A 57,369-nucleotide genomic window follows, 5' to 3' on the forward strand; every position below is an offset into this window, starting at 1 on the left:
GGCGGTGAACACCTCGCGCAGCAACAGCCGCAACCGGTCGGGGTCGGTCAGCCACGGCTGCGGGTCATCGGGGCCGACGAGTTCGGCGCGGCCCTCGACGGTCGCCCACTGCCAGCCGTTCTTGAATGTCACCGCCAGCTGGGGCCGCGCCCGCAGATTGGCGAGCTTGACCTTGCCGTAGGTGGTGAAGCCCAACGCAGGCTGACCGTTGCGCGGGTGCGCCAACAAGCCGACGTTGACCAGCGACGCCTGTACGGTCCCGTCGCCGCGAACCGTGGACACCACCGCCAGGCCGCTTTCCCCGGCCGCCAATGAAACCGCGTCGTCGAGTGTTGTCATGTGCGTCCTCAACTTTCGAATGGTGTCTTGAACACGTAGCGGCTGGTGGGCACCGTGTCGATGTTCTCGTTGGCGCCGAATGCAGTTGTGCTGGCAATCATCCGGCCTAGCCGGAGCTGCAGATCGTTGTCGTCGGCCGCGCCGAAGAACGCCTTCAGGTCGGTGATCGCCTCCGCGGGGAACAACTCCTCGACGATGCCCGCGATTCCCGGTGCGTCTGGGGTGAGGGCTCGCACCACCCAGTTCTGGGTGTAGCCGAAGATGGACTGCGTCTCGATGGCCACCGAGGTGTGGTCGCGCTGCCAGCGCGTGAGCCAGGTGTCCACATCCATGTCGGTGGGCCGGCGCAGCAGCGCGATGTTGGCCAAACCCGGTGTGCGCGAGCCGGTTTCGGCGTGCGGGGCGGGCATCGGGACCGACTCGGTGACCAGGTAGGCGGCCAGCTGTTCGCATTCGGCGGCCAGCAGGTCCAACGCCGACGTCACCTGGTCGCCGTAGCACTGCTGGGTCCACAGGCTCACTACCGCAGCCACCGGCGGGTCCAGCGTCGTCAGTGTCATCAGCGAGTGGCGCACCGCGTCGTCGCGGACGTTCACGGCCAGCCCGCGCAGACCCAGGCCCAGTAGCTCTTCGGCGACCGGGCCTCGCTGGCGGGCGCACCAGTCGTCGTCCGGGTCGGCGCGCCTGAGCACGACGATTACCTTCTCCATAGGGCCGAACTTACATTCGCCGCAGGAAGGGAACTGACGGTTGAGCGCATCCTGGGTCGAGCACGCGATCTGGTGGCAGGTCTATCCGCTGGGTTTCGTCGGTGCGTTTCCCTCATCGGAGCCGCCCGCGCCAGGTGAACACCGCCTCCGACGACTCGCCGACTGGTTCGACCACGCCATCGAACTGGGTGCATCCGGGATTGCGTTGGGGCCGATATTCGCTGCTCGCACCCATGGCTATGACACCACCGACCACTACCGCATCGACCCCCGGCTGGGCGACGACGCCGACTTCGACCACCTGATCGCCGAGGCTCGCCGTCGCGGCCTGCGGGTGCTGCTCGACGGGGTGTTCAACCATGTCGGACAGGACTTCGCCCGCTACCGAGAGGCGTCGCACACTGCGGCAGCGGCCCGCTGGTTTCGCGGGCGGCCGCATGGTTTCCACACCTTCGAAGGCCACTCCGAGCTGATCACCCTCAACCACGACAACGCCGAGGTTGCCGACTACACCGTGGACGTGATGTCGCACTGGCTGGGCCGCGGCGCCGACGGCTGGCGACTGGATGCGGCTTACGCTGTGCCGCAATCGTTTTGGGCAGCCGTACTGCCGCGGGTGCGCGAGCACCATCCCGATGCCTGGTTCGTCGGCGAGCTCATTCACGGCGACTACGCCGCGGTGGTCGAGAGCGCGGGCTTCGACTCGGCCACTCAATACGAACTGTGGAAGGCGATCTGGAGCAGCCTCAACGACGGTAACTTCTTCGAGCTGGACTGGGCGCTGCAGCGGCACAACGACTTTCTGGCGACGTTCGCCCCACTGACGTTCATCGGCAATCACGATGTCACCCGGATCGCCAGCCGCCTCGAGCGCGCCGAGCATTTGGCCCACGCGCTGGTGATCCTGCTGACGGTCGGCGGAGTGCCCAGCGTGTACGCCGGTGACGAGCTGGGATTCCTGGGCGTCAAGGAAGACCGGTACGGCGGAGACGACGCGGTGCGCCCGGAGTTCGGTTCTCCCCCACTGCCATTGGACGATGCCGGCGCGAAAGTGTGGGCCCTGCACCAGTATCTGATAGGACTGCGACGTCGGCATCCATGGCTGCATGCGGCGTCGACCACCGCCCTGCGGCTCGACAACCGGCATTACGTTTATCGGACGAGCCGCGCCCAGGATGCGCTGCTGGTCGCCCTCAACGTCGATCACCAGCCCATGCACCTGGTACTGCCTGAGCTGGGCGTCGCGCACGCAGAGGTGCTGGCCGGCTCAACGGCACCCCCGCAGCAGGTTGTCCACGAGGTGGTCGTCGAGGCGCACGGCTGGCGGATCCTGCGGCCCAGTACCCGTTGAAACACGGACCGGCAGCAGTTGACCGGCTCACCGGGACAACACGTTATATTCAGGCGGTGATCAGCGGCGACCCGCTGAGCGGGCGCGATGGCGAACTCGCGGTCATCCGTCGGGCGCTGAGTGCGGGCGGAAGACACAACGGTGTCGTGATCGTCGGTGCCGCGGGGGTGGGTAAGACCCGCCTCGCTCGCGAAGTCCTGCATTCCGCAGAAGCCGCCGGGCAGCGCACCAATTGGATCGTCGGAACCGAATCGGCCCGGTCGCTACCCCTCGGCGCGTTTGCGGCATCGCTGAGCGCGTCCGTGTCCGAGCCGATGCAAGGCGTACGCCATCTCGTCAAATCCTTTGTCGCGCAACAGCGGCAGGGCCGCGTGCTGATCGGCGTGGACGATGCGCACCTGCTCGACGGGTTATCGGCGCACGTGGTGCATCAACTCGCGCAGTCGGGTGCCGGGCGGCTGCTGGTGACCGTTCGTAGCGGCGCGGGCGAGCCGGACGCCGTGACCGCGCTGTGGAAGGACGGCCTGCTGGAGCGCCTGGATCTCGAGCCGCTCTCGGAACATGCGACTCGCGACGTGATGGAAGCGGACCTCGGCGGCCCAGTCGACACCCGCAGCGCCCGGCGGATGTGGAAATTGACCGCCGGCAATGCCCTATTCTTGCGCCAGCTCGTCAAGGACCAAGCCGCGGCGGGCAAGTTTCGCCAAGTGGCCGGAGTGTGGATGTGGGACGAAGGGATCGCGGTTTCGGCCAATGTCAGTGACATGGTGGGCCGCGAGATGGGCCGGCTCAGCGCGGGCGTCGCGGCCGTGGTCGACACCCTCTCGCAAGGGGAGCCACTGAGCGTCGACGTGTTGTGCGACGTGGTGCAGCGGCGTGATCTCGAGCGGGCCGAAGAGCTTCGCCTGGTCTCGGTGGAGCGCGTGGGCGGGTTGCTGACTGCGCGGCTGGCACATCCCCTGTTCGGTGAAATCCGCCGGGCGACCGCCGGCGAGATGTACCTGTCGAGGATTCGCGGCAAGCTGGCGCGGCGCCTCGAAAAGGATCCCGACGCCGACACCTACGCGACGGTGCGCCGGGCGTTGCTGGTTCTGGAATCCGACTTGCCGCCCGACCCGCAACTGTTTCTGACGGCGGCTCGCGCGGCGATGACGTCGCTCGATCTCGAGTTGGCGGATCGGTTCGCTCGCGGCGCCGCGGATGCCGGTGCCGGCGAAGCCGTTGGTTTGCGAGCGATGAATCTTGCGATGCTGGGACGGGGTGCCGAGGCGGAACGGATCTTGTCGGGCATGACGTTCGACGACGATGCCGATCGGTATCACTGGACGACCGTGCGCGCGGCGAATCTGACGTGGATGCTGGCACGACCGGCGGACGGCGCGGCGCTGCTCGCAGAGATCCCCGAAACCCCGGAACGGGCCGCCGTCGACGCGTGCCTCGACGTGATCTCGGCGCGCTGCGCCAGTGCTGAGCAAAAGGCAAGGGCCGCACTGGATTCCGATACGTTACCGGATTTCCACGCGATGATGGCGGCGGTGGCACTGACCATGGCGCTGGGCGCGTTGGGCCGCGTGGACGGGCTGGCCGCCGTAGCTGACGACGCTCTGCGGCGCGCGACCACTTCGTTTCTGGCATCGCCGATGCGGTTCTGGTTCGGCGGTGTTTACGCGCGCGCGTGCCGGTTGACCGGTCGAATCGCCGAATTCGCCGCATTCGCCGACAAGCTGGCCGATACCGCACGAGACGTGCCTGGCGTCGCATACGCCAACCTGGCGCTGCTGCTGGGCAATGTCGCCCTCATGCGCGGGGAGGCTTCGCGCGCCGTCCGGTTTTTGCACGAGGCACTAGCCGGTGCGGAGAACCACAGTGTCACAACGGGTTTGCGGGCCGCCAGCTGTTTTGCGCTGGCGGAGGCACACGCAAAGCTCGGGCAGGCGGAGGAGGCCGCTGCGGGTCTCGCCCAGGCTCGGGTGCCGGACGATTACGTGTTCATGCAGACCGCATGGGCCATCGCGCAGGGATGGGCATCGGCGTCGGCCGGTTCATTGTGCGAGGCGGTTGCCATTGTCCAGCGTGCCCAACGCGAGGCGCGCCTGCGTGAGCAACCCACCCACGAGCTGGCCTGCATTCAGGCCGCCGCGCAGTGGGGTGACGGCTCGGGGGCGGCCCGAGCTCGAGAATTGGCCGGGTGCTTATCCCTGCCGATCGCGAATGTCATAGCCGCGCACGCAGAATCGTTGCATGCCAACGATGGCGAGGGGCTGCTCAGGGTCTCTGCCGAGTACCAAGCGCTCGGTGACCGGGCCACGGCCGCCGACGCTGCCGCGCAGGCCGCGGCGGTACTGACCGTCGGCCAGCATCGCCAGCGCGGGCTGTACGCCGCGGCGATCGCACAAAAGCTGGCCGAGGAGTGCGGCGGGCTGTGCACGCCCGCCCTACGCTGCCCGCCGGGTGTGCCGCTGACCGGGCGCCAGCGCGACGTGATCGAGCTGGTGGTCGCCGGGCTGTCCAACCGCGAGATCGCCGACCGGCTGGTGATGTCGGTGCGCACGGTGGAAGGCCATGTGTACCGAGCCTGCCAGCGGGTGGGCGCGAAGACCCGCGACGAATTGGCAGCGGTGATCCGGCGCGGTGTCCCCGAATGACGGCGGTCAGGCCGCGTCGAACGCCACGGGCAACCGCGCCGGGCCGGTGATACCGACGATCGGTTTCCACCCGGCCGGCCCGGCCCGACGCAGGTTGCGCATCCGAGAAGCCATGACGCGCAACGCTTCCGCCACTTCGCGACGCGCGAGGTTGGCGCCCAGGCAGTAATGCGCACCTGCGCCGAACGTCTGCATCGGCGCCGCTTCCGCTCGTGTGATGTCCAGCCGATCGGGATCGTCGTACACCGCGGGGTCGCGGTTGGCCGCCGCGGTGTTGCACATCACGAAGGTGCCCGCCGGGATGACGACGCCCTCCAGCTCGACGTCTTCGACCGCAATTCTCATCGCGCCGAATACGACTGGTGAATGCCGCATGATCTCCTCGACCGCCTTCGTCGCCATTTCCGGCTGCGCGGCGAGCAGTTCCCACTGATCCGGGTGATCGCACAAGGCGTCCACCGCGGCGGCCACTTGGTTGCGCGTGGTGTCTGTGCCGGCCATCAGCAGGCCCGCGGCCAGCATGCGCAGTTCCTCGCGCGTGAGCCGATCGCCCTGGTCTTCGGCGCGGATCAGATCAGAGATCAGGTCGTCGGTGAGCGACCGCCGTCGCGCGTCGACCATGGCGTCGATGTAATCGTCCAATTCACCCCAGGCGGTGAGGATTTCGTCCTGATGTTCTGGGACGTTCCAGCTGAACAATTTGAAAAAGTCGTCGGCCCACGCGGAGAAGCGCAGCCAGTCCTCGCTGGGAGCGCCGAGCAGCGCGGAGATGACCGGTACCGGGTACGGGCGCGCGATATCGTCGACGACCTCGCACCGTCCGTCGGCCAGCAGCGGCTCGATGAGTCTGGTGATGATCTCGACGATCGTGGTGTCCAAGGCCGCAACCGCACGCGGGGTAAATGCTTTGGACACCAGTCGGCGCAGCCGGGTGTGCTCGGGACCGGTGAGGCTGAGCAGGCTCGTGATCGCCCGCTCCCATAACGGCCCCGAGGTGATGCCTTGCGCTTCGAGGCCCAGGTCGGGCGGGGTGCGGAACCGGGAATCCCGCAAGGCGGCACGGACTAGTTCGTAGCCGAGAATTTCGGGACCGTGCGCACCCATCGCAATGGGCCCTTGTCGAAGCGCAGTCCGCAGGCTGCGGTGCGCCTCTTCGGGACTGCCGGCTTCTTCGTACGCGACGGTCGGTAGGTCGGCATCGAACACGCTGGGACGGCTGCGTGCGGCGACGACGGTCATGGTGATCCTCCGGGTCCAGTTGGCCCCATGCTCGATCCGATCGGAGGATCGCCGCTAGCGTAGTGAGCTACTCGACTCCCGGGCACTCTTTAACTGAGGCCCAGCCGCCGCAGGGTCAGCGCGTCCTGCTCGCCGCCGTAGTACTTGTCGAGCAGTTCGACGAATTCCTGGTTGTCTTCGGTGGCGCGGGCGAACAAGGTCATCGACGAGCACAACTTGAGGTCGTCAGGCGAACCGAAGATCTCGCTGATCGAGCGGCCCTGCACCTGGTTGACCAGCCGAGTGCACTCGCGCAGGCGCGGCCCGAGCAGCTCGTGACGCAGATACTCCCGGGCTTCCTCGAGTGAGGCGATGCCATACCGGGCCGCCATCGGGCTGCTGCCGAGGCCGCGCAGTTGCGGGAAGATGAACCACATCCAGTGACTGCGTTTTCGTCCGCTGCGCAATTCGTCGACGACGCTGGAGTAGATCCGGGCCTGTGCGTCGACGAAGCCCTGCAAATCGAAGCGGTCGGTTGCCGATCCCATAGTGATTACGGTTGCACACATGGCGGTCAAACGACGAGTGCCCAGAGTCAACGATCTGGCGCCGCTCATTCAGTTCAAGCGTCCCGAGTTCAACCGCACCAAGCGCCGCCTCGACGCCGCGGTGACCATCGAGGACCTGCGGCGCATCGCCAAACGGCGCACCCCCAAGGCTGCTTTCGACTACACCGACGGCGCCGCCGAAGACGAGCTGTCGCTGCAGCGTGCCCGACAAGCCTTCCGGGACATCGAGTTTCACCCCACGATCCTGCGCGACGTCACCAACGTGTGCACCGGATGGTACGTCCTGGGCCAGCCCGTGGTGTGGCCGTTCGGCATTGCGCCGACCGGGTTCACCCGGTTGATGCACACCGAAGGTGAGATTGCCGGCGCTCGGGTGGCCGCCGCGGCTGGGATCCCGTTCGCGCTGTCCACCCTGGCCACCTGTGCCATCGAAGACGTGGTGACCGCGGTTCCGCAGGGCCGCAAGTGGTTTCAGCTCTACATGTGGCGAGACCGTGACCGCTCGATGGCGTTGGTCAAGCGCGCCGCCGATGCGGGCTTCGACACCTTGCTCGTCACCGTCGACGTTCCGGTTGCCGGCGCCCGGTGGCGCGACGTTCGCAACGGGATGTCGATCCCACCGGCGTTGACGCTGCGCACCGTGCTCGACGCGCTGCCGCACCCGCACTGGTGGTTCGACCTGTTCACCACCGAGCCGCTGGCGTTCGCATCGCTGGACCGCTGGTCCGGAACGGTTGGCGAGTACCTCAACACCATGTTCGACCCCAGTGTCACGTTCGACGATCTGGCCTGGATCAAGGACCAGTGGCCAGGCAAGCTCGTGGTCAAGGGAATTCAGACGCTCGACGATGCCCGCGCCGTCGTCGATCGCGGCGTGGACGGCATCGTGTTGTCCAATCACGGTGGTCGCCAGCTCGACCGGGCGCCGGTGCCTTTCCACCTGTTGCCGACGGTCGCCCGCGAATTAGGTAAGGACACCGAGGTTTTGCTGGACACCGGCATCATGTCCGGTGCTGACATCGTCGCTGCGGTAGCACTGGGAGCGCGCTGCACGCTGGTCGGCCGGGCCTACCTCTATGGGTTGATGGCCGGCGGCGAGGCCGGCGTCAGGCGTGCGATGGAGATTCTGCAGAGCGGCATCACCCGGACGATGGCGCTGCTCGGCGTTACCTGCCTCGAGGAACTGTCACCCAAGCATGTGACTCAGTTACGCCGCCTGGTGCCCGGTTAAACGCGGCGAGCAGACACAAAATCCCCGATTTCGTCGGCGTGTCGCAGGCTTTCGCGGGTGCTCGGCTGGCTAAAGGCACCGGTGTCGTCCAGCCCGGCCAGCTTGCGCCACGATTGGATGGCGTGGCGGGTGAAGTCCACTATCCGGCTGGAAACGGTGCCTTCGGAGCCCAGCGCGTGGGCGTTGATCGCAGCAAGCGCCACCTGATCTGCCGTCGACCAGACGTTTCTCGCGGCGGTCGACTCGTGCGCGGCCCGCAGGGCATACCGGCTCGCGGTCGGCGGATCGGTGTCGAGCGGCCGGGAAGCGCGGTCGGCGGCGTCCCAGTCGGCGAACGGTGGCATTTCCCCCGACGCGGCGGCGCGGTGCAGGCCGGCAATGTCGGCGATGGCTTTGACCGTAGTGATCCTGGCAAATTTGAGCACGCCCCAGCTGGGGCTGGTCAACATTTCGGCCAGCCAGGCGTGCACGACGGTGTCGGGGACATCGGCGGTTCCCACTGTCTGCCAAGCGAGTTCGAGAGCCAGCACGGCGTTGTCCGGCGACAGATAACCGTCGGGTCCGGCCAGTCGGTCGTTGCATGCTTGAACGAGGACGCTCAGCGGGTGGGCCGAACATTCCGGAAAGTCGGTGACCTGCGCATCGCCGTTGACGTAGGAAATCACGTTCATGGCGCATCCCTTGCCCGAACCTGGCTGGTGGGATCCCTTGGCCAGCCTCAGCGGGTGAGTAATCCGATACAGGTCCATCTCGATTGGCCCCTTTCGCCTCTCGAAGCTCAGTAGGACGGTTGGTTACTCAGTCAGACGGCTGCGATGCCCGCGCCGTTCGCCGATCTTCGAGATGCGCTGCACCAGCTCTGCGATATCGCAGCTGTTCTAGGTGTTTGGTGGGTCGGCCCAGCCTGTGCGCGACCACTTGACGGATTCTCAAAAGATCCTTGAAGGATTCTTGGAACGGTGGAAAAGGCCAGCACAGCGCATCCTGACGGTCATTTGTAACCTGTTTATACGGTTACACCGTGCAGGATCAAGTGAAACCTGTCAAGATGGTTACTTGTGATCTTCGTCTATGTGAGTGGCCGCCAATGCCTGGACTTCTTCGGCACGCTCAAGCACCGAGACTCGAGTCGCGAGGAACTGCTGACGCAGCCGCAAAGCCTGTCGGACTGGGCAGTGCAGGCGGATCTGGTGGACACGGCATTCGACGTCGCCGACGATGACCTGGCCGCCGCGATCGCCCTGCGTGAAGCCGGCTACCGGACCGTCGTCGCCCGGCTCGACGGGCACGGTCCGCGCGCCGGCGACGTCATGCTGATCAACCAGTGGGCGGCCCGGCCCCGACTCACGCCGCGGCTGCACCGAAGCGGCTCGGTGAGCCGTGACGGCAGCGCCTCGCAGCTGCTCGCGACCCTCGCGGCAGATCTGCTCGACCTGCTGGCAGGCGCCGAATTTGCCAACGTCAAACGGTGTGCCCACCCGGAATGCACACGGCTTTACCTGGACTCCTCACGAGCCAAGAACCGGCACTGGTGCGGCATGAGCACCTGCGGTAACCGCGCCAAAGTCCAGGCCTTCCGGGCCCGTCAGCGCACGTTGGAAGCCCAGGACTGACGCCCAGCGTGAAGCTCGGCGCGTATCCCGTCGGGAACAAACCGGCCGCCGCCAAGGTTGAGCGCATCGGACTCAAACTTTGGAGGATTGATGGCTGAAGCCAAATCGGTGCCGGTGCTGTTCGTCACCGACACCATCGTGTTGCCCGGAATGGTCGTCCCGATCGCGCTGGACGACGCCGCACGGGCCGCGATCGACGCCGCTCAGGCGACCGAATCACGGCAACTACTGATCGCCCCCCGCCTGGAAGACCGCTACCCGTCGCACGGCGTGATCGCGAAGATCCTGCAGGTCGGACGCATCGCGGGCGGCGGCACGGCCGCGGTGGTGCGCGGTGAGCGCCGGGCACACATCGGCGCGGGCGCGTCCGGGCCTGGCGCGGCGTTGTGGGTCGAGGTGACCGAGGTCGCCGACCAAGAGGTGACCGACGAGATCAAGGCCCTGGCAGCCGAGTACAAGAAGCTGCTGCTGGCCATGCTGCAACGCCGTGAGGCCTGGCAGATCGTCGACTACGTGAACAGCCTGACCGACCCGTCGGCGCTGGCGGACACCTCGGGCTACGCGTCTTACCTGACCGATGTGCAGAAGCGCCAGCTGCTAGAGACCGCCGACGTGGCCGAGCGGCTGCGGGTGCTGATCGATTGGACCAGCTCGCATCTGGCCGAGGTCGAGGTCAACGACAAGATCGCCGAAGACGTACGCGAAGGCATGGAGAAGACGCAGAAGGAATTCCTGCTGCGTCAGCAGCTGGCCGCTATCCGTAAGGAGCTGGGCGAGGGTGAGCCCGACGGATCAGACGACTACCGTGCCCGCGTCGAAGCGGCCGACCTGCCCGAGAAGGTGCGCGAGGCCGCGCTGCGGGAGGTCGGCAAGCTGGAACGCGCCAGCGACCAAAGCCCGGAAAGCGGCTGGATCCGGACCTGGCTGGACACCGTGTTGGATCTGCCCTGGAACGTGCGGACCGAGGACTCGACGGACCTGAAGGCGGCGCGGGAGATCCTGGACGCCGACCACCACGGGCTGGAAGACGTCAAGGACCGCATTGTCGAATACCTGGCCGTGCGTACCCGCCGGGCGCAGCGCGGGCTGCAGGTCGTCGGCGGCCGCGGCTCCGGCGCGGTGATGGTGCTGGCCGGCCCGCCCGGCGTCGGCAAGACGTCACTGGGTGAGAGCGTCGCGCACGCGCTGGGCCGCAAGTTCGTGCGGGTGGCCCTGGGCGGCGTGCGTGACGAGGCCGAGATCCGCGGCCACCGTCGCACCTACGTCGGTGCGCTGCCGGGCCGCATCGTGCGTGCGATCGGCGAGGCGGGTTCGATGAATCCCGTTGTGCTGCTTGACGAGATCGACAAGGTCGGCTCCGACTACCGCGGTGACCCGAGCGCGGCGCTACTCGAGGTGCTCGACCCCGCGCAGAACCACACGTTCCGCGACCACTACCTGGACCTGGACCTGGACCTGTCCGACGTGGTGTTCCTGGCGACCGCCAACGTGATCGAGAACATCCCGTCGGCGTTGCTGGACCGCATGGAGCTGGTGCAGATCGATGGTTACACCGAGGACGACAAGGTGGCCATCGCGCGCGACTACCTGCTGCCCCGGCAGCGCGAGCGGGCGGCGCTGAACGACGACGAGGTCACGGTGACCGAGGCCGCGCTGCGCAAGATCGCCGCGGACTACACCCGCGAGCCGGGTGTGCGGCAGTTCGAGCGGCTGTTGGCCAAGGCACTGCGCAAGGTGACCACCAAGCTCGCCGACGAGCCCGGGCCGGTCACGGTCGACGAGCCGGATCTTGTTGGCTACCTGGGCCGTCCGCGCTTTACCCCCGAGTCGGCCGAACGCACGGCGATCCCGGGTGTGGCCACTGGGCTGGCCGTCACCGGGCTCGGCGGCGACGTGCTCTACATCGAGGCCGGTTCTACCGAGGGTGAGCCTGGTTTGCAGCTGACCGGGCAGCTGGGCGATGTGATGAAGGAGTCGGCGCAGATCGCGCTGTCCTACGTGCGCTCCCACGCTGCGGAGTTGGGTGTCGACCCCGCGGTGCTGGACCGGCGCATTCACGTGCACGTGCCGGCGGGCGCGGTGCCGAAGGACGGGCCGTCGGCCGGGGTCACGATGGTGACCGCGCTGGTGTCGATGGCCACCGGGCGGCAGGTGCGCTCCGACGTCGGGATGACCGGCGAGGTCACGCTGAACGGTCGGGTGTTGCCGATTGGCGGTGTGAAGCAGAAGCTGCTGGCCGCCCAACGTGCCGGACTGTCAACGGTTTTCATTCCGCAACGCAACGAGCCGGATCTGGACGACGTTCCCGCTGAAGTGCTGGAGGCGCTGACGGTCAAGCCGATGACCGATGTCGCCGAGATCGTCGCGCAGGCTTTGGAGCCCGCGGCTGAGCCGGCCACCGTCGCTGCCTGAATGACGCGAATGCCGGGAAGAGGTTATATAGCGGTATAACGCCTAGCTGATTTGGGGCCTTCATGCATATAACCAACCTGCGCAAGGTCGGTGGTTCAGTGATGTTGGCTGTTCCGCCCGCCTTGCTCGATATCTTGCACCTGCAGGTCGGGGCGAAGGTCGGCTTGGCAGTCGACAATGGCCGCCTGGTGGTCGAGCCGCAGCCGCGGCCGCGCTACACACTCAATGAACTGTTAGCGCCATGCGACGCCTCGGCCGACATCGCCATCGACGACCAGGAATGGCTCGATGCCAAGCCGATCGGCGCTGAACTGCTGTAATGGAGCGCGGCGATATCTACCTTGTGTCGCTGGCCAAGCTGGTCACCATCTTTGAATGACTTCCGGGCCCGGGTGCGGATCTAGCAAAATCAGGGATATGGCTAATACCCGGGATCTGAAACGGCAAGTGGTTCATCGTGTGCAACGGCTTGTGGTCAATCCGATCGGTCGGCAATTGCCGGTGACGATGATCGAAACCGTCGGCCGCAAGTCCGGAAAGCCGCGGCGTACGGCCGTCGGCGGACGGGTGGTCGACAACCAGTTCTGGATGGTCTCCGAACACGGCGAGCACTCCGACTACGTGCGCAACATGAAGGCCAACCCGCGCGTACGGGTGCGCGTCGGCGGCGAGTGGCGCAACGGAACCGCACACCTATTGCCCGATGACGATCCGGTGCGACGGCTGGGCAACCTCCCTCGGCTCAACAGCGCGGTCGTGCGCTTGATGGGTAGCGACCTGCTCACTATCCGAATCGACCTGGACTGATGGCGTACGACGAGGATCTGGCCAACCGGATCCGCGAACTGGTGGCTCCTCAGCGCGGGGTTGAAGAGAAGCGGATGTTCGGCGGGTTGGCCTTCTTGGTCAACGGCAACATGTCCGTGGCCGCCAGCGGTCAGGGTGGGTTGCTGGTGCGCGTGCCGCCGGAAGACACCGACAAGCTGCTGGCACGCGCGCACGTCAGCCTCATGGTGATGGGCGGCCGCGACATGCGGGGCTGGCTCCGCGTCGACAACGAGGGCGTCAAAACCAAACGGCAACTTCAGAGTTGGGTCAACCGGGGCGTCGACTACGCGCGCACGCTCCCGCCCAAGTAGAAAGTTTGCGGTCGGGCGTCGCGGGTACGCGGCGAGGTATGGACCAGCCCGAACGCGTGCGACGGCTGCTCAAGGTCGCCGGGACCACATATGCGGCGGAGGCAGGAATCCGGCTCAACGACAAGCCGATGCCGCTGTTTCAGTTGCTGGTGTTGTGCATGCTGGCCAGCAAACCGATCGACGCCGCCATCGCGATGAGCGCGGCGCGGGAGCTGTTCCGCGCCGGTCTGCGCACGCGCCAACGCCGTCTGGCGGCCGCTCTGGTGCGGGCATCGCTGGACGAGGATGTGCGATGGCAGGTGACCGATTGAGAAACCCATGACGGTGCGGATCGGCACGTCGGGCTGGTCCTATGACCATTGGACCGACGTGCTTTACCCGCCAAAACTGGCTTCCGCCAAGCGGTTTGCGCAGTTTCTCGAGACGTTCGACACGGTCGAGCTCAACGCGAGTTTCTATCGCTGGCCGAAAGAGTCGACGTTCGCCGCGTGGCGCGATCAGATGCCGCGCGGCTGCACCATGTCTGTCAAAGCGCATCGCGGATTGACCCACTACCGTCGGCTGGCCTCACCCGAACCGTGGATCGAGCGGTTCGAACGCTGTTGGCAGATCTTGGGCGATCGCCGTGGAGTGCTGCTGGTGCAATTGCATCCTGAGCAGAAGCGCGACGACGCCCGCCTGGATTCGTTTCTGGCAGCGGTGCCGCCGTCAATCCGCGTCGCCGTCGAGTTGCGTCACCCGTCGTGGAATGACAAGGCGGTCTATGAGTTGCTGCAACGCAATCGTGCCGCCTATGTCGTGATGAGCGGGGCCGGACTGGCATGTGCGCCGCGGGCCACCACCGATTTCGTATACGTCCGGATGCACGGACCGCCTCAGGATTCCATCTATGCCGGCAATTACACCGACGACGAGCTGCGCCGCTGGGCCGAGCTGATTACGCAATGGCGGGACGACGGCCGCGACGTATGGATGTACTTCAACAACGACCTCGGCGGTCACGCCGTCCGCAATGCGCTTAAGCTGCGCGAACTTTTGAGCTGAGTCGCCGCGAGTAGGCTGGCGACGTCGACAACAGGATGGAGCAGCAACTATGGCCAGCTCGACCACATTCGTCATCGTCGGCGGCGGACTTGCCGGCGCTAAGGCGGTAGAAGCGTTGCGCGACAAGGACTTCGACGGCCGGATCGTTCTCTTCTGCGAAGAGGATCTCCTGCCCTACGAACGCCCTCCGTTGTCCAAGGAGTATCTGGCCGGCAAGAAGTCGTTGAGCGACTTCACCGTCCACAACTCGGACTGGTACCGCGAGCATGACGTCGACTTGAGGCTGGGCGGCAGGGTCTCGGCGCTGGATCCGGCCGCGCACACCGTGGCGCTGCCCGACGGCACAACGTTCGGCTACGACAAGCTGCTGCTGGCGACCGGATCGGCGTCGCGGCATGCGCCGATACCTGGATCCGATACCGCCGGAGTCCACTATCTGCGTACCTTCGGTGACGCGGCTGCGCTGAATTCCATTCTGGCCGAAGGGAGTTCACTTGCCGTGGTGGGCGCCGGATGGATTGGGCTGGAGGTGGCCGCGTCCGCGCGTCAACGCGGTGTCAACGTCACCGTCGTTGAGACCGCCAAGCAGCCGCTGATGGCCGCGCTCGGCGAATCCGTCGGCGAAGTCTTTGCCAACCTGCATCGCGACCACGGCGTGGACCTGCGGCTGGACGCCCAAGTCGAAGAGATCGCGACTTCACAGGACAAAGCAACCGGGCTCAAGTTGGCCGACGGGTCGACGGTGAAGGCCGACACCGTGCTGGTGGCCGTCGGGGCCAAGCCCAACGTCGAACTCGCGGAACAAGCCGGGCTTGCGATGAGTGACGGCGGCGTGGCGGTCGACGCCTCGCTGCGTGCCAGCGATCCCGACATCTACGCGGTCGGTGATATCGCCGCCGCCGAGCATCCGCTGTTCGGTGTCCGGATCCGTACCGAGCACTGGGCCAACGCGCTCAAGCAGCCCGCGGTCGCGGTGGCCGGAATGCTTGGCACGCCAGCCGAATACGACGAGCTGCCCTACTTCTTCACCGACCAGTACGACCTCGGGATGGAATATGCCGGACACGCCGCCGGCTCCGACCGCGTGGTGTTCCGCGGCGACGTCGCCGGCCGGGAGTTCGTCGCCTTCTGGCTTGACGGCGACAGCCGAGTGCTGGCGGGAATGAACGTCAACATCTGGGACGTGCTCGACGACGTCAAGGCCCTGATCCGGTCCAAGGCTCCGGTGGGCGCCGACAAGCTGGCCGACCCGCGAGCGCCGTTGGCCGACCTGCTGGGTTAACCGGTACTCAGGTTTCGTCGACCGGCGTCCATGGCCCGTGGATCACCTCGGGTGGGCGCTGGACCTGCAAGCGCTCCCGCTCGGCGCGCCGGCGTTTGATCCGCAAGCGTGCGTCGGCCGGCATGGTGACTACCTCGTCGCAGGTCAAGTAGTACACGTCGTCGACGACGTCGATCAGGTCGGCCGCCACCCGCCGAGATCCCAGCTCGCGCAAGGCCATCCGCAGCTCGTGGGTGAACCGCAAGGTGGTGTCGTGGGCCAGTTCTCGCGAGTCGCGGGCGTTGTCGGCCAGCCGTCGGGCCAAGGTCGCGGGCGGCGCCGGCTCGGCGGGCTGGTCAGCGACTTCGGCGGCGGCCATCAGCAGCGTCGCCGGGTCGTCGCCGAACGTCGGTTGCGCCAGTTCGGCTTCGCCGCGTCCGCGGTGGCCGATCCGGGTGAGGGCCGTATCGAGGGCGCTCGCGGCATTGGGAAATAACACCCGCACGCCGTCGATGTCGCCGCTGCGGGCCAGCGCAAGCAGCTGCGGCTCGGGCCGCAACACCTCGGCCAACGTCGCGATCTCGGCGGCCACCCGGCCGCTTTCCATGATCGTGCTCACCCCGGATAGATGGCCGCCGGCGCTGGTGTGCTGCAGCGCCGCGGCAGTCAGACCGCTGTCAATCACCCACAGCGCGGTCAGGATCCAACCCTGGTGAATCCGATCCCGCAACAACGGGATGCGCACCTGCAGGCCGGCCTCGGGCAGTGAGGCCAGCCGTCGCGCATCGAGGTGCTCCGCCGTCGCGGCGGCGCTGTAAGCCTGCGTGTCGGACCGCAGATGGCGCAACAGGGCCAGCGACCGTGCCGTGACGACCGCTTTGGCGACCGGACCCAGCGGCCCACCCGCCAGTTGTGGGCGGCCGTACGGCAGCAGCTGGGTGTCCTGCTCCTGCTCACCCAGGAACCGCTGGGTGACGGTTTGCTGGTCCCAGCCGGGCAGCTGGGTGGCGGCGACGACATTGGCCGAGACACCGACATAGGGGCGGTGGCCGAACACCGCGATGGCCCTGCTCCCCCATTCGTCACCGACGACGCCGCCCAGTGCCAGGACCTGACCCATCACCCCGCTCGCCGCACGCAGCCCGCCGAGTTGGACGTCCAGCGTGATCGGGGTCAACGGTCCCGGCAGCGCCTCGGCCAGGCTGGTAGCGCTGAACACCGGGAACCGCGGGTCGATGCGGTCGTCGAACTCACCCTCCAGCCCTTCAGGCATTGCGGGTTGCAAGCGGTCCGGCGGCGCGAGTCGCGGCAGCGGTTCCACCGGAAGCGCGAGTTGGCCCGCCTGGAAAGTAGCGCCGCCCGCATCGAGGCGGCGCCCCACCAGTCCCCGCCCGGTGTCCACCACGGCCTCGCTGGCGTGCCAGCCGAACTCGAACCGCCAATCTTCTTGCACCGCAGCCAGATCCATCTGCGGGAAGAGTTCCGCCCAGCCGCGGATTCGGGGCACCCGCGAGCGCGGATCGATCGATCGCAGCAGCCGCCAGGCAGTGACCACGTTGACCGTGTCCGGGGTGGCCAGGTCGACGATCCCGGTGCGGTCGGTGCCGACCGCCGCAACCAGAAACCGGGCCAGATCGTCGAGGTGCAGTACCCGCATGGGCCGCTCGGTGACCTTGGCACGCAGCAACGTGGCCACCGTACGGCACACCATCCAGTCGAGCTGGCGGCCCACGGGCGGAGCGATGCGGACGACCAGGCTCGGTGCCCAACTCGTGGCGACCAGCGACTCGGCCGGCCGGTACAACTCGGGCTCTCCGGCGGCTTGCGAGACGAAGACCAGCCGGGCACCGGCACGGGCAGCGGCATGGGTGACATGCGCAACGCCGTTGATGCCTTCGCCTCCGGGAGCGCTGCCGTCCATCGGCGCCAGATGAATCACCGCGTCGGCATCCTCGGCCAGGTCGTGCAAGACCGGGCTACTGAGCGGGGCGCGGACGAGGTCGACCTGTGCGGGCAAATATTCATGCGAACGCTGCGCGATGCCGCTGACCGTGTGCCCGGCCGCCACCAGGTGGCGTGCCACCAGGCGGCCGACTGCGCCGGTGGCACCGGTTAGCAGGATCCGCACGCGTTACTCACCTCCCGACAACTCGACAATAGGCATCTTGCCCCGATTGGAGTCGGTTTTGCCGTCGCGTCAAAATTCGCTGGTGCCACCGAAAGGGTCACAGCGTTGCTGTGCCGTCGGCCTGGACTGTGACCTTGGTGCCGGCGATATCCTCGCGAACCGACATTTCAGCGGCCGCCGGATCGGCGATCACGGCCAGTGTGCGCGCGTCGTCAGGCGTGCGGACCGCCAGGAAGATCTTCTCCGGTTTTCCGTCCCGGTCGAACGGCGTGGTCCAGGCTTCGACGGTGCCGACGCCCTCCCATTCCGTCAACTCCTGCCGGACCGGTTCCCGATCCACCGCCGATTGCACGTTCTCCCAACGGAATTCATCCGGCGGCTCGGTGGCGTAGACGCCGAAGCTGTGCTTGGTCAAGTAGCCGCCGTTGGCCGTGATCAGCCCACGCCGACCGGGATTCGAGACCAGCAGCTCGGCCATGGTGGCGATGGAATGCGTCACGTAGTTGCTCCACGGGCCGCCGGCGAAGGTCAGGCCGCCGGTGACGGTCAGCGGGCGGGCGGGATCGTCGATGCTGAGGCCGAGTTCGTTGGCCGCGACCTGGACCGCGGAGGGAAAACACGAGTACAGGTCGACGTAGTCGACGTCGTCGACCGACAGGCCGGCCAGCTCGAGGACCCGCGTGCCGGCTATCCGGATGGCCGGCGACCGATGCAGCTCGGCACGCTCGGCGATCGCCGAGGTGTCGTGCGCGTCAGTGCCGGCCTGCGGGAAGACCCAGCGGTCAACCGGGATCTGCAGGCGCTGCGCCTGTTCGGCCGACGCCAGGATGAGTGCGGAGCCCTGGTCGACCATGTTGTTGGAGTTCATCAACTTGGTGTAGGGCCAGCTGATCATCCGGTTCTGCGGGCCGGGCAGCGCGATCTCCTCGGCGGTCACCGGCTTTTGGATCCAGGCGTTCGGATTGTCTACCGCGGCGGCGTTGAAGCGCGCCCAGAGCTCGCTGATGCGCCGGAGGTGATCGCCGGCCGACTCGCCGTTGGCGATTCGCAGCGCCTGCTCGAATAGCGGATATACGTAGGCAGGGCGGTCCAGCCTGATCCGGATCTCGGCATCGCCGGCCATCGGTACGTCTTCGCCGGCCACCTCGGCCATCGGCACCGATCGGTCCTGATCCGTCCAGATCAGTTTGGCGCCTTTGGCCCGCAGCCCCCTGCGGGTGCGCCAGGTTTCGGCGCCGGCCAGCAGCACCACGCCGGCGCGTCCGCGCTGGATGTCCAGGCACGCCTGGTTGACCAGCGACTGCGGCACATTGCCACCGACCGGGCTGTACAGCGTGGTGAAGTCGCCGGCGCCGATCCGTTGGCCCAGCAACAGGCCGGGATCCCGGTATTGCGCCGACAGGATGTTGACCACGCGAATCGAGTCCACGGCCTGCAGAACATGGGGCTCACCCGCTTGCTGGGCCGCCGCGGCCATCAGGTCGACCGGCTCGATGGATCGGCTCGCAGGGTCGATCGGCTCGCGGTGGTTGACCTGGCCGTAGCCGATCAACACCGGCGTGTTGGGGTCAACTGGCATCCATCGAACCTATCGCAGCCCGCCGATCGAGCCGGATGGACGACCTCGCGCGCGGTTATTGCGCAGCCCGGGCTTGCGTGCTGTGCTTAGGCGACCGCCAGTTGACACCTGTCAAGACGCTGAAGGGGACGAAAATGGCTGACACCGCATCCGTCGGTCTCAAGGTTCGCGACAAGGTGGTGGTGATCACCGGCGGCGCCCGGGGCATCGGATTGGCCACCGCAACCGCGCTGCACAAGCTGGGCGCCAAGGTTGCGATTGGCGACATCGACGAGGCGACGGTGAAAGAGTCCGGCGCCGCGCTTGGCCTCGACGTTTACGGCAAACTCGATGTCACCGACCGGGATTCGTTCTCCGACTTCCTGGACCAGGTAGAGCGTCAACTCGGCCCGATCGATGTGCTGGTCAACAACGCCGGCATCATGCCGGTGGGCCGGATCGTCGACGAGCCGGACACGGTCACCCGTCGCATTCTGGACATCAACGTCTTTGGCGTGATCCTGGGCAGCAAGCTGGCGGTGCAGCGGATGATCCCCCGCGGACGAGGGCACGTCATCAACGTCGCTTCGCTGGCCGGGGAGATCTACGCTGCGGGGCTGGCCACCTACTGCGCCAGCAAGCACGCCGTCGTCGCGTTCACCGACTCGGCGCGGCTGGAGTACCGCAAGGCCGGAATTAAGTTCTCGATGGTGTCGCCGTCGTTCGTCAACACCGAACTGATCTCGGGCACCCACGGCGCCCGGGGCTTCCGGAACGCCGAGCCCGCAGAAATCGCCGACGCGATCGTCGGGCTCATTGCCCGCCCGAAACCGCGCGTGCGGGTCACCAGGGCGGCCGGCGCGATGGTCGCGTCGCAGTACTTCATGCCGCGCGTGGTTCGCGAAGGACTCAACCGCATCCTCGGCGGCGAGCATGTCTTCACCGATGACGTCGACGTCGAGAAGCGCAAAGCCTACGAAGCCCGGGCTCGCGGCGAAGAGTGAGCATCGCTGACCAAGGCGTTTACCGGCGCACGGAACAATCGGGCAAATGAGCCCAGAAAGCCCTGCCATCGCACCTGTCCTTTCCGACGACCAACTGGCCCTGATCGACGCGTATTGGCGCGCGGCCAACTATCTTTCGGTCGGCCAGATCTACCTGCTGGACAACCCGCTGCTGACCGAGCCGCTATCGGCCGAGCACGTCAAACCCCGGCTGCTGGGACATTGGGGCACGACGCCCGGGCTCAATCTCATTTATGCGCACCTGAACCGGATCATTCGCGACCGCGACGCCAACGTCATCTATGTCACCGGCCCCGGTCACGGCGGCCCCGGGCTGGTCGCCAACGCCTATCTCGAAGGCACCTACAGCGAGGTGTACACCGGGATCGGCGAGAACACCGACGGCATGCGGCGACTGTTCCGCCAGTTCTCCTTCCCCGGCGGCATTCCCAGCCACGTCGCCGCCCAGACACCGGGGTCCATCCACGAGGGCGGTGAACTCGGATACGCGCTGGTGCATGCCTACGGCGCGGCTTTCGACAACCCCGATCTCGTGGTCGCCTGCGTGGTCGGTGACGGCGAGGCTGAGACCGGACCGCTGGCCGCCGGCTGGCACTCGAACAAGTTCCTCAACCCGGCCGTCGACGGGGCGGTGTTGCCGATCCTGCACCTCAACGGGTACAAGATCGCCAACCCGACCGTGCTGGCCCGCATCCCGCACCCCGAACTCGAAGCGCTGTTGCGCGGGTATGGTTACCGGCCCATCGTGGTCGCCGGAGATCAGCCAGCTGACGTCCATCAGCAGCTGGCCGCCGCCTTGGACGACGCGTTCGACGACATCGCGGCCATTCAGGCGGCGGCACGTGGCTCGGGTGAGACCGCGCGGCCGGTGTGGCCGATGATCGTGCTGCGCACGCCGAAGGGCTGGACCGGGCCGAAAGAGGTGGACGGCCAGCGGGTCGAAGGCACCTGGCGCTCGCACCAGGTCCCGCTGGCCGAGACGCACGAAAACCCCAAACACCGTGCGCAACTGGAAGAGTGGCTGCGCAGTTACCGCCCCGAGGAGTTGTTCGACGAGCACGGCACGCTGCGGCCCGAGCTGAAAGACGCTGCGCCAAGCGGTGATCGGCGGATGAGCGCCAACCCGCACGCCAATGGCGGCCTGTTGCTGCGCGACCTGGACCTGCCGGATTTCCGCGCCTATGCGGTAGACGTGCCGGAACCGGCCGCCACCACCCACGAGGCCACCCGCGTGCTGGGGGCTTTCCTGCGCGACGTCATCACCCGCAACCCCGACAACTTCCGGCTGATGGGTCCCGACGAGACGGCCTCCAACCGGCTGTCGGCGGTGTTCGAGTCGACGGGCAAGGTGTGGCTCTCGGAGACCGGACCGGACGATGATCATCTCTCCCCCGACGGCCGGGTGATGGAGGTGCTGTCCGAGCACCTGTGCCAGGGCTGGCTGGAGGGCTATCTGCTGACCGGCCGCCACGGGCTGTTCAACTGCTACGAGGCGTTCGTGCACATCGTCGACTCGATGTTCAACCAGCACGCGAAATGGTTGTCCACCTGCCTCGAGCTGCCCTGGCGGCGGCCGATCGCGTCGCTGAACTACCTGCTGAGCTCGCACGTGTGGCGTCAGGACCACAACGGCGCGTCCCATCAGGATCCCGGCTTCATCGACCTGGTCGCCAACAAGCGCGCCGAAATTGTGCGGGTCTATCTGCCGCCGGACGGCAACACACTGCTGTCCGTGGCCGACCACTGCCTGCGCAGCCGCGATTACGTCAACGTGATCGTCGCCGGCAAGCAACCCGCGCTGGCCTACCTGCCGATGGACGACGCGATTGCGCACTGCACCCGGGGACTGGGCATCTGGCCATGGGCCAGCACCGCCACGGAGGAGCCCGACGTGGTGCTGGCCTGCGCCGGGGACATCCCAACACTGGAGACGCTTGCGGCCGCCGACATCCTGCGACGGGAACTGCCCGAGCTGCAGGTGCGGGTGATCAACGTCGTCGACCTGATGCGTCTGCAGCCGCAGTCCGAGCATCCACATGGGTTGCCGGACAGGGAATTTGATGCGTTGTTCACCACCGACAAGCCGGTGATCTTCGCCTACCACGGCTACCCCTGGCTGATCCACCGGCTCACCTACAGCCGCAGCAATCATGCGCACATCCACGTCCGTGGGTTCAAAGAGCGGGGTACGACGACGACGCCGTTCGACATGGTGATGCTCAACGACCTCGACCGATTCCATCTCGTGATGGACGTCATCGACCGGGTGGACGGGCTGGGCAGCCGGGCCGCCGTATTGCGTCAGCGCATGGCCGACGCAAGGCTGGCGGCGCGACGTTACACCCGTGAGCATGGTGAAGACGACCCGCAGATAGCAGGGTGGACCTGGGAGTCGAGCGAGCGGAACGGAACGAAGTGAGTGACGGGAGCGAGACGACCCATCGGACCTGGGAGTCGAGCGAGTGACGGTGGCAAAGGTGTTGTCGGTCAACGTGGCCCGGGCTCGGGAAAACCCCGACCCGCGCGCCATGTCGAAGGTCACCGGGATCGACAAACGCCCGGTCACCGAACCGGTCACGGTCCGCGACCCCGGCCCGATGCACGGTGGCCTGGGCAGCGGACTCGTCGGCGACACCATCGGCAACCCGAAATATCATGGCGGAGACGACCAGGCCGTCTACGCATACGCCCGCGAAGACCTCGACGCCTGGGAAACCACCCTCGAGCGCACGCTCGCGCACGGAAACTTCGGTGAGAATTTGACCACCGTGGGCGTCGACGTCACCGGAGCGCGGATCGGTGAACGCTGGCGGGTCGGCACCGACGGACTGCTGCTGGAAGTCTCGGCGCCCCGGACGCCGTGCCGGACGTTCGTCGCCTTCCTGAATTTGAACCACTGGATCAAAACGTTCACCCAGGCCGGGAAGCCTGGCGCCTACTTGCGGGTGATCGAGCCAGGAACGGTGCGTGCCGGCGACATGATCACCGTCGTCCACCGGCCCGATCACGATGTGACCATCGGATTGGTCTTTCGCGCCCGCATGTCGGAACCCGAACTGCTTCCGCAGCTGCTGCTGGCCGACGCGCTATCCGCCGAGCTCAAGGCCTATGCGCGGCGTCGCCTTGCGCCCAACGAAAGCTGAACCCGAGCCGCCCGCGGGTAAACTTCACCGCAATGCCTGATCATGTCCTGCAACAAGCCCCGGCTCTGCCGCAGCCGAACCGGCTCCGGCTCCACGTCGACATCGCCGTTGTGGTGCTGGTGCTGGTTCTGACGAACCTGGTCGCGCACTGCACCACACCGTGGGCGAGCGTCGCCACGGTCCCTGCGGCCGCGCTCGGCTTGGTGGCCCTGGTTCGGTGGCGGGGTCTGGACTGGGCCGAACTCGGCCTGGGACGAGGGCACTGGAGATCAGGCTTGGGTTACGCGTTGGCCGCCGTGACAGTCGTGCTGTCGGTGATCGCCGTCGGAGTGCTGTTGCCGATGACTCGGCCGTTGTTCATGAACCACCACTACGCGACGATTTCGGGCGCGCTGATTGCGTCGATGGTCATCATTCCGCTGCAGACGGTGATCCCGGAGGAACTGGCGTTTCGCGGTGTACTGCATGGCGCGCTGAACCGGGCCTGGGGATTTCGCGGCGTGGCGGTGCTGGGCTCGCTGCTGTTCGGTCTGTGGCATGTCGCCACGTCGCTGGGTTTGACGAGCAGCAACGTGGGCTTCACCCGGCTGTTCGGCGGCGGAATCATGGGCATGCTGGCGGGGGTGACGTTGGCCGTAATCGCTACGGGCGCTGCCGGATTCGTCTTCAGCTGGTTGCGACGGCGCAGCGGGAGCCTGATTGCGCCGATCGCGCTGCATTGGTCGCTGAACGGCATCGGCGCTTTGGCGGCGGCGCTGGTCTGGCACCTGTCTACCTGAGTCAGGCTGTTACACCATCAACACCGCCGCCCCGGCGATGCGCCCGGAGCTGAGGTCGGTCAGCGCCTGATCGGCTTGTGCGAGCGGGTATTCCGGCGTGGTGACCTCGATGTGATGCTGCCCGGCGAAGTCGAGGAATGCCCGTGCGTCGGCCCGGGTGTTGGATGTGACCGACCGGATCTGGCGCTCCTGAAACAGGTGATGCTGATAGTTCAGGGCCGGAATGTCGGACAGGTGGATCCCCGCGATCGCCAGGGTGCCGCCGCGATCGAGTGCCTGCATCGCGGGCAGCACCAGATCTCCGACCGGAGCGAACAGAATCGCGGCATCCAGCGGCACCGGTGGCGGATCGGCGGCGCCTTGGGCCGACGTCGCGCCCAGCTTCAGCGCGAGCTCGCGCGCGGCGGCCCCGCGGGTCATCACGTGAACCTCGGCGCCTTGCGCCAACGCGACCTGCGCGGTGATATGGGCGCTGCCGCCGAAGCCGTAGATACCCAGCCGGCCGCCGGGCGGCAGTTCGGCGCGCAGCAACGAGCGGTACCCGATAATGCCGGCGCACAACAACGGCGCCAGCTCGCTGTCGCTGTAGCCGCTCGGTAGGTGATGGGCGAAAGACGCTGGGACCGTGGCGAATTCAGCGTATCCGCCGTCGGCGTCCCAGCCGGTATAGCGGGACTCCGGGCACAGGTTCTCGTCGCCGCGCCGACAGTACTTGCAATCTCCACAGGTGTGGCGCAACCAGGCGATGCCCACCCGATCTCCCACGCTGAAGTCGTCGCCGGCTTCAGCGCCCAGCTCGACCACCTCCCCCACCACTTCATGGCCGGGGGTCACCCGCTCGCGATGCACCGGCAGATCGCCCTCGGCGACGTGCAGGTCGGTGCGGCACACCCCACACGCGCGGACCGCGACCAGCAACTCGGACGGGCCCGGACGTGGTAGCGGAGCGGTTACCTGCTCGAGTGGGTGGGTGTCCATCGGGCCGGGCCGACGCACCTGCCACGCGCTCATCGTCGTCGTGGTCACCTAAATCATGATGCAGCTATCTGGCCGCTCCGTCGAACCGCTACAGCCCCAACACATTAAGCGACTAACGTCTGCGCACCATGCCGACGATCGAGAGCAGAATGACCGAGCCCAGCAGCGCAGTGAAAAAGGTAAACCACTTGCGCCCGTGCTCGACATCGACATGCAGCCAGTTGAGCAGCATTCCTCCGATGAATCCGCCGACGACGCCGATGACGATGTTCAACAGAATGCCCGCGCCGCCGCCCTTGACTATCTTGCCCGCGACCAGCCAGCGATCCCGCCGATGATGATGTAAGCGACCCAACTCACTGCCGTTGGGGGCGCCAAGGCCAAGTAGTGGGTCGTTGCGTTCATGCGCGGTCTCCTTGCGATCGCCGGCCAAGTTGACAAGTCCGGCAGCGCGACGGCGCGCATTTGTACGGCGGCGCGCCGAAGTCGGCGCGCATTTGCGCACTCTCGCGACTACCTGTGCTGAGGTCTACAAGGTTCTGGTGCGGGACGTGACGGCCTTGTAGATGAGCAACAGGATCACTGCGCCGACCAGCGCGCCCCAGAACGAATGGTGGATCGGAGGCGTGAGCTTGAACTCGTGCGGGGGAAAGACCAGGCTTCCCAGCGTGCCGCCGACATACCCCCCGACGATGCCGAGCAACGCGGTTGCGATCCAGCCCATCGCCTGCCTGCCGGGCACGATGGCTCGTGCAATCAGGCCGACGATGAGACCCAGGATGATCATCCAAATGACGTGCCAGACCACGACGAGCTCCTTCGGGTTGACTGACGAAAAAGACTCCGAAGGTATACCCGTTGCAGGTCACGTCAATCCGCTACCAAGCGTTCGTCAGGCCGGCAGTGTTCGCTGCGCGGGTGGCTGAGGAGCAGTGACCTCGCCGGCGGGAGCCGGGGCGGGCGCCTGCGAGGGCGACGCCGGTGCACCCGGCGCCGGCGTCGGCGACTCGGCCGGAGGAGCGCCCGGCGCGGCGGGAGCCGGTGCCGCCGGTGCAGGTGCTGCGGGAGCCGGTGCTGCCGGTGCAGGTGCTGCCGGTGCCGGTGCCGCTGGTGCGGGCGCTGCGGGAGCCGGAGCTGCCGGGGCGGGAGCTGCCGGTGCCGGTGCCGCCGGTGCAGGTGCTGCGGGCGGAGCCGCCGCAGGCGCTCCCAGGGGCCGGATCGACTCGGTCAGCGCCTTGGCAGCGTTCTTGTCCACCGGGTCATTCGCCGTCCCCAGCCACACCACGAACCACCGTTGGGGCGGCGCAGCGTTGGACGTGTTGGCTGCCGGCGATCCGATGACGCCGGTCCAGATCTGGCCATTGGGCTTCGCCGGGTCGGCGAATTTGACCTCGTAGTACGACGCGCTGCCGGTTACCCCATTGGCGTTGAGCGGAACGGTTTCCTGGTTGATCCGGGTGCCGGGGTAGGGCATGAAGAACTCACCCATATCGGAGCCCAGCCGGACTGCGGCCTTGGGGTTGGTGGCCTCGGCGCTGGCGTACAGCTTTTGATCCAGTCGCCCCAGCACGATGCGGGTGTCGTTGGCTACTGGCGGCGGCTGTCCTGGGGAGGGCGGCTGCCCGATGGTCTTGCTCAGCAGTGCCGAACCGTAGTCGAGGTGGGAAGCGTCGGACTCGACCCAGCCTGGCGGCAGCACGAAGCTGAAGCCGCCGACGGCGTTTTCGATCCGGCCGGCGTTCGGGTCGGCTGCCGGGGTGGGCTCGGTCGGCGCGGGCTGGCCCTCCGGCACGGGCGTCGTGCCCGGATTCGCTGGGGGCGTACCGGGGTTCGCCGGGGGCGCGGCGGTCGGGCTCGCCGGGGGCGGGGCGGTCGGGCTTGCCGGGGGCGATGGTGGGGGCTCCGGGTCGGCGTTCGAGACCGCGGGCAATGCGATGGTGATGGCGCTGGCGCTGCTCACCGTGGCGATTGCCAGGGCCGCCCACAGCCCTTTGCGACGTGTCGTGTTCTGGTCCACCTGATCCATGGCGACGAACCTACCGTGTTACGGCTGTGACGCAAGGAACCACCACTGACGTTGCGGCGCGGTTTTCCCGAAGTTGCCAATACGCAATCTGCGACGGAGCGACGCCCTATCGATGGGCGGGCCCACCCGGAGCGGCATGCAACGTCACCTCGTGAGCTTTGATGCTGAACCACACCCGCTGGCCCGGCGTCAATCGCAGCTCCGCGGCGGCGTCGGCGGTGATTTCGGCGGCCAGCCCCGGTGCGCCGTCGGGCTGCTCCTGACCGCGCACCAACACGGCGGATCCGCGGGCGTCCAGTTCTGCCACGGTCACTTCGACGGCATTGCGCGGGCTGCCGTGGGGTCGGTCTGGATACACCGCTACCGCGGTCGGCGGGAACACCGCTATGGCGTTTTGGCCGTCGGTGAGCTCCTCGAATCGCCTGTCGGGCAAGGGAGTCGGGTTGCCATAGAGGCGTACGCCGGATCGGGCGCGCAGCGAGCCGTCGGGACCGACCGTGCCGTTCACCAGGTTGACACCCGCCACGCGGGCCCCGAAGTGGCTGCGCGGCCTGGCCAGTACCTCGGCGACCGGGCCGATCTCGGCGATTTGGCCGCACTCGAGCACCAGCACCCGGTCGGCCAGTGTCAATACATCCAGCAAGTCGTGAGTCACCAGGACTACCGGGCAGTGGCTTTGGCTTACGACGGTACGCAGCACCGCTCGGATGGCCGCTGCCGCGGCAACGTCGAGGCTGTTCAGCGGCTCGTCGAGCAGGAGCACCTCGGGCTCGGCCGCCAACGCCCGCGCGATCGCGACCCGCTGCGCCTGACCGCCGGACAGCTGTCGCGGCTTGCGGTCGGCGAACTGCTCGGCGTCCACTTCACCTAGCCACCGCAGCGCTTTCCACGCGTGCTGCCGCGCGCGCCCCAAGCCGAACATCCGGAATATGCCGTCGCGGCTGCGCGGTCCGAAGGCCACATTGGCCGCCACGCTCAGGTGGGGAAACAGCAACGGTTTCTGCAGCAGCAGCCCGACCCGGCGGTCGTGCGTTGACACGTTGACCCCGGCCTCGGTGTCGGTCAGCACCCGCTCCCCGAGGCGCACCAGGCCCATGTCGGGGCGAACCAGCCCGGCAATCACGTGCAGGACGGTGGACTTGCCCGCGCCGTTGGGGCCGAGCACGGCCAGCACCTCACCTTTGGCCACCGAGAAGGACACATCCAGCCGGCGCTCTGCCACGACGGCACGAAGCTGCAATTCGCTCATCTGCCGCTACCTCGCGTCGGTCCCGGTCAGCCGACGGGTTCCCAGACCCAGCACCACCACGCCCGCCACCACCACGAGCAGCATGGACAATGCCACCGCGGCGTCGGCATCCGTCACGCGCTGCAGGTAGATCTCCAGCGGCAGGGTGCGAGTGACACCCTGGCGGGACCCGGCGAACGTCAGCGTTGCGCCGAACTCGCCGAGCGAGCGGGCAAACGCCAGCACCGCTCCGGAGGCCATGCCCGGAAGCAGCAGCGGCAGGGTGACCCGCCACCACACCGTGCTGGGCCGTGCTCCCAGCGTCGCCGCCACCACCTCGTAGTCCGCGCCAGCCGTACGGGCGGCCCCCTCGAGCGAAATCACCAGAAACGGCAATGAGACGAACGTCTGTGCCAACACCACCGCCGTCGTGCTGAAGGCGATGCTGATACCCGCAGCTTCGAGGTACTGCCCGAGCAGACCGAACCGGCCGAATGCGTAGAGCAACGCAATGCCGCCGACCACCGGGGGCAGCACCAGGGGCAGCAGGATCAGCGGACGCAGTAGCCGCACCACCCGCGCGTTGCCCCGCGCCAGCACCAGGGCCATCGGCACGCCCAGCAGCACGCAGAGCACCGTGCTTGCGGCGGCGGTCTTGAGGCTCAGGTACAGCGCCGTCGCAGACGACGTGCTGGTGATCAAAGACCAGAAGTGCAGCCAGTCAACCTTGATCGCGACCGCCAGCAGCGGCAGCAGCACGAACCCGGTCCCGGCGGCGGCGGGCAGGTATACCCACCGGGGCAGATCCGTCGGCCGGTGCATGGCTGACCGTCAGGGCTTGGCTTGCGGTTTCTGAAAGCCGAACTGGGCCAACACTTTCTGGCCCGCCTCGGAGGTCACCATGGCGAGGAACTTCTGGGCCAGTGCGGGTTGGGGCGCCTTCTTGAGCAGTGCGATCGGATAGATGTTGATCGCCCCGGCCGCCTCGGCGAAGTTGACGGTCGCGACCTTGCCCGTGGCGCTGCGTGCGTCGGTGACGTAGACCAGCCCGGCGTCGGCCTGTCCGGTGGTCACCTTGTTGAGCACATCGGTCACGCTGAGTTCCTCGCTGACCGGATCAAGGCGCACCCCGGTGGAGCCTTCGATGCGACGGGTGGCCGCCCCGCAGGGCACCGGCTGCTGGCAGATCACCACGCGCAGACCCGGCTTGGCCAGATCGGCGAAGGAGCTGACCCGTTGCGGGTTGTCCGGTGCGGTGACGATGACCAAGGTGTTGGACGCGAAGTCGCGCGGATCGCCGCTCAGCAACCCGTTCTTGGCGACCTTGTCCATCTGCGCGGTGTCGGCCGATGCGAAAACGTCGGCGGTCGCGCCTTGCGTCAAGCGGGTCGCCAGCTCCGAAGAGCCGGCGAAGTCGAATTCGACGCTGTTGCCCGGATTGTCGGTTTTGAACTGCTGCCCGAGCTGGGTGAACGCGGGCTTCAGCGACGCCGCCGCAAACACCATGACCGAGGACTGCGACTTCGCGCCGCATGCCAGCAAACCGGCCACCAGCACCGTCGACACCAATCCGGCCAGGACCCCGATCGGACGCATTGGCCAAACCTATCTCCCATCTATCCGGTGCCAGGACTGACCACCGAATAGTTATGCAATTCGCCCGCGCGTCGCCAGGGTGGGGAGTTTCGCCAAAGAGCTACTGTCCAGTAACATTGGCCGGAGTCGACGCACAACACGCTGAGATCCCAGGCAATGCAGTTCCAGGGGCGCTCTGGTCCAGGCGGCCGGCCGCCGTCGGAACCACATTCGCCGAAGCAATAGCCGAGGGCCTGGGTTCAACGTTGAACACAAGGAGGTCACGGCAGTGGAGGTGCTGGTCACCGGAGGCGACACCGATCTAGGGCGGGTAGTCGCCGAAGGCTTTCGCGAGGACGGCCACAGAGTGGTCCTCGTCGGCGCGCGCCGTGGCGACCTCGAGGTCGTCGCCAAAGAACTAGACGTGGACGCGATCGTCTGCGACACCATGGACCACAGCAGCCTCGCCGAGGTGCGCGGGCTGTTCCCGCATCACCTGGACACCATCGTCAATGTGCCCGCACCCCGCTGGGAAGCGGGCGATCCGCGCACCTATTCGTTGGCGGACACCGCCAACGCCTGGCGCCACGCGCTGGATGCCGTCGTGCTCTCGGCGGTGCTGACGGTGCAGACCGTCGGCGACCACCTGCGCTCCGGTGGCTCCATCATCAGCGTGGTGCCGGAAAACCCGCCGCCGGGCAGCGTGGATGCCGCGATCAAGGCGACGCTGGCCAGCTGGGTTGCCGGGCAGGCAGAGGTTTATGGCACCCGTGGCATCACCGTCAACGCCGTCGCATGCGGGCGCAGCGTCCAGCCGGGGTACGACGGCCTCTCGCACACCCCGCCGTCCGTCGCCGCGGAGATCGCTCGGCTGGCGCGGTTCCTCACGACGTCCGCGGCTCGCCACATCACCGGCCAGACGCTGCACGTCAGCCACGGCGCGCTGGCTCAATTCGCCTGAGCCCAAAAGCCTGATCGAAGCTACGGTTGACACCGTGGCGATCAGGCTTGGATTTCAAATTCCCAACTTCTCCTACGGCACTGGCGTGGAGAAGCTATTCCCGACGGTCATCGCGCAGGCTCAAGAAGCCGAACAAGCCGGCTACGACTCGCTTTTCGTGATGGACCACTTCTATCAACTGCCCATGCTGGGCCCGCCGGACGCACCGATGCTCGAGGCGTACACCGCCTTGGGCGCGCTGGCCACCGCGACCGAACGTGTGCAACTGGGCACGTTGGTCACCGGCAACACCTACCGCAACCCGACCCTGCTGGCCAAGATCATCACGACGTTGGACGTGGTGAGCGGCGGCCGCGCGATCCTGGGCATCGGCGCCGGATGGTACGAGCTCGAACACCGCCAGCTCGGCTTCGAATTCGGCACATTCACCGACCGGTTCCAGCGGCTCGACGAGGCGCTGCAGATCTTGATCCCGATGATCAAGGGCGAGCGGCCCACCTTCTCCGGAAACTGGTACCACACCGAGTCGGCGACGGCAGAGCCGCGATACCGCGACCGCATCCCGATCATGATCGGTGGTGGCGGCGAGAAGAAGACGTTCGCGATCGCCGCCCGTCGCGCCGACCACCTCAACATCATCGCCGGACTCGACGAACTGCCGCGCAAGGTAGACGCGATCAAGGCACGCTGCGACGAGGCCGGCCGAGACCCGGCGACACTCGATACCAGCCTGATGCTGACGGTGGTGCTGGACGGGAAATTCGATCCCGAGAAGCCCAACCCCCGCTTGGTGGCCGGTAGCCCGGCTCAGATCGCCGATCAGGTACAGGCGCGAATCCTCGACGTCGGCGTCGGCGGGGCGATCGTCAACATTCCCAACGGGCATGTCCCCGGCGTCATCACCACCGTTGCCGAGGCGCTGCGCCCGCTGTTCGGGATGTAGCGGAGCGCACTCGGGCGGGCGGTCTGTGGCTGATTACACAGGCTGGGGCGTGGGTATCACGACGCCGGCTTGACTACCCTTGGCTGCGGAGTAGCTAACTGCAGCAAAACGCCGATGGAGCCCCGTCAGGAGCAGCCGAATATGAGTGCCCAGCAAGAAGTCCCAGCTGCTCCTAACCGTCGGCATCAGGTCGTGATCATCGGGTCAGGCTTCGGCGGGCTCAACGCGGCAAAGAAACTCAAGCGCGCCGACGTCGACATCAAGCTCATCGCGCGCACCACGCACCACCTGTTCCAGCCGTTGCTGTACCAGGTGGCCACCGGGATCATCTCGGAAGGGGAAATCGCCCCGCCCACCCGGGTGGTGCTGCGCAAGCAGCGCAACGTCCAGGTGCTGCTGGGCAACGTGACCCATATCGACCTGGCCAACCAGCGCGTCATCTCCGAGTTGCTCGGCCACACCTACGAAACCCCCTACGACACCCTGATCGTCGCCGCCGGCGCCGGCCAGTCCTACTTCGGCAACGACCACTTCGCCGAGTTCGCGCCCGGCATGAAATCGATCGACGACGCCCTGGAGCTGCGCGGGCGCATCTTGAGCGCCTTCGAACAGGCGGAACGGTCAAACGATCCGGAACGACGCAAGAAGCTGTTGACCTTCACCGTCGTCGGGGCGGGACCGACCGGTGTCGAAATGGCCGGGCAGATAGCCGAATTGGCCGAACACACGTTGAAGGGCGCGTTTCGGCACATCGATTCGACGAAGGCGCGGGTCATCCTGCTGGACGCTGCTCCCGCCGTGTTGCCGCCGATGGGTGAAAAGCTGGGTCAGCGGGCCGCCGCGCGGCTGGAGAAGATGGGCGTGGAGATCCAGCTGGGCGCCATGGTCACCGACGTGGACCGCAACGGCATCACCGTCCGGGATTCCGACGGCACCGAACGGCGCATCGAGTCGGCCTGCAAGGTGTGGTCCGCCGGGGTCCAGGCCAGCCGGCTGGGCCGCGACCTCGCCGAGCAGTCCGCGGTGGAACTCGACCGGGCCGGCCGGGTTCAGGTACTGCCCGACCTGTCCATTCCCGGCTACCCCAACGTCTTCGTGGTCGGCGATATGGCCGCCGTGGAAGGCGTCCCCGGGGTCGCGCAGGGTGCGATTCAGGGCGCCAAGTACGTCGCGACCACCATCAAGGCCGAGCTGGCCGGCGCCGACCCCACCCAGCGTGAGCCCTTCCAGTACTTCGACAAGGGTTCGATGGCCACGGTTTCGCGGTTCTCCGCGGTGGCCAAGATCGGCCCGCTGGAGTTCAGCGGCTTCCTCGCCTGGCTGATCTGGCTGGTCCTGCACCTGGTGTACCTGATCGGATTCAAGACCAAGATCACCACGCTGCTGTCCTGGACGGTGACCTTCCTGAGCACTCGCCGCGGTCAGCTGACCATCACCGAGCAGCAGGCTTTCGCCAGAACACGCCTCGAACAGCTGGCCGAGCTGGCCGCCGAGGCGCACGGCGCGGCGACCGCCACCAAGGTCGCCAGCTGACCGACGCTCGTCAGCGCGGCTCGAGGTTCTGCAGCCGAACCTGACCGCGGGCCACCGTCCGGTCACTGTCGTCGCTGATGGTGACCAACCACAGCTGTTGGCGCCGGCCCCGATGGATCGGTTCGGCTGCCCCGTACACCATGCCCGAGCCGATGGACCGCAAGAAATCCGTGTTGTTGTTGACACCCACCACGTTTCCGCCGCCGTTCTGCGCCGAATTGAGCCAGGTGAAGGCGGCCACGCTGGCCATGCTCTCGATCATCGAGCAGTAAACGCCGCCATGGACCAAGCCCATCGGCTGTAGCAGTTTGGGTGTGACCTCGAGCTGCGCGCGGGCGCTGTCGGGGGTGAGCTCGGTGAACTGCAGTCCCAACACCGCATCGAACGGCGCGGTGAAGTTCTCCGGGAGGGTCACGTCGGACGACACGTTCACGTGTCTACACCATGGCCGGACGGAGTTCGGTGGGGGCCGGATCAGCTCCCGCAACAGGCAAGGCCCCGTGCAACCAAGGCACGGGGCCCGCCGATCGAGTAGACCGGGGGTCACTGCAGCCCTCAGGACTCTGCCGCGGTCATTGTTCGCTCGACGGCATTCAGCATAGGGAAGGCTGCCCTAATTTCGCAAGGGTTTGGGAAACGAGTCTCGCCAGCTGCGGGAACGCGTGGTGGGTGTTACGAGGGTCACATCTTCATCCGTAATAGTCGGTTTACCAGTGCCTCAAGCGGGTCAACGGTCTCATGCGAGGCGATCAACCGGCTTCGCATACGACGACCGGTAGTAAGCGGGAGTAGGCTTATTGGACGTCTGATGGAGAATGAACGAACTATGGCCAAGCTGACTCGGCTGGGTGACCTGGAACGCACGGTCATGGATCATTTGTGGTCCACCCCGGAGCCCCAAACCGTTCGCCAGGTGCACGAAGCGCTGTCCGCGCGACGTGACCTCGCCTACACCACCGTGATGACGGTGCTGCAACGGTTGGCCAAGAAGAATCTGGTCTCCCAGATCCGCGACGACCGGGCGCACCGGTACGCACCCGTGCACGGTCGCGACGAGCTGGTCGCCGGGCTGATGGTCGACGCGCTGGCCCAGGCCGAGGACTCCGGAGACAGACAAGCCGCGCTCGTGCACTTCGTCGAGCGGGTCGGCGCCGACGAGGCCGACGCGCTTCGTCGCGCGCTCGCGGAACTGGAAGCAAACCAACGCACCATGCCATCTGGGCCATCCTCTGGCGTGACGGCGGAGGACTGAGGGAGACTAGCAGCGTGTCAGCGCTGGCCTTCACCATCCTTGCGGTGCTGCTGGTCGGTCCGACACCGGCCCTGGTAGCCCGCTCCAAGTGGCCGCTGCGCGCTCCACGAGCCGCCATGGTGCTGTGGCAGGCGATCGCCCTGGCGGCGGTGCTTTCGGCATTCAGCGCCGGCATCGCGATCGCCACCCGCCTCTTGATGCCCGGTCCCGACGGACGGCCGACGGCCAGCATCCTCGGCGCCGAGGCCCGGTTGGGCTGGCCGTTGTGGGCGGCGTACATCGCCGTCTTTGCGCTGACCGTGCTGGTCGGAGTGCGATTGATGGTCGCAGTGGTGCGCGTGGCGATCGCCACCCGGCGGCGCAGGGCCCACCATCGGATGGTGGTCGACCTGGTCGGGGTGGGGCACGATGCGGCCCTCAACCAACCGTGCGCCCGCACCCGCGACCTGCGCGTCCTGGACGTCTCCCAACCACTCGCCTACTGTCTGCCCGGCGTACGCAGCCGCGTTGTGGTCACCGAAGGGGCGCTGAACACGCTCAACAGCGCGGAGATGGCGGCCATCCTCACCCACGAGCGTGCGCATCTGCGCGCCCGTCACGACCTGGTTCTGGAAGCGTTCACCGCGGTGCACGCCGCGTTCCCGCGGCTGGTCCGCAGCTCGACGGCACTCGACTCGGTGCGACTGCTGGCCGAATTGCTGGCCGACGACGCCGCCGTGCGCGCGGCCGGACGCACTCCCCTGGCCCGGGCGCTGGTCGCCTGCGCGTCGGGCCGGGCGCCGTCGGGTGCGCTGGCCGCCGGTGGTCCCAGCACGGTCCTGCGGGTGCGCCGGCTCTCCGGGCGGGGCAACAGCCTGGCGCTGTCCATCGCCGCGTACCTGGCGGCGGCGGCGGTCCTGGTAGTGCCCACCGTCGCGCTGGCGGTGCCGTGGCTGACCGAGCTGCAGCGCCTGTTCGCGGCCTAGGGCCGATGTCCCGGCAAACACGTTGCGGCGCCAGCCGTCTGCTGTGTCACAGTGGTCGGACTAGGGTTCGCCACAGAGCTTGACCCGAATTCCTGCGACCGGAGAGGCGAGAATATGAGTTCGTCGGGATCGAAGACGGGAACCGCGCAGATCGGTGTCACCGGCCTGGCCGTGATGGGCTCGAACATCGCCCGCAACTTCGCCCGCCACGGATACACCGTGGCGCTGCACAACCGGTCCGTCGCCAAGACCGACGCGCTGCTCGAAGAGCACGGCGACGAGGGCGAATTCGTGCGCTCGGAGAGCATCGAGGAGTTTCTGGACGCCCTGGAGAAGCCGCGTCGGGTGCTGATCATGGTCAAGGCCGGCGACCCTACCGACGCCGTGATCGACCAGCTCGCCGACGCCATGGAAGAAGGCGACATCATCATCGACGGCGGCAACGCCCTCTACACCGACACCATCCGCCGCGAGAAGGCGATGCGTGAGCGCGGGCTGCACTTCGTCGGCGCCGGGATCTCGGGCGGCGAGGAAGGGGCGCTCAACGGCCCGTCGATCATGCCCGGCGGGCCGGCCGAGTCGTACAAATCGCTGGGACCCCTGCTCGAGGAGATCTCCGCGCACGTCGACGGCGTGCCGTGCTGCACCCACATCGGTCCCGACGGCGCCGGGCACTTCGTCAAGATGGTCCACAACGGCATCGAATACTCCGACATGCAGCTCATCGGAGAGGCATACCAGTTGCTGCGCGACGGCCTGAGCCTGAGTGCGCCGCAGATCGCCGACGTGTTCGACGAGTGGAACAAGGGCGACCTGGACAGCTTCCTGGTCGAGATCACCGCACAGGTGCTGCGCCAGACCGACGCCAGGACCGGAAAGCCACTTGTCGACGTCATCCTCGACGAGGCCGAGCAGAAGGGCACGGGCCGCTGGACGGTGAAGTCGGCGCTGGACCTCGGTGTGCCCGTCACCGGCATCGCCGAGGCGGTGTTCGCCCGCGCGCTGTCCGGCTCGGTGGCCCAACGCAAGGCCACCACCGGCCTGGCCTCCGGCAAGTTGGGCGAAAAACCAAGCGACACAACACAGTTCGTGGAGGACGTCCGTCAGGCCCTGTACGCGTCGAAGATCATCGCCTACGCGCAGGGCTTCAACCAGATACAGGCCGGCAGCGCCGAGTACGACTGGGGTATCACGCCGGGTAACCTGGCCACGATCTGGCGAGGTGGCTGCATCATCCGCGCCAAATTCCTCAACCGCATCAAGGAGGCCTACGACTCCGATCCCGACCTGGCGACGTTGATCGTGGCACCCTACTTCCGCAGCGCGATCGAATCGGCCGTCGACGGCTGGCGCCGGGTGGTGGTGACAGCGACGCAGCTGGGTATCCCGATTCCGGGCTTCTCGTCGGCGCTGTCGTACTACGACGCGTTGCGCACCGAACGCCTGCCGGCCGCGCTCACCCAGGGCCTGCGCGACTTTTTCGGCGCACACACCTACGGCCGCATCGACGAGGACCCGAGCAAGAAGTTCCACACCCTGTGGAGCGGAGACCGCAGCGAAGTACCTGCCTAGCGAGTTGCATTAGACGATGAGGTTCCTCGACGGGCATCGGCCCGGGTATGACCTGACCTACGACGACGTCTTCATCATGCCGAACCGCTCGGACGTCGCGTCGCGGTTCGATGTGGACCTGTCCACCGTCGACGGCTCGGGCACCACCATTCCGCTGGTGGTTGCCAACATGACCGCGGTCGCCGGCCGGCGGATGGCCGAAACGGTGGCGCGCCGCGGCGGCATCGTGATCCTGCCGCAAGACCTTCCGATCGACGCGGTGCAGCAGACGGTGGACTTTGTCAAGAGCCGCGACCTGGTGCTGGACACTCCGGTGACGCTCACTCCCGACGACTCGGTGTCGGACGCCCTGGCGCTGATCCACAAGCGTGCCCATGGCGTGGCCGTGGTGGTCTTCGAGGGCCGTCCGATCGGTTTGGTGCGGGAAGCGTCGTGCGTGGGCGTGGACCGCTTCGCCCGCGTCCGCGACGTCGCCGTGAGCGACTTCGTGACGGCCCCGGCGGGCACCGAGCCGCGCAAGGTCTTCGACCTGCTCGAGCACGCGCCGATCGACGTCGCCGTGCTGACCGGCGCCGACGGCACGCTGGCCGGGGTGCTGACCCGCATGGGAGCCATTCGCACCGGCATCTACACCCCCGCCACCGACGCCCGGGGCCGGCTGCGGATCGGCGCTGCCGTCGGCATCAACGGCGACGTGGGCGCCAAGGCCCGCGCCCTCGCTGAAGCCGGCGTCGACGTGTTGGTCATCGACACCGCCCACGGCCACCAGGTCAAGACCCTGGAAGCGATCAAGGCGGTCTCGTCACTGGACCTCGGGGTGCCGCTGGCGGCGGGCAACGTGGTGTCGGCCGACGGGGTTCGGGATCTGCTCGGCGCCGGGGCCAGCATCGTGAAGGTCGGCGTCGGTCCGGGCGCCATGTGCACCACCCGGATGATGACCGCGGTCGGACGGCCGCAATTCTCCGCCGTGCTCGAATGTGCTTCTGCGGCAAGGCAACTCGGCGGTCACGTCTGGGCCGACGGCGGGATCCGGCACCCGCGGGATGTGGCGCTGGCGCTGGCCGCCGGGGCGTCGAACGTGATGATCGGCTCGTGGTTCGCCGGCACTTACGAGTCCCCCGGGGACCTGATGCGCGACCGGGACGACCAGCCGTACAAGGAGAGCTACGGCATGGCGTCCAAGCGTGCCGTGGTAGCCCGCACCGCCGCCGACAGCAACTTCGACCGGGCCCGCAAGGCGCTGTTCGAGGAGGGCATCTCGACGTCGCGGATGGGACTGGACCCCGATCGCGGCGGCGTCGAGGACCTGATCGACCACATCACCTCCGGCGTGCGCAGCACCTGCACTTACGTCGGCGCGGCAACGCTGGCCGAACTGCACGAGCGGGCCGTGGTTGGGATACAGTCGGCGGCCGGCTTCGCCGAGGGCCATCCATTGCCCACGGGGTGGTGACTGAAGGGGCGTGAATATCTCGCTCATCGTGGCCACGGTGTCGGCCATCGTGGTGCTGATCTTCGGCACCGCGGTGTTCGTCGCGGCCGAATTCTCGCTGACCGCGCTGGACCGCAGTGTGGTCGAGGCCAACGCCCGCAGCGGCCGCCGTCGCGACCGTTTCATCCAGCGCGCTCAGCACCAGCTCTCGTTTCAGCTGTCCGGCGCCCAGCTGGGCATCTCGATCACCACGCTGGTGACCGGCTACCTGACCCAACCGCTGGTCGACAAGCTGCCGTACCCGCCGCTGGCGTCGATCGGGATATCCGACGGTCTGGCCGACGGGCTCACCACGGCCGTGGCGTTGGTGGTCGTCACATCGGTGTCGATGGTGTTCGGCGAGCTGGTGCCCAAGTACCTCGCGATCGCGCGCCCATTGCGAACCGCCCGCGCGGTGGTGGGCCCGCAGTTGGTGTTCTCGCTGCTGTTCACCCCGGCCATCCGGTTGACGAATGGGGTGGCGAACTGGGTGGTGCGGAAGCTGGGCATCGAGCCGGCCGAGGAACTGCGGTCGGCCCGCTCGCCGCAGGAGCTGCTGTCTTTGGTGCAGACCTCGGCGCGCACCGGGGCGCTGGACCCCGCTACCGCATCGCTGGTGCGGCGGTCGCTGCAGTTCGGCGCCCTGACCGCCGAGGAATTGATGACCCCGCGATCGAAGATCGTGTCGCTGCAGACCGATGACACCATCACCGACCTGGTGGCGGCCGCCGCGACGTCGGGCTTCTCGCGTTTCCCGATCATCGACCGCGACCTCGACGAGACCGTCGGCATCGTGCACGTCAAGCAGGTTTTCGAGGTGGCCCCCGCCGACCGCGGACGCACGCTGGCGACCACCGTGGCGAAGCCGGTCACGGTGGTGCCCTCCACGCTGGACGGCGACGCGGTGATGGCGCGCATCCGCGCCGACAGCCTGCAGACCGCGCTGGTTGTCGACGAGTACGGCGGCACCGCGGGCATGGTGACCATCGAGGACCTGATCGAAGAGATCGTCGGTGACGTTCGTGACGAACACGACGACGCGACACCGGACGTGGTGGCGTCGGGCAACGGTTGGCGGGTATCGGGCCTGCTCCGCATCGACGAGGTGGCCGCCGCGATCGGGTATCGGGCGCCGGACGGGCCCTACGAGACCATCGGCGGGCTGGTGCTGCGCGAGCTCGGTCACATCCCCCGTGCCGGTGAAACCGTCGAGCTGCCGGCGTTGGACGCGGACGGTCTGTCGGACGACTCGGTGCGCTGGCGGGCGACGGTGGTGCGGATGGAGGGTCGCCGGATCGACCTGCTCCAGCTGACCGAACTGGCCCGTCAAGCAGGCACTCACCCAACCGGCTCGGGGCCGCGGCAATGATCCACGACGGGCTCAAGGTGTTGGCGGCCATCCTGTTGATCGCTGCGAACGCTTTCTTCGTCGGGGCGGAGTTCTCGCTCATCTCGGCCCGTCGCGACCGCCTCGAGGCGCTGGCCGAGCAGGGCCGGTCTCGTGCGGTCACGGTGATCCGGGCCGGTGAACAGCTGTCGGCGATGCTGGCAGGGGCCCAGTTGGGGGTCACGGTGGCATCGATCCTGCTCGGCCGGATAGGTGAGTCGGCTACCGCTGATCTGCTGCGCAGGGCGCTCGGTGTCACCGCCATGCATCCGGCGCTGGTGCACACCGTGTCGTTCGCAGTCGCGCTGGCCCTGGTGGTGACGCTGCATGTGCTGCTCGGCGAGATGGTGCCGAAGAACATCGCGCTGGCCGGTCCGGAGCGAACGGCGATGCTGTTGGTCCCGCCGTATCTGCTGTACGTGCGCGCTGCCCGGCCGTTGATCGTGTTCTACAACAAGTGCGCCAACGCGGTGCTGCGTGGACTGGGGATCGCACCCAAAGACGAGCTGGACATCGCGGTGTCCACCGTCGAGCTGTCCGAGATGATCGCGGAATCGGTCTCCGAAGGCCTACTGGATCAAGAGGAGCACACCCGGCTGAGTCGGGCTTTGCAGATACCGACCAGGGTGGTCGCCGACGTCGCGCGTCCAATCGCCGAGGTGCGGGCGGTGCCGGTGGCGCGGCCGGGCGGTGGCCCGACGGTCGGTGCGATCGAGCAGGCCCTCGATCAAACCGGCTACTCCCGGTTTCCGGTTGTCGGCACCGGCGGCGAGTTCCTGGGATATCTGCACATCAAGGACGTGCTGACGCTCGGCGACGATCCGCAGACAGTCGTCGATCTGGCGCTGGTGCGCCCGCTGCCGCGGGTTCGGGGGTCACTGCCGCTGGTCGACGGGTTGTCGCGGATGCGCCGCAACAACAGTCATCTGGCGCTGGTGATCGACGATGGCGGGGACGTGGTCGCCATGGTGGCGATGGAGGACCTGGTGGAGGAGCTGGTCGGTACCATGCGCGAAGGGACATCCTGAGCTCACCCGTCCTGGCTGCTGGGCGGTGTGCCCGTATGATCTGTGCGGCTGGGGCTGGCGGAAACTAGCGTCCCATCCGTTGCCAACAGACGATTCGCATGCCGCGGCGGCGCCGGTGCAGCCGCCGGCCGCGGTTTGACCTGCTACCGCAGTTGCCCGTATACGCTCGTCAGGCTGCCGCTCGGTAGGCTGGCGGAGTGCTCACTGGGCGTCCAGTTCGAGCGCTGACAGGGCTGTGTGTGAAGGAGAACCATGACTGAACGCGTGTCGGCGGGCAACTTGCGCGTCGCCAGGGTGCTCTACGACTTCGTGAACAACGAGGCCCTGCCTGGCACCGGTATCGACCCGGACAGCTTCTGGGCGGGCGTCGACAAGGTCGTCACCGACCTGACACCGCAGAACCAGGATTTGCTGAACCGGCGCGACGAGTTGCAGGCGCAAATCGACAAGTGGCACCGCCACCGGGTGATCGAGCCGATCGATGCGCAGGCCTACCGGGAATTCCTCGTCGAAATCGGCTACTTGCAGCCCGAGCCCGATGATTTCACCATCACCACGTCCGGCGTGGACGACGAGATCACCAAGACGGCCGGCCCGCAGCTGGTCGTTCCCGTCCTCAACGCCCGCTTCGCGCTGAACGCGGCCAACGCGCGCTGGGGATCTCTCTACGACGCGCTCTACGGCACCGACGTCATCCCGGAAAGCGACGGCGCGGAAAAGGGCACCAGCTACAACAAGGTCCGCGGCGACAAGGTGATCGCCTACGCGCGTAAGTTCCTCGACGGCGCGGTGCCGCTGGCGTCGGGCTCGTGGGCCGACGCGACGGGGCTGAGCATCGAGGACGGCCAGCTGCAGATCGCCATCGGTTCGGAGTCCACCGGCCTGGCCAGCCCGGAGCAGTTCGCCGGCTACAGCGGCGAGCTCGGCTCGCCCAGCTGGTCGGTGCTGCTGGTCAACCACGGTTTGCACATCGAGATCCAGATCGACCCGGAGTCGCCGGTGGGCAAGACCGACGCGGCCGGCATCAAGGACGTGATCCTCGAGTCGGCGGTCACCACGATCATGGACTTCGAGGACTCGGTGACCGCCGTCGACGCCGACGACAAGGTGCTGGGGTATCGCAATTGGCTCGGTCTGAACAAGGGCGACCTCGCCGAGAACGTCAACAAGGACGGCAAGACCTTCACCCGCGTCCTCAATGCGGACCGCACCTACACCACCCCCGACGGCGGGGAGCTGACCCTACCCGGACGCAGCCTGTTGTTCGTCCGCAATGTCGGGCACCTGATGACCAACGACGCCATCGTCGACAGCGACGGCAACGAGGTTTTCGAGGGCATCATGGACGCGCTGTTCACCGGGGTGACGGCGATCCACGGGCTCAAGACCGGCGACGTGAACGGGCCGCTGGCCAACAGCCGCACCGGATCCATCTACATCGTCAAGCCCAAGATGCACGGACCCGACGAAGTGGCGTTCACCTGCGAGCTGTTCAGCCGCGTGGAGGATGTGCTGGGATTGCCGCAGGGCACCCTGAAGGTCGGCATCATGGACGAGGAGCGCCGCACCACCGTCAACCTCAAGGCGTGCATCAAGGCCGCCGCCGACCGTGTCGTGTTCATCAACACCGGGTTTCTGGATCGCACCGGCGACGAGATACACACCTCCATGGAGGCCGGCCCGATGATCCGCAAGGGGGCGATGAAGAACAGCACCTGGATCAAGGCCTACGAAGACGCGAACGTCGATGTCGGTCTGGCCGCAGGCTTCTCGGGCAAGGCGCAGATCGGCAAGGGCATGTGGGCGATGACCGAGCTGATGGCCGACATGGTCGAGCAGAAGATCGCCCAGCCGAAGGCCGGCGCCACCACCGCGTGGGTGCCGTCGCCCACGGCGGCCACCTTGCACGCCATGCACTACCACCAGGTGGACGTGTTCGCGGTGCAGAAGGAGCTCGAGGGCCAGACCCGCACCACGATCGACGAGTTGCTGACGATTCCGCTGGCCAAGGAACTCGCCTGGGCTCCGGAAGAAATCCGCGAAGAGGTCGACAACAACTGTCAGTCCATCCTCGGCTACGTGGTGCGCTGGGTGGAGCAGGGCGTCGGCTGCTCGAAGGTGCCCGACATCCACAACACCGCGCTGATGGAAGACCGTGCCACGCTGCGGATCTCCAGCCAGTTGCTGGCCAACTGGCTGCGGCACGGTGTCATCACCAGGGAGGACGTGCGGGCCAGCCTGGAGCGCATGGCGCCGTTGGTCGACAAGCAAAACGCCGGCGACCCGGCGTATCGCCCGATGGCGCCCAACTTCGACGACAGCCTCGCGTTCCTGGCCGCGCAGGACCTGATCCTGACCGGCGGGCAGCAGCCCAACGGCTACACCGAGCCGATCCTGCATCGCCGTCGTCGCGAATTCAAAGCGCGCGCCCGGTGACGATGCGGGCCGCTCGCGGCCCGCAGGCCCGCAGGAAACTGCCGGCTCGGTTTCCCGTTGGCCGACGGAAACATTAGGACCGATTCGAGGGAAAGGACGCAGACACCGCCATGGGTAGGCACAGCTTGCCGGACCCCGAGGATTCCCCTGCCGAGTCGTCTGAGGAATCCTTTGCGGATACTGCGTACCCGGAGGACGAAGCAGATTACGGTCGACATGGCGGCCAGGAGCCGGATCCCGGCTATCCGCAAGACGTTTGGTCCGACGACGACGAATGGCCCGATGAGTACCAGGATTCGGGCTGGGAATCCGATGAGGCCGACGACGAGTCCGTGCCCGCCGCGCGGCCCGGCCGAGCCGACGAGTACCCGGACTTCCCGCCGCGGCCCACGAGCACTGGCGCGGCCGCAGCCGACCCGTCGATTCCCCCACCGCCGGTCTACGCCGCCGGCCACCGAGGCGGCGGCGAATGGCGAGGCGGCCACCGCAGCGGCCGCGGTGGCCGGGGCGTCAGCATCGGCGTCATCGTGGCCCTCATTGCGGTGGTCGCGGTGGTCGGGGTGTGGATCCTGTGGAAGTTCATCGGCGATGCGCTTTCGCACCGCTCGCAGAACGCGGCGGCACGTTGTATGGGGGGAAAGGAGACGGTCGCCGTCGTCGCCGACCCGACGATCGCCGATCAGGTGCGTGAGCTGGCCAACGGTTACAACTCGTCGGCCGGGCCGGTCGGAGATCGCTGCGTTTCGGTGGACGTCAAACCGGCCGGCTCCGACGCGGTGCTGGGCGGTTTCAGCGGCAAATGGCCTGCCGAGTTGGGTGATCAGCCGGCCTTGTGGATCCCCAGCAGCTCGGTCTCCGCGGCACGCCTCAGCGCGGCGTCGAAACAGAAGATCGTCAGCGACAGCCACTCTCTGGCGACGTCGCCGGTGCTGCTGGCGGTCCGTCCCGAATTGCAGCAGGCCCTTGCCAGTCAGAACTGGGCGGCGTTGCCCGGACTGCAAACCAACCCGAACTCGCTGGCCGGGCTCAATCTGCCGGCCTGGGGATCGTTGCGGCTGGCCTTACCCGTTAACGGTAACGGCGACACCGCCGTGCTGGCCGGAGAGGCGGTGGCCGCCGCATCCGCACCAGCCGGTGCGCCGCCAACTCAGGGCATCGGCGCGGCGCGCACGCTGATTGCCGGCCAACCCAAACTGCCCGACAATTCACTCGGCGCCGCGATGAACGCGCTGCTGGGGTCGGGTGACGCGGCGACCGCCCCAGTGCACGCGGTGGCCACCACTGAGCAGCAGCTGTTCCAGCGCGGCCAGTCATTGCCGGATGCCAAGGGCAAGTTGAGCTCGTGGCTGCCGCCGGGCCCGGTCGCTGTCGCCGACTATCCCGCCGTGCTGATCACCGGGTCGTGGCTGTCGCACGAACAGACCGAGGCCGCCAGCGCCTTTGCCCGATTCATGGAAAAACCCGAACAGCTGGCCAAGCTGGCCAAGGCCGGATTCCGGGTCAATGGGGTGAAACCGCCGAGCAGCCCGGTCACCAGCTTTCCCACGTTGCCCCCGGCGCTCTCGGTGGGCGACGAGGCGCAGCGTGTCACGCTCGCCAACGGACTGAGCTCACCGTCGGCCGCGGTGGCGGCGACCATCATGCTCGATCAGTCGTTGCCCACCGACGACGGCGGCAAGACCCGGCTGGCCAACGTGGTGGCGGCGCTCAACGAAAGAATCAAGGCGATGCCGTCGACCTCGGTGGTGGGACTGTGGACCTTCGACGGTCACGAGGGCCGGTCCGAGGTGCCGACCGGACCGCTGGACGACCCTGTCAACGGGCAGCCTCGCTCGGCCGCGCTGACGGCCGCGCTGAACAAGCAGTATTCGTCCAACGGCGGTGCAGTGTCGTTCACCACGCTGCGCCTGATCTATCAGGAGATGCTGGCCAATTACCGTGCCGGGCAAACGAATTCAATACTGGTGATCACCGCCGGGCCGCATACCGACCAAACGCTGGACGGGCCGGGCCTGCAGGATTTCATTCGCAAGGCCGCCGATCAGGCCCGCCCAATCGCGGTCAACGTCATCGACTTCGGCGCCGACCCGGACCGGGCGACCTGGGAAGCCGTCGCACAGCTCAGCGGCGGCGGCTACCGCAACCTCCCGACGTCGGCATCCCCCGACCTCGCCGCGGCAATCAGCACGTTCCTGGGCTGACTTCAGCTGGCGAATTCGGCCGCTCGGTGTACTCATGGCGTTGAGAGTGAAGCTAGGGCTTTGGCTGTGAAGCCACGGCTTTGGCTGTGAAGCCACGGCGGGATCCCAGCGATTTTCCCGCCCTCCTTTCACTCGCGACGCCAACGATTCACACCCAACGCCAACGTTTCCCACTCAGCGAGGACGACGCCAGGGTCTAGCCCTGCAGCAGTGCCAGCGCGGCCTCGGCGTAGGCCTGGGGGTCCTCGATCTGCGGATAATGGCCCAAGCCGGGCAATTCCACCACCGCAGCGCCGGGACGCAGCTCGCGCAATCCGTCGAGCACGTTCGTGGTGGCGACCGGATCGTCGAGCCCCCGCACGAACCCCAGCGGTTTGGGCCAATCGCGTACGGCGCCGTGCCAGCGTTGCGCGTAACGCTCCCGCTCGTCGAGATAGCTGATCAGCAGATGGGCGATGCGATTGCCGTCGTTGTAGCGCAACAGCTCCCATTGGGCCGCGGCCTCCTCGGCGGACAGCGGATGATCGGCCGAGAACAGCCGGGCGAAGCCCCGCTGGAAACCGCGCCGATTCGCCAGCCGGGCCGCAACCGGGCCCAGCGGGCCGCGCAGCACCTTCTGAATCGGCCGCAGGCTGGCCCGTTCCAGGATCACACTGCCGTTGCTGAGCACGGCTCGCTGGATCTCGAAGGGCAGTCGGCCGTCCAGGTCACGGGCCAACAGCTCGGTGGTCACCGACGTGCCCATGTCATGGGCGAGCACCACCAGCGGGCCGGTCGTCGTCTGCGCGATCACCGTCTGCACCAGGTCCGCCTGCTCGAGCAGGCTGTAGCGATGCGGACGCGGCTTGTCGGACAAGCCGTAGCCGAGGAAGTCCATCGTCACCCAGCCGTGGTCGCCCAGGTGCGGCAGCACCGCGCGGAAATCGAACGAACTCGACGGAAAGCCGTGCAGCAGTAACACAGTCGGGCTGGCGCCCGGTTGCGAGCGGACGAACAATCGGCCGGCGTCCGTCTCCAGCCAGCGGCCGCCGTCGCGCCACTCCTGGACGCTCGGTGATGTCACCCTTCGGGCATACCATCGCCAGCGTGGTCAAAGGAGGCTTATGACGATCGATTTCACCCCGGATCCTGGGCTGTATCCGTTCCAATCGCGGTGGTTCGACAGCTCACAGGGGCGCCTGCACTACATCGACGAAGGTCCTACCAGTTCTCAAGGCCCGCCGATACTGCTCTGCCACGGCAACCCGACCTGGAGCTTTCTGTATCGCGACATCGTCATCGCGCTGCGCGAGCGGTTTCGTTGCGTGGCACCGGACTATCTCGGGTTCGGCCTATCCGAGCGCCCGCGGGGTTTCGGCTACAAGGCTGACGGGCACGCCCAGGTGGTCGGCGAGCTGGTCGATCACCTCGGCCTCGACGGCTACCTCAGCATGGGCCAGGACTGGGGCGGGCCGATCAGCACGGCCGTCGCCGTCGAACGTGCCGATCGGGTACGCGGCATCGTGCTGGGCAACACTTGGTTCTGGCCGACGGACGAGCTGACGACGAAGATCTTCAGCCGGGTGATGTCCAGTCCGCCAATGCAATACGCGATCCTGCGGCGAAACTTCTTTGTCGAGCGGCTGATTCCGGCCGGAACGGCGCGCCGGCTGAGCGCTGAGGTGATGGAGCACTACCGTGCCGTGCAACCCAATGCTGAGGCCCGCGTGGGAGTGGCCGAGCTGCCCAAAGAGCTTCTGGCGGCCCGTCCGATGTTGGCCAGGCTGGCGCGGGAAGTTCCGGAAAAGTTGGGTGCCAAGCCCACGCTGTTGGTCTGGGGCATGAAGGACTTCGCGTTCAGGCCCGGCCCGACGATCCCGCGAATGCGCCAGACGTTTGCCGATCACGTCCTCGTCGAGCTGTCCGAGGCTAACCACTTCATCCAAGAGGACGCCCCCGATCAGATCGCCGCCGCGATCATCGACCGGTTCGGCTAGACCCGCGGTCTCGCGCGTTTACGCGTACGCCTCGACCGGCGGGCACGAGCAGACCAGGTGTCGGTCGCCGTAGGCGCCGTCGATGCGCCGCACCGGCGGCCACACCTTGGGCCGGAATCCGGCCCCGAGCGGATAGGCGGCCTCTTCACGGGTATACGGGTGATCCCAGTCGGCCACCACCAGACATTGCGCGGTGTGCGGGGCACCGCGCAGCGGGTTGTCGTCAACGGGCCACTCCCCCGCCCCGACGCGGTCGATCTCGCCGCGAATGGCGATCATCGCCTCGCAGAAGGCGTCGACTTCGGCCAGGCTCTCGCTCTCGGTCGGCTCGACCATGAGCGTGCCGGCCACCGGGAAGCTCATGGTTGGAGCGTGAAAACCGTAGTCCGCCAAGCGTTTCGCGACGTCGTCGACGGTCACGCCGGTCGACTTGGTGATACCGCGCAGGTCCAGGATGCACTCGTGGGCCACCATGCCGTTCTCGCCGGTGTAGAGCACGGGGAAGTACTCGTCGAGGCGGCGAGCGATGTAGTTGGCCGAGGCGATGGCGGTCAACGACGCCGCGCGCAGTCCGTCCGCGCCCATCATCCGGATATAAGCCCAGGTGATGGGCAGGATCGAGGCCGACCCATAGGGTGCCGACGACACCGGATGGCCGTCGGGCAGTTCGGGGGCATAGGGGTGGCCCGGCAGGAACGGCGCCAGATGCGAACGCACCGCGACCGGCCCCACACCGGGACCACCTCCGCCGTGCGGGATGCAGAACGTCTTGTGCAGGTTGAGGTGGCTGACGTCGCCGCCGAACTTCCCCGGCCGGGCCAGTCCCACCAGGGCGTTGAGGTTGGCGCCGTCGACGTACACCTGGCCACCGGCGTCGTGCACGGCCGCGCAGATCTCGGCGATGTCGTGCTCGTAGACCCCATGGGTGGACGGATAGGTGATCATCAGCGTCGAGAGCCGGTCGGCGTGCTCGCTGACCTTGGCGCGCAGATCGTCCAGGTCGACGTCGCCGTTCTCGTGACAGCCCACGACCACCACCCGCATGCCGGCCAGCGCTGCCGACGCCGCGTTGGTGCCGTGCGCGCTGGACGGGATCAGGCAGACGTCGCGGTGCGGTTCTCCCCGGCTGGCGTGGTAGTCGCGGATCGCCAGCAGGCCCGCATACTCGCCCTGCGAGCCGGCGTTGGGCTGCAGCGAGACGGCGTCATAGCCGGTGATGGCCACCAGCCAGCTCTCCAGGTCGGCGATCAGGCGGCGCAGCCCCGGGGTGTCGGCTGCCGGGGCGAACGGGTGCAGACGCGCGAATTCCGGCCAGGTGATCGGCTCCATCTCGGCCGCGGCGTTCAGCTTCATGGTGCAGGATCCGAGCGGAATCATGCTGCGGTCCAAGGCAATATCTTTGTCCGCCAGCGCACGTAGGTAGCGCATCATCGCCGTCTCGGTGCGGTACTGGGTGAACGCGGGATGCGTTAGGAACTCCGACGTGCGGGTCGTGATCTCCACGGTGGCCGGGGAGCCGGGCGATACCCCGAACGCATCCAGCACCGCCGCCACGTGCGCGTCGGTGGTGGCCTCGTCACAGGCCACCGACACGTGGTCGGCGTCGACGCGCCACAGGTTGATGCCGCTGGCCTTGGCCGCGGCCACCACCTCGTCCGCTCGTCCCGGTACCCGGGCCAGCACGGTGTCGAAATAGGTGTCGTGTACCAGGGCGTCGCCCAGGGCCGCGCCGATGGTCCGGGCATGCGCGTGTACCCGGCGCGCGATCGCGGTCAACCCCTCGGCGCCGTGGTAGCTGGCGTACATCGCGGCCATCACCGCCAGCAGCACCTGTGCCGTGCAGATGTTGCTGGTCGCCTTGTCGCGGCGGATGTGCTGCTCGCGGGTCTGCAGAGCCAACCGATAGGCCGGCGACCCGTCGGCGTCCAGCGAAACGCCGATCAGCCGCCCGGGCAGCTGGCGGGCGTGGTTGGCGTGCACGGCCAGGTAACCGGCATGTGGGCCGCCGAATCCCATGGGCACGCCGAATCGTTGCGTGGTTCCGAACGCGACGTCGGCGCCGATCTCGCCGGGCGGGGTGATCAGCGTCAACGCCAGCAGGTCGGCGCCGATCGCGACCAGCGCGCCCCGGTCATGCGCCTGCGCCACCAGCGCGGCCCAGTCGGTGATCCGGCCGCTGGCACCGGGAAGCTGGGCGATGACCCCGAAGAACTCGCCGTCCGGCAGCCCGTTGCGCAGGTCGGCGGTCACGATGTCGATGCCCAACGGTTTGGCCCGGGTGGCCAGCACGGCCGCCGTCTGGCCGAACAGGTCGCTATCGACGGCCAGCCGGTTCGAGCCGCCACGGGATGCCCGGTGCATCAGTGTCATGGCTTCGGCAGCCGCGGTGCCCTCGTCGAGCATCGAGGCGTTGGCGATCTCTAGCCCGGTGAGATCGCTGACCAGCGTCTGAAAGTTGAGCAGCGCCTCCAGCCGACCCTGGCTGATCTCGGGCTGATAGGGCGTGTAGGCGGTGTACCAGGCGGGGTTCTCCATGATGTTGCGCAACAGCACCGGCGGGGTGAGGGTGTCGTAGTAGCCCTGCCCGATCATCGAGACCGCCACGGTGTTGGCGTCGGCCAGCGACCGCAGCTCGGCCAGCGCCTCGGCCTCGCTCGCGGGCGCCGGCAGTGTGTCCAGCCCCGGTGCGACGCCGGCGGTGGGCTTGTCGAGAATGCCCGCGGGGACGGCCTTGTCGGCCAGTTCGTCCAGTGAGTTGACGCCGATGACGGCCAGCATGGTCTCGACGGCCCCGCGATCCGGGCCGATGTGTCGCTCGGCGAACGAGTGGGCGGTTGAATTCCCTGACATGGGGCGAACTCCTGGTACGGCGCTACAGAGGAAGGGTCTAGCGGCCCTCTCCCTCTGTCTTCACCCGTGCACCAGGCGCCTGAGAGATTCGGCGCCGCTAACCGGCACCTTTCCCCATCGGCGGGCGATGACCGTTGTGGTCGCCACCGCTTTCCAGAGGCGTCGTTGTCTCGCGCGGTCCGGGGGCCTGAGAGGTTGACGGAGAGGTGTTGCTCCTTCGGCGTCCATGACTGGCGATCACGGAACTCTCCCGCGCAAGCGCGACGCGTCGTCTAGTTTACCCGCCCGCACTTGCTCAGCCGCGAGCGTCCGCATTTGTACGCCGCTACGCCGTCCGGCGCGTGCATTTGCGCGCGCTCGCAGAGGAAGCCTCAGCCGATTTTGCGGTCGCGATGCTTGCGGCGCGAGGCCAGCTCGTCTTCGGGAGCGGCGATCGACTCGCCGCCGTCGGCGCGCTCACCGGGGAAATCAGCGATGACGCCGGTCAGCTCCCGCATCGCGCCCGAGACCGCGATGCCGAACACCCCCTGGCCGCCCTGCAGCAGGTCGACGACCTCTTCGGCCGACGTGCACTCATACACGCTGGTGCCGTCGGAGAACAGGGTGATGTTGGCCAGGTCCTGCACGCCCCGCTGGCGCAAGTGATCGACCGCGACGCGGATGTTGTGCAGCGAGATACCGGTATCCAGCAGGCGTTTGACGATCTTGAGAACCAAGATGTCCTTGAACGAGTACAGCCGCTGGCTGCCGGAACCCGCCGCGCTGCGAATCGAGGGAACCACCAAGGATGTGCGTGCCCAGTAGTCCAGCTGCCGGTAGGTGATGCCGGCGATCTGGCAGGCACTTGGCCCGCGATAGCCCACCAGCTCGTCGGGCACGGAGTCGTCGGGGAACAGCCCGGGCTGCACCGGCTCGCTTGGTGCGGCAGCGTCAGCGGTCGCGACGTTGGCTTGGTCAGAAAGGTCCAGCTGCTCCTGACGTGGCTGCTCGCTCACGGTGGTTCCTCTCGCCGATCGCGCTCGTGTAGTCGCTGCGTCGCTGGCTGCCCCCGGCAACCACGGTCACTCAGGCCCGAGTGCTAGTGAGCATACGCTTGTCACTAGCTGCCGTGGCCCGAGATGATCTTCAAGTCGTGTTCAAAGTATGGCTGTCGGTCGGCCCAGGAGCGGGCCATCCGCTAGGCGTGTCGGCAAAGCAGCGCCAGATGAGACGCATCCGTAACGTCGCCGCTGCTACGTCGCCTTGAAATCGTCGGGCGACACGCTGTCGAGAAATTCCTTGAACTTCTCCACCTCATCCTCCCGAACCGCGCTGCTGGATTCCTCGTCGCTTTCGTCGGGAATCAGCAGTCCGGCCTGAGCCAGCACGGCTTCTTCGACGTAGATCGGAACGCCAACCCGCAGTGCGATCGCCACCGAGTCCGAAGGTCGCGCCGACACCGTGATGTTGCGGTCGAAGACCAGGTCCGCGTAGAACGTGCCTTCTTGCAGGTCTGTGATTCGCACCTCTTTGAGCGAATGGCCAAGCGCAGCAATGAGATCCCTGATCAGATCATGTGTCAGCGGTCGGGGTGGCTCGACCCCTTGCTGCTCCAGGGCGATGGCCGCGGCCTCCGCCTGGCCTATCCAGATCGGCAGATAGCGGTCACCGTTGGCTTCACGCAGCAACAACACCGGCTGGTTCTGCGGCTGCTCGACGCGAATGCCGACAACACGAACTTCACCCATCTGTGTCTGCCCTCCGCACATGCCGCTGTGTCCGACTGACGTCGGCGCGACGACCCCGGTCAATATCAGTGTCGCCGAACACCGAGCTGTCGACCGAAGTCTAGTCCTCAGCGGTGCAGAAGGTCGCGAACCGCCGACTTGATCAACGAGGTATGCAACGTGATGGCAAGCGCGGCAACCTCGCGGGCCAGATCGTCGGCACGATCACGGGCACCGGCTTTACCGGCTTTGACCAACGGCCCGGCGATCTGAGCGATCAGGTCGGACTGCCGATCCGCGGCTGATCGGAAGGCTCGCAGATGCCGTGGCTCGACACCGTATTGGGCCAGCGCGCGTGCGCACTGCAGGATCACGACCGCGTGTTCGTCGAAGAATCCGCCCGGCCCGGTGGTGATCACCCCGGCCTTGAGCAGCGCGGTCAGCAGGTCCTCGTCCACTCCGGAGCGTTCCAGCAAGTCTTCTCGGCTGAGCCGGATGCGGGTGGGCCCCACCTCGGCGGTGTCGGATCGGGAAGTGGCGGCTCCGTTTTCGGCCACCGGCACCAATCGCGGTACGCCATAAGGCGATGCGACCGAGGGGATTTCACCGTCCGGCTGGGCGTCGAGCTGGGCTCTGATCACCTTCAGCGGCAGGTAGTGATCCCGTTGCGCGGTGAGAATGAAGCGGAGACGCGCGCAGTCGTAGGCGGTGAACCGGCGATACCCGGAGGCGGCGCGCTGCGGTGTCACCAGCCCCTCGGCCTCCAAGAAACGGATCTTGGAGATGGTGACATCGGGGAAATCCGGCCGCAGCAGGTCGAGGACTGCCCCGATCGACATCCCGGCTACTGCCGGGCTATCGAGCGCGCCCACTAGCCTCCGCTTCCTCCTTCGTCACCCTGCTTCGGTCCGGTCAAGAACACCAAGCGGAACTTGCCGATCTGCACTTCGTCGCCGTTGGCCAGCACTGCCGAGTCCACCGGCTCGCGGTTGACGTAGGTGCCGTTCAGGCTGCCGACGTCGACGACCTGAAATTCGGTGTTCTCCAACCTGAACTCGGCGTGCCGACGGCTCACCGTGACGTCGTCGAGGAAGATGTCGCTGTCCGGGTGCCGGCCCGCGGATGTGATGGCCTGATCGAGCAGGAAACGTGAGCCAGCGTTGGGTCCGCGTTTGACGACCAGCAACGCCGAACCCGCCGGAAGGCCTTCCACGCCGGACACCGTGCTCTCGGTGCCCGCCTGAGCGGGCGCGTCGAGTTCGTTGAGGAAGTCGGCCCGGAAGACGGAAGTCGTCTCCACGGTGACTTCGTCGGAAGTCTGGTCCTGCGAACTTCCTGAGTCCCTTTCCGTCACCCGCTGCTCCTTACTGGCTGCTGTGGCGTTTGACCGGGCCGCTCGGCCGGCTTTCCAATTCCAGTGCCGTCAATGCCTGCAATGCGTATGTGTCGACCGTACCGCGCCCTGGTCCGCGATGTGGTTTCCACCGCGAGATCATCGCGCGATGCTGGCTGGCACATTAGCAATCGTCATTCGGTCAGTGTGCCGCGGTAGGCCTCAGCGTCAAGCAGCTCCGCAATGCCCGACTCCAGCGTTGCGGTATCGGGCACCTGAAGATCCAGCAGCCAGCCGGAACCGTAGGGATCCGAGTTCACCAGTTGCGGACTGCTTTCCAGCTCGGTGTTGACCGCGGCCACCGTGCCGGACAGCGGCGCGTACAGGTCCGACACCGACTTCGTGGACTCCACCTCGCCGAAGGATTCGCCGGCGGTCACCTCGGTGCCCACGTCCGGTAGCTGCACGAAAACGACGTCGCCCAACGCCGACTGGGCAAAGTCGGTGATCCCGACTCGCACGGTGTCGTCACCGCTGCGGCGAACCCACTCGTGCTCGGCGGTGTAGTGCAGATCGGACGGGATATCGCTCACGGGCAAGTCCTGTTCTGTTCGGTGGCGCTCACTTGACGGGCTGAGCGTATTGGCGTGGTTTTGGTTGCCGCAAGGTGGTCACGTCGACGCGGTCGGACTGTTGCACCGTCATCCGGGCGCCGACCCGTTTGGCACTGTCCTGGGCGCCACCGGGAATGTTCATCGCCGCGGCCAAGGTCGGCGGATCCCCAATCGCCAGAACCGAATACGGTGGCGAGAAAGTTTTTCCGTCGATAGTCAGCGAGCCTGGGCTGCCTACCACCCAGGTATCGACGCCGACCCGAACGGACTGGCGCGCATCGTTGATCTGGATGGCCTCGGCGCCGGCGGCGCGCAACTCGTTGATGACGTCGAGCATGGTGTCCGGCGCCACTCCCGGGCCGGGGTCGTCGATCTTGACGGTGACGCCCGGCCCCGTGGCGCCGACGGAACCCACCAGGATGGACAACGCCGCCAGCCTGGCCTGCGCGCTCTCGATGGCAGCCTGGTCGGTGTTGCCCGACGCCCGCAACTTGTTGAGGGTGTTCTGCAGTTCGGCCACCTCGGTCTCCAGCGTGGCCTCGCGTTGCCGCAGCGAATCCAACAGCACCAGCAAATCCGCGGGACGGGCCGTGTCCAGGGAATCGCCGCTCTTGGTCTGGTGCACTTGGGTGGCAATGGCGACCCCCAACAGCAGGCACAACAGGATCGCCAGGGCGCCGAACGTCAACCGGGAACGGCCGCCACGCAACAGCCCGGAGAGTCCCGTCCGGCGCAGCGGCCCGATTTCGGGCCGGGGACGGTCGTCGGGTAATTCGTGACGGCCGTGCGGGGCCGCGCCGTCACCCTGGCGCGTCGACGATTCGGCTGTCTCGTCGGCCGTGCTTTCTGGCGCGTCCGCGGATTCCGGGCCGTGCTCGCTCACCCCGACCTCAACTTTCGGGTCTTTTCGGGTTGACTTCCAGTGTGGCCCATCACGCACCGAACAGCCGGCGTCGCAAAGCGGCCGCATTGCCGAAAATCCGGATACCCAGCACGACGATGATCGCCGTGGACAACTGGGTGCCAACCCCGAGCTGGTCGCCGACATAAACGATGAGAGCGGCGACCAGGACGTTGAACACAAACGACACCACGAAGACCTTCGGGTCGAAGATCCGCTCGAGGTAGGCGCGCAGCCCGCCGAACACCGCGTCGAGCGCGGCCACCACGGCGATGGGCAAGTAGGGTTGGACGACCTCCGGCACACTGGGATGGAAGAACAAGCCCAGCACGATGCCGATGGCAACCGCCGCTATACCGATCATGCTGAGCGGAATCCTTCTCTCACTTGGGCCCAATCTGTTTGGCGAACTTGACATCTCGAATTGCTCCGGCGGCCAGCGCAACGCGATCAGAGACGTTCACGCTGACGCCGACGCCGTAGGAGGTCTCCAGCAGCCTGAGGCGGTGCAGACCGGGGCTGTTCCCGAACGCGTCTCGCATCGCATGCGGGGGCCCGACGGCCAGGATGGTATACGGGCTGCTGGTCGGGTTGTTGTCGACCAGGATGGCGCCGCCCGCCTGACGGATGGTCACGTTGGGGCCGATCCTGGCGCCACCGACCGAGATGGCCTCGGCGCCACTGGCCCATAACGAGTTGACGACCAGTTGCAAATCGCGGTCCAGAATAATTTGCCGGCTGCCGCTCACCCGCTGTTTGGAAACGTCGGAAAGGTTCGGGCCCACACCGGGATCGGTCACTGTCACCGTCAGGCCTGGGCCGATGATCGCTGTGCTGGCCGCAGCCAGGCTGAGTGCATCCAGGCGGGTCAGCAGCCGCTGACCCATCGCGTTGTCGGCGAGCGCCAGCCGCTGCACGTCGTCAACCTGGGCCGCGAGTACATTGCGCTGCTGGGCCAATTTGGCGGCGGCCGCTTGTGTTGCCCGCACACTCGTCGCGAGCAGTTGTTGAGCGCTGCGTACCCCGGGTGCAACGGAGCGGGCCTGTGCCGCCGCGGCCGCGAAAACCGCAACCACCAGCATCGCCGCCAATGCTTGCCAGCCCCAGCCGAAAACGCGTGCACGCCGACTCGACGGGCGATCGAGGCGGCTGCGTTTGGCGGCGGCTGCGGCGTAGCCGGGGTCCAGATGTTCGGAAAGCAGGGCCCGCAGCAGCGACGGCACGGGGATGAGCTTGGGCCGCGCCGCCGCGTGGGCGCTGCGACCGGCGTTGGGGTCATAGCCGCCGAGCAGGCGGTCCGGTTCAGACATGCTTACCCGCTTGTGGGGTCGGCTGCTCGGCCCGGCCGAGCTTGGGCATCTGGCGCACCACCAGCCTCATCTGCACCATGTACAGGACGAAGGCCCACAGGTACAGGTACAGGCCCCAGATCAGAAACCCCCACCCGCAGGCGCCCACCACGCGGCTCCACAGCGCGTGCCACTGGCCCAGCAAAACCAGCGGAAACCCGGACATCAGGGCGAAAGTCGCGGCTTTACCGAGATACGTCACCGGCAATGCGGAAAGGCCGCGACTTCGCAGCGACGGCAGCGTGGCCGCCAGCAGCCCGTCGCGGGCCAGCAGCGTGATGACGAACCACCAGGGCACAATCCCACCCGCCGCCATGGTGATCGGGACCGTCACCATGTAGAGGCGATCAACCGCGGGATCCAGCAGGACGCCCAACCGCGACGATTGATCGAGCATCCGCGCGATCTTGCCGTCGGCCCAGTCGGAGATCCCGCTGAACATCAGAATTGCCACCGCCCAGGCATTGGCGTGCGCGACCAGCAGCACATAGATGAATACCGGGATGAGCAGCAGGCGAATGGCGCTCAACACGTTGGGTACAGTCAGCACCCGATCGGTTGCGCGTGCGGGCTCCATATGCGGTGACCTTAGCCCGGCCCCTTCTTGGTGGCGATACGGCCCGCACCGACGGACCGTTGAACGCTCGACACGCCCCTAGCGGAACACTCCGGGCAGGCTCAGCGTGGAAAGCGTGTCATCCGCCAGCGGATTGTCGTTGACCATGTACGTCCACGTCGACGTCGGCCGGGCCAGCTTGGACAGATCCAGCCCCGGCTCCTCCTCGAGCACATTCGCGGTCTCGAAAGTCTGCTGCGCCGCCTCGATCGCGTCGGCGGCCAGCGAGGCGAACGCGTCGACCGCCAACCGGTGAAACTCGTCCAGCGGATTCTGGCGCCCCAGTGCCCGCAGATGGATGCT

General features: G+C 67.1%; 52 protein-coding genes, 2 pseudogenes and 2 riboswitches (2 of these 56 running past the window's edge). Of the genes and pseudogenes, 27 read left to right on the forward strand and 27 right to left on the reverse strand.

The genetic code is table 11. The annotated features are described in order from the left end of the window. Positions 1–339, reverse strand: the 5' portion of a protein-coding gene (locus AC5Y2L_RS20690) for a TIGR03618 family F420-dependent PPOX class oxidoreductase (protein WP_499937688.1). 105 nt of this gene lie to the left of the window's left edge; the window shows 339 of its 444 coding nt (coding positions 1–339); the start codon lies at positions 337–339; its stop codon lies off the left edge, out of view. Between the two features lie 8 nt (positions 340–347). Next, positions 348–1,049 (reverse strand): EthD domain-containing protein, encoded by a 702-nt coding sequence (locus AC5Y2L_RS20695; RefSeq protein ID WP_499937690.1) that lies wholly within the window; start codon positions 1,047–1,049, stop codon positions 348–350. A 40-nt stretch (positions 1,050–1,089) separates the two neighbouring features. On the opposite strand from AC5Y2L_RS20695, the gene AC5Y2L_RS20700 reads away from it, so the two are divergent. Both AC5Y2L_RS20700 and AC5Y2L_RS20705 read left to right on the forward strand, forming a co-directional pair. Beyond that, a complete protein-coding gene (locus AC5Y2L_RS20700; protein ID WP_499937692.1) occupies positions 1,090–2,400 on the forward strand; it encodes an alpha-amylase family protein in 1,311 nt (436 codons plus the stop codon). Positions 2,401–2,456: 56 nt separating this feature from the next. Then, positions 2,457–5,045: a LuxR C-terminal-related transcriptional regulator gene (locus AC5Y2L_RS20705; protein ID WP_499937694.1), complete on the forward strand. Its 2,589-nt coding sequence runs from the start codon at positions 2,457–2,459 to the stop codon at positions 5,043–5,045. A 6-nt stretch (positions 5,046–5,051) separates the two neighbouring features. Here the strand turns inward: AC5Y2L_RS20705 and AC5Y2L_RS20710 are convergent, their stop codons facing one another. Beyond that, entirely contained in the window at positions 5,052–6,284 is a 1,233-nt protein-coding gene (locus AC5Y2L_RS20710) for a cytochrome P450 (RefSeq protein WP_499937695.1), read from the reverse strand. A gap of 89 nt (positions 6,285–6,373) precedes the next feature. Further along, a complete protein-coding gene (locus tag AC5Y2L_RS20715) occupies positions 6,374–6,811 on the reverse strand; it encodes a DUF1810 domain-containing protein (RefSeq protein WP_499937697.1) in 438 nt (145 codons plus the stop codon). Positions 6,812–6,830: 19 nt separating this feature from the next. Here AC5Y2L_RS20715 and AC5Y2L_RS20720 point away from each other — a divergent pair, with 19 nt between their 5' ends. Further along, on the forward strand, positions 6,831–8,063 hold the full coding sequence (locus AC5Y2L_RS20720) for an alpha-hydroxy acid oxidase (RefSeq protein ID WP_499937699.1): 1,233 nt from the start codon (positions 6,831–6,833) through the stop codon (positions 8,061–8,063). Here the strand turns inward: AC5Y2L_RS20720 and AC5Y2L_RS20725 are convergent. Then, entirely contained in the window at positions 8,060–8,734 is a 675-nt protein-coding gene (locus tag AC5Y2L_RS20725; RefSeq protein ID WP_499937701.1) for a hypothetical protein, read from the reverse strand. The two genes, AC5Y2L_RS20720 and AC5Y2L_RS20725, sit on opposite strands and share 4 nt — an antisense overlap. 387 nt (positions 8,735–9,121) lie before the next feature. On the opposite strand from AC5Y2L_RS20725, the gene AC5Y2L_RS20730 reads away from it, so the two are divergent. From AC5Y2L_RS20730 to AC5Y2L_RS20765, 8 genes and pseudogenes are all read left to right on the forward strand, one after another. Further along, positions 9,122–9,676: a CGNR zinc finger domain-containing protein gene (locus AC5Y2L_RS20730; protein WP_499937702.1), complete on the forward strand. Its 555-nt coding sequence runs from the start codon at positions 9,122–9,124 to the stop codon at positions 9,674–9,676. Between the two features lie 90 nt (positions 9,677–9,766). Next, positions 9,767–12,088, forward strand: coding sequence for an endopeptidase La (gene lon, locus AC5Y2L_RS20735; protein ID WP_499937703.1), 2,322 nt, complete (start codon positions 9,767–9,769; stop codon positions 12,086–12,088). Between the two features lie 62 nt (positions 12,089–12,150). Further along, complete coding sequence (locus AC5Y2L_RS20740; protein WP_499937704.1) at positions 12,151–12,408, forward strand: AbrB/MazE/SpoVT family DNA-binding domain-containing protein; 258 nt, start codon at positions 12,151–12,153, stop codon at positions 12,406–12,408. A 97-nt stretch (positions 12,409–12,505) separates the two neighbouring features. Then, positions 12,506–12,895 carry a nitroreductase family deazaflavin-dependent oxidoreductase gene (locus tag AC5Y2L_RS20745; protein WP_499937706.1) on the forward strand — a complete coding sequence of 130 codons (390 nt, stop codon included), beginning with the start codon at positions 12,506–12,508 and terminating at the stop codon, positions 12,893–12,895. Beyond that, positions 12,895–13,227 carry a TfoX/Sxy family protein gene (locus AC5Y2L_RS20750; RefSeq protein ID WP_499937707.1) on the forward strand — a complete coding sequence of 111 codons (333 nt, stop codon included), beginning with the start codon at positions 12,895–12,897 and terminating at the stop codon, positions 13,225–13,227. Before AC5Y2L_RS20745 ends, AC5Y2L_RS20750 begins: the two co-directional genes overlap by 1 nt. A gap of 38 nt (positions 13,228–13,265) precedes the next feature. After that, positions 13,266–13,484: pseudogene (locus AC5Y2L_RS20755) on the forward strand (endonuclease); the annotation flags it as partial. Between the two features lie 61 nt (positions 13,485–13,545). Then, complete coding sequence (locus AC5Y2L_RS20760; protein WP_499937709.1) at positions 13,546–14,271, forward strand: DUF72 domain-containing protein; 726 nt, start codon at positions 13,546–13,548, stop codon at positions 14,269–14,271. A gap of 49 nt (positions 14,272–14,320) precedes the next feature. Next, on the forward strand, positions 14,321–15,553 hold the full coding sequence (locus AC5Y2L_RS20765; RefSeq protein WP_499937710.1) for an NAD(P)/FAD-dependent oxidoreductase: 1,233 nt from the start codon (positions 14,321–14,323) through the stop codon (positions 15,551–15,553). A 7-nt stretch (positions 15,554–15,560) separates the two neighbouring features. On the opposite strand, the gene AC5Y2L_RS20770 is transcribed toward AC5Y2L_RS20765, so the two are convergent. Then, the gene (locus tag AC5Y2L_RS20770) at positions 15,561–17,660 is read right to left on the reverse strand and encodes an NAD-dependent epimerase/dehydratase family protein (RefSeq protein ID WP_499937712.1); all 2,100 of its coding nucleotides are present in this window, start codon (positions 17,658–17,660) and stop codon (positions 15,561–15,563) included. A 97-nt stretch (positions 17,661–17,757) separates the two neighbouring features. Next, positions 17,758–19,239 carry an acetyl-CoA acetyltransferase gene (locus tag AC5Y2L_RS20775; RefSeq protein ID WP_499937714.1) on the reverse strand — a complete coding sequence of 494 codons (1,482 nt, stop codon included), beginning with the start codon at positions 19,237–19,239 and terminating at the stop codon, positions 17,758–17,760. A gap of 134 nt (positions 19,240–19,373) precedes the next feature. Between AC5Y2L_RS20775 and AC5Y2L_RS20780 the strand changes: the two genes are divergently transcribed. The 4 genes from AC5Y2L_RS20780 to AC5Y2L_RS20795 are packed head-to-tail and all read left to right on the forward strand — an operon-like array spanning position 19,374 to position 24,165. After that, entirely contained in the window at positions 19,374–20,222 is an 849-nt protein-coding gene (locus AC5Y2L_RS20780) for an SDR family oxidoreductase (RefSeq protein WP_499937716.1), read from the forward strand. Positions 20,223–20,268: 46 nt separating this feature from the next. After that, complete coding sequence (locus AC5Y2L_RS20785; protein ID WP_499937718.1) at positions 20,269–22,662, forward strand: phosphoketolase family protein; 2,394 nt, start codon at positions 20,269–20,271, stop codon at positions 22,660–22,662. A gap of 58 nt (positions 22,663–22,720) precedes the next feature. Next, complete coding sequence (locus tag AC5Y2L_RS20790) at positions 22,721–23,386, forward strand: MOSC domain-containing protein (protein WP_499937833.1); 666 nt, start codon at positions 22,721–22,723, stop codon at positions 23,384–23,386. Between the two features lie 32 nt (positions 23,387–23,418). Beyond that, positions 23,419–24,165: a CPBP family intramembrane glutamic endopeptidase gene (locus tag AC5Y2L_RS20795; RefSeq protein WP_499937720.1), complete on the forward strand. Its 747-nt coding sequence runs from the start codon at positions 23,419–23,421 to the stop codon at positions 24,163–24,165. A 9-nt stretch (positions 24,166–24,174) separates the two neighbouring features. Here the strand turns inward: AC5Y2L_RS20795 and AC5Y2L_RS20800 are convergent, their stop codons facing one another. The 7 genes and pseudogenes from AC5Y2L_RS20800 to modA all read right to left on the reverse strand — a co-directional run bounded on the left by AC5Y2L_RS20800 (position 24,175) and on the right by modA (position 29,993). After that, positions 24,175–25,176, reverse strand: coding sequence for a zinc-binding alcohol dehydrogenase family protein (locus AC5Y2L_RS20800; RefSeq protein ID WP_499937835.1), 1,002 nt, complete (start codon positions 25,174–25,176; stop codon positions 24,175–24,177). Positions 25,177–25,255: 79 nt separating this feature from the next. Continuing rightward, positions 25,256–25,548, reverse strand: a pseudogene (locus tag AC5Y2L_RS20805) (GlsB/YeaQ/YmgE family stress response membrane protein). 124 nt (positions 25,549–25,672) lie between these two features. Continuing rightward, positions 25,673–25,951, reverse strand: a complete 279-nt coding sequence (locus AC5Y2L_RS20810; protein WP_499937721.1) for a GlsB/YeaQ/YmgE family stress response membrane protein — start codon at positions 25,949–25,951, stop codon at positions 25,673–25,675. 84 nt (positions 25,952–26,035) lie between these two features. Continuing rightward, complete coding sequence (locus AC5Y2L_RS20815) at positions 26,036–27,169, reverse strand: alanine and proline-rich secreted protein Apa (RefSeq protein WP_499937723.1); 1,134 nt, start codon at positions 27,167–27,169, stop codon at positions 26,036–26,038. 106 nt (positions 27,170–27,275) lie between these two features. Then, positions 27,276–28,418: a sulfate/molybdate ABC transporter ATP-binding protein gene (locus AC5Y2L_RS20820; RefSeq protein WP_499937725.1), complete on the reverse strand. Its 1,143-nt coding sequence runs from the start codon at positions 28,416–28,418 to the stop codon at positions 27,276–27,278. A 6-nt stretch (positions 28,419–28,424) separates the two neighbouring features. Then, entirely contained in the window at positions 28,425–29,219 is a 795-nt protein-coding gene (locus AC5Y2L_RS20825; RefSeq protein WP_499937727.1) for an ABC transporter permease, read from the reverse strand. Between the two features lie 9 nt (positions 29,220–29,228). Beyond that, a complete protein-coding gene (gene modA / locus AC5Y2L_RS20830; protein ID WP_499937728.1) occupies positions 29,229–29,993 on the reverse strand; it encodes a molybdate ABC transporter substrate-binding protein in 765 nt (254 codons plus the stop codon). A 268-nt stretch (positions 29,994–30,261) separates the two neighbouring features. On the opposite strand from modA, the gene AC5Y2L_RS20835 reads away from it, so the two are divergent. From AC5Y2L_RS20835 to AC5Y2L_RS20845, 3 genes are all read left to right on the forward strand, one after another. Then, on the forward strand, positions 30,262–30,933 hold the full coding sequence (locus tag AC5Y2L_RS20835; protein WP_499937729.1) for an SDR family oxidoreductase: 672 nt from the start codon (positions 30,262–30,264) through the stop codon (positions 30,931–30,933). A gap of 34 nt (positions 30,934–30,967) precedes the next feature. Continuing rightward, a complete protein-coding gene (locus tag AC5Y2L_RS20840; RefSeq protein WP_499937731.1) occupies positions 30,968–31,876 on the forward strand; it encodes an LLM class F420-dependent oxidoreductase in 909 nt (302 codons plus the stop codon). 141 nt (positions 31,877–32,017) lie between these two features. Beyond that, positions 32,018–33,409, forward strand: a complete 1,392-nt coding sequence (locus AC5Y2L_RS20845) for an NAD(P)/FAD-dependent oxidoreductase (protein WP_499937733.1) — start codon at positions 32,018–32,020, stop codon at positions 33,407–33,409. A 10-nt stretch (positions 33,410–33,419) separates the two neighbouring features. On the opposite strand, the gene AC5Y2L_RS20850 is transcribed toward AC5Y2L_RS20845, so the two are convergent. Beyond that, a complete protein-coding gene (locus AC5Y2L_RS20850; protein ID WP_499937735.1) occupies positions 33,420–33,842 on the reverse strand; it encodes a PaaI family thioesterase in 423 nt (140 codons plus the stop codon). A gap of 393 nt (positions 33,843–34,235) precedes the next feature. Here AC5Y2L_RS20850 and AC5Y2L_RS20855 point away from each other — a divergent pair, with 393 nt between their 5' ends. The 8 genes from AC5Y2L_RS20855 to AC5Y2L_RS20890 all read left to right on the forward strand — a co-directional run bounded on the left by AC5Y2L_RS20855 (position 34,236) and on the right by AC5Y2L_RS20890 (position 45,721). Then, a complete protein-coding gene (locus AC5Y2L_RS20855; protein ID WP_499937736.1) occupies positions 34,236–34,661 on the forward strand; it encodes a BlaI/MecI/CopY family transcriptional regulator in 426 nt (141 codons plus the stop codon). A gap of 14 nt (positions 34,662–34,675) precedes the next feature. After that, on the forward strand, positions 34,676–35,626 hold the full coding sequence (locus tag AC5Y2L_RS20860; protein WP_499937737.1) for a M56 family metallopeptidase: 951 nt from the start codon (positions 34,676–34,678) through the stop codon (positions 35,624–35,626). Between the two features lie 114 nt (positions 35,627–35,740). Next, entirely contained in the window at positions 35,741–37,198 is a 1,458-nt protein-coding gene (gene gnd / locus AC5Y2L_RS20865; protein ID WP_499937738.1) for an NADP-dependent phosphogluconate dehydrogenase, read from the forward strand. 16 nt (positions 37,199–37,214) lie between these two features. Next, positions 37,215–38,651 (forward strand): GuaB1 family IMP dehydrogenase-related protein, encoded by a 1,437-nt coding sequence (locus tag AC5Y2L_RS20870; protein WP_499937740.1) that lies wholly within the window; start codon positions 37,215–37,217, stop codon positions 38,649–38,651. Between the two features lie 10 nt (positions 38,652–38,661). Then, positions 38,662–40,038 (forward strand): hemolysin family protein, encoded by a 1,377-nt coding sequence (locus AC5Y2L_RS20875; protein ID WP_499937741.1) that lies wholly within the window; start codon positions 38,662–38,664, stop codon positions 40,036–40,038. Beyond that, entirely contained in the window at positions 40,035–41,084 is a 1,050-nt protein-coding gene (locus AC5Y2L_RS20880) for a hemolysin family protein (RefSeq protein WP_499937743.1), read from the forward strand. Before AC5Y2L_RS20875 ends, AC5Y2L_RS20880 begins: the two co-directional genes overlap by 4 nt. 252 nt (positions 41,085–41,336) lie before the next feature. Continuing rightward, positions 41,337–43,520: a malate synthase G gene (locus tag AC5Y2L_RS20885; RefSeq protein ID WP_499937744.1), complete on the forward strand. Its 2,184-nt coding sequence runs from the start codon at positions 41,337–41,339 to the stop codon at positions 43,518–43,520. Positions 43,521–43,630: 110 nt separating this feature from the next. Then, positions 43,631–45,721 (forward strand): substrate-binding domain-containing protein, encoded by a 2,091-nt coding sequence (locus AC5Y2L_RS20890; RefSeq protein WP_499937745.1) that lies wholly within the window; start codon positions 43,631–43,633, stop codon positions 45,719–45,721. A gap of 196 nt (positions 45,722–45,917) precedes the next feature. On the opposite strand, the gene AC5Y2L_RS20895 is transcribed toward AC5Y2L_RS20890, so the two are convergent. Continuing rightward, the gene (locus AC5Y2L_RS20895; protein ID WP_499937746.1) at positions 45,918–46,784 is read right to left on the reverse strand and encodes an alpha/beta hydrolase; all 867 of its coding nucleotides are present in this window, start codon (positions 46,782–46,784) and stop codon (positions 45,918–45,920) included. 40 nt (positions 46,785–46,824) lie between these two features. On the opposite strand from AC5Y2L_RS20895, the gene AC5Y2L_RS20900 reads away from it, so the two are divergent. Continuing rightward, on the forward strand, positions 46,825–47,697 hold the full coding sequence (locus AC5Y2L_RS20900) for a haloalkane dehalogenase (RefSeq protein ID WP_499937748.1): 873 nt from the start codon (positions 46,825–46,827) through the stop codon (positions 47,695–47,697). Between the two features lie 18 nt (positions 47,698–47,715). Here the strand turns inward: AC5Y2L_RS20900 and gcvP are convergent, their stop codons facing one another. The 11 genes from gcvP to secA2 form a co-directional block, all read right to left on the reverse strand. Continuing rightward, positions 47,716–50,547 carry an aminomethyl-transferring glycine dehydrogenase gene (gcvP, locus tag AC5Y2L_RS20905; RefSeq protein ID WP_499937749.1) on the reverse strand — a complete coding sequence of 944 codons (2,832 nt, stop codon included), beginning with the start codon at positions 50,545–50,547 and terminating at the stop codon, positions 47,716–47,718. Positions 50,548–50,593: 46 nt separating this feature from the next. Further along, positions 50,594–50,712: riboswitch (glycine riboswitch) on the reverse strand. Continuing rightward, positions 50,713–50,810, reverse strand: a riboswitch (glycine riboswitch). 108 nt (positions 50,811–50,918) lie between these two features. Next, positions 50,919–51,542, reverse strand: coding sequence for a MerR family transcriptional regulator (locus AC5Y2L_RS20910; RefSeq protein WP_499937750.1), 624 nt, complete (start codon positions 51,540–51,542; stop codon positions 50,919–50,921). A 237-nt stretch (positions 51,543–51,779) separates the two neighbouring features. After that, positions 51,780–52,274, reverse strand: coding sequence for a bifunctional nuclease family protein (locus AC5Y2L_RS20915; RefSeq protein WP_499937751.1), 495 nt, complete (start codon positions 52,272–52,274; stop codon positions 51,780–51,782). A 107-nt stretch (positions 52,275–52,381) separates the two neighbouring features. Further along, on the reverse strand, positions 52,382–53,125 hold the full coding sequence (ftsR, locus tag AC5Y2L_RS20920; RefSeq protein WP_499937753.1) for a transcriptional regulator FtsR: 744 nt from the start codon (positions 53,123–53,125) through the stop codon (positions 52,382–52,384). Next, the gene (gene garA, locus AC5Y2L_RS20925) at positions 53,125–53,607 is read right to left on the reverse strand and encodes a glycogen accumulation regulator GarA (protein WP_499937754.1); all 483 of its coding nucleotides are present in this window, start codon (positions 53,605–53,607) and stop codon (positions 53,125–53,127) included. The genes ftsR and garA overlap by 1 nt, the downstream gene beginning before the upstream one ends. A 173-nt stretch (positions 53,608–53,780) precedes the next feature. Beyond that, positions 53,781–54,179 carry a glycine cleavage system protein GcvH gene (gene gcvH, locus AC5Y2L_RS20930; RefSeq protein ID WP_499937756.1) on the reverse strand — a complete coding sequence of 133 codons (399 nt, stop codon included), beginning with the start codon at positions 54,177–54,179 and terminating at the stop codon, positions 53,781–53,783. Positions 54,180–54,207: 28 nt separating this feature from the next. Beyond that, a complete protein-coding gene (locus AC5Y2L_RS20935; RefSeq protein ID WP_499937758.1) occupies positions 54,208–55,083 on the reverse strand; it encodes a DUF881 domain-containing protein in 876 nt (291 codons plus the stop codon). 49 nt (positions 55,084–55,132) lie between these two features. Beyond that, the gene (locus AC5Y2L_RS20940; RefSeq protein ID WP_067232259.1) at positions 55,133–55,465 is read right to left on the reverse strand and encodes a small basic family protein; all 333 of its coding nucleotides are present in this window, start codon (positions 55,463–55,465) and stop codon (positions 55,133–55,135) included. Positions 55,466–55,484: 19 nt separating this feature from the next. Continuing rightward, the gene (locus AC5Y2L_RS20945) at positions 55,485–56,411 is read right to left on the reverse strand and encodes a DUF881 domain-containing protein (protein ID WP_499937760.1); all 927 of its coding nucleotides are present in this window, start codon (positions 56,409–56,411) and stop codon (positions 55,485–55,487) included. Beyond that, positions 56,404–57,027, reverse strand: a complete 624-nt coding sequence (locus tag AC5Y2L_RS20950; protein ID WP_499937762.1) for a CDP-alcohol phosphatidyltransferase family protein — start codon at positions 57,025–57,027, stop codon at positions 56,404–56,406. Before AC5Y2L_RS20950 ends, AC5Y2L_RS20945 begins: the two co-directional genes overlap by 8 nt. A 78-nt stretch (positions 57,028–57,105) precedes the next feature. Next, positions 57,106–57,369 carry the final stretch of an accessory Sec system translocase SecA2 gene (gene secA2 / locus AC5Y2L_RS20955; protein WP_499937764.1) on the reverse strand. 2,073 nt of this gene lie beyond the right edge of the window, so 264 of the gene's 2,337 nt are visible here — the last part of the coding sequence; its start codon lies beyond the right edge, outside the window; its stop codon occupies positions 57,106–57,108.

The organism is Mycobacterium sp. NGS66 (assembly GCF_059812225.1).

Excerpts from the sequence above, each read along its gene's own strand:
- AC5Y2L_RS20885 (WP_499937744.1), top strand. The coding sequence starts at position 41,337 with ATGACTGAACGCGTGTCGGCGGGCAACTTGCGCGTCGCCAGGGTGCTC.
- AC5Y2L_RS20785 (WP_499937718.1), top strand. The coding sequence starts at position 20,269 with ATGAGCCCAGAAAGCCCTGCCATCGCACCTGTCCTTTCCGACGACCAA.
- AC5Y2L_RS20720 (WP_499937699.1), top strand. The coding sequence starts at position 6,831 with ATGGCGGTCAAACGACGAGTGCCCAGAGTCAACGATCTGGCGCCGCTC.
- AC5Y2L_RS20825 (WP_499937727.1), bottom strand. The coding sequence starts at position 29,219 with ATGCACCGGCCGACGGATCTGCCCCGGTGGGTATACCTGCCCGCCGCC.
- AC5Y2L_RS20880 (WP_499937743.1), top strand. The coding sequence starts at position 40,035 with ATGATCCACGACGGGCTCAAGGTGTTGGCGGCCATCCTGTTGATCGCT.
- AC5Y2L_RS20950 (WP_499937762.1), bottom strand. The coding sequence starts at position 57,027 with ATGGAGCCCGCACGCGCAACCGATCGGGTGCTGACTGTACCCAACGTG.
- AC5Y2L_RS20820 (WP_499937725.1), bottom strand. The coding sequence starts at position 28,418 with ATGAGCGAATTGCAGCTTCGTGCCGTCGTGGCAGAGCGCCGGCTGGAT.
- AC5Y2L_RS20795 (WP_499937720.1), top strand. The coding sequence starts at position 23,419 with ATGCCTGATCATGTCCTGCAACAAGCCCCGGCTCTGCCGCAGCCGAAC.
- AC5Y2L_RS20900 (WP_499937748.1), top strand. The coding sequence starts at position 46,825 with ATGACGATCGATTTCACCCCGGATCCTGGGCTGTATCCGTTCCAATCG.
- AC5Y2L_RS20760 (WP_499937709.1), top strand. The coding sequence starts at position 13,546 with ATGACGGTGCGGATCGGCACGTCGGGCTGGTCCTATGACCATTGGACC.
- AC5Y2L_RS20870 (WP_499937740.1), top strand. The coding sequence starts at position 37,215 with ATGAGGTTCCTCGACGGGCATCGGCCCGGGTATGACCTGACCTACGAC.
- AC5Y2L_RS20800 (WP_499937835.1), bottom strand. The coding sequence starts at position 25,176 with ATGAGCGCGTGGCAGGTGCGTCGGCCCGGCCCGATGGACACCCACCCA.
- AC5Y2L_RS20775 (WP_499937714.1), bottom strand. The coding sequence starts at position 19,239 with ATGCCAGTTGACCCCAACACGCCGGTGTTGATCGGCTACGGCCAGGTC.
- modA (WP_499937728.1), bottom strand. The coding sequence starts at position 29,993 with ATGCGTCCGATCGGGGTCCTGGCCGGATTGGTGTCGACGGTGCTGGTG.
- AC5Y2L_RS20725 (WP_499937701.1), bottom strand. The coding sequence starts at position 8,734 with ATGAACGTGATTTCCTACGTCAACGGCGATGCGCAGGTCACCGACTTT.
- AC5Y2L_RS20765 (WP_499937710.1), top strand. The coding sequence starts at position 14,321 with ATGGCCAGCTCGACCACATTCGTCATCGTCGGCGGCGGACTTGCCGGC.
- AC5Y2L_RS20915 (WP_499937751.1), bottom strand. The coding sequence starts at position 52,274 with ATGGGTGAAGTTCGTGTTGTCGGCATTCGCGTCGAGCAGCCGCAGAAC.
- AC5Y2L_RS20745 (WP_499937706.1), top strand. The coding sequence starts at position 12,506 with ATGGCTAATACCCGGGATCTGAAACGGCAAGTGGTTCATCGTGTGCAA.
- AC5Y2L_RS20740 (WP_499937704.1), top strand. The coding sequence starts at position 12,151 with ATGCATATAACCAACCTGCGCAAGGTCGGTGGTTCAGTGATGTTGGCT.
- AC5Y2L_RS20750 (WP_499937707.1), top strand. The coding sequence starts at position 12,895 with ATGGCGTACGACGAGGATCTGGCCAACCGGATCCGCGAACTGGTGGCT.
- AC5Y2L_RS20845 (WP_499937733.1), top strand. The coding sequence starts at position 32,018 with ATGAGTGCCCAGCAAGAAGTCCCAGCTGCTCCTAACCGTCGGCATCAG.
- AC5Y2L_RS20855 (WP_499937736.1), top strand. The coding sequence starts at position 34,236 with ATGGCCAAGCTGACTCGGCTGGGTGACCTGGAACGCACGGTCATGGAT.
- AC5Y2L_RS20945 (WP_499937760.1), bottom strand. The coding sequence starts at position 56,411 with ATGTCTGAACCGGACCGCCTGCTCGGCGGCTATGACCCCAACGCCGGT.
- AC5Y2L_RS20695 (WP_499937690.1), bottom strand. The coding sequence starts at position 1,049 with ATGGAGAAGGTAATCGTCGTGCTCAGGCGCGCCGACCCGGACGACGAC.
- AC5Y2L_RS20780 (WP_499937716.1), top strand. The coding sequence starts at position 19,374 with ATGGCTGACACCGCATCCGTCGGTCTCAAGGTTCGCGACAAGGTGGTG.
- AC5Y2L_RS20715 (WP_499937697.1), bottom strand. The coding sequence starts at position 6,811 with ATGGGATCGGCAACCGACCGCTTCGATTTGCAGGGCTTCGTCGACGCA.
- AC5Y2L_RS20710 (WP_499937695.1), bottom strand. The coding sequence starts at position 6,284 with ATGACCGTCGTCGCCGCACGCAGCCGTCCCAGCGTGTTCGATGCCGAC.
- AC5Y2L_RS20890 (WP_499937745.1), top strand. The coding sequence starts at position 43,631 with ATGGGTAGGCACAGCTTGCCGGACCCCGAGGATTCCCCTGCCGAGTCG.
- gcvP (WP_499937749.1), bottom strand. The coding sequence starts at position 50,547 with ATGTCAGGGAATTCAACCGCCCACTCGTTCGCCGAGCGACACATCGGC.
- lon (WP_499937703.1), top strand. The coding sequence starts at position 9,767 with ATGGCTGAAGCCAAATCGGTGCCGGTGCTGTTCGTCACCGACACCATC.
- gnd (WP_499937738.1), top strand. The coding sequence starts at position 35,741 with ATGAGTTCGTCGGGATCGAAGACGGGAACCGCGCAGATCGGTGTCACC.
- AC5Y2L_RS20815 (WP_499937723.1), bottom strand. The coding sequence starts at position 27,169 with ATGGATCAGGTGGACCAGAACACGACACGTCGCAAAGGGCTGTGGGCG.
- AC5Y2L_RS20940 (WP_067232259.1), bottom strand. The coding sequence starts at position 55,465 with ATGATCGGTATAGCGGCGGTTGCCATCGGCATCGTGCTGGGCTTGTTC.